Here is a 57,671-nt window from a genome sequence, read left to right as displayed (position 1 = left end):
TCATCAGTAAACAAAATGGTGGAGTTGCTAGCGCCTTAAATGCAGCATACAGGGAAAGTAAAGGTCAAATCATTTGCTTACTTGATGCAGATGATGTCTGGATGGATAGAAAGTTGGAAAAAGTTGTGGAGGCTTTCAAGTCCGATCCTCAATATGGCTTTGTCATTCATAATGTCATGCAAATAGATGGTCAGGGAAACTTGCTGAGACCGACTCCTATGTTTAAGCATTTATCTTCGGGTTGGATTGCACTTGAGGCTTTAGAAAATGGTGGTTCTCCGCAAGATGTACCTCCAGCATCTGCATTAAGTGTGCGACGAGAAATCGCTGAATTGATATTTCCTCTCAATGAAATATTTCGACGTAATGCAGATAGTTTAGTTTCCTATTTAGCACCATTTATCACTGTAATTGAATCTATTCCAGAGGCGTTAAGTAAATTCCGCTTTCATGGAGGAAATACAACCAGTCAGGTAACTTCCACCGTTGATTCTCTAGAACGGAGCCAAAGTGTTTTTGAAGCTGTCCATAGAGAACAAAAACTGTTTTTAAGACGTGTCTATGGTGAGGTATTTGCACAAAAGCTCACAAGTCTGAGCCTGAATTTGCTAGTTTGTCACGATCGCTATTTAATTGCCCGTCTCAAAGGTATACCAAAAGCGAAGAGGCAAGAAATTCATCGCCAGCTTGTAAATCACCCACAATTCTATAGTTTTAGTTCTCCTCATCAAAAATGGTTGTTGAAGTGGGGTGAATATCTACCAGATATCCTTTTTGCCCCTGTGTTCAAACTAGTTTATGGTTCGGGTAAACTAAAGTCTTGGGTGAGGAAACTACTAGCGCGTTGACTCACGATCAGCTATGTACAAAGATGGCGATCGCTACTAGTATTATCTAAAGAAATAAAAATCATAAATTGCGTTTATGATTAGGAGATAAATATCATGTCTTCAAACAATGTATCTAGTGGTAATACAATTGATGAACTTTATGAACGATATAATGAACTGTCTGGTAGACCAACAGTTAAAGATAAGCTCGCAAAAGAAAAAATTTTTAAATCATTTCAACGTACTTTAAAAAACTGGCTCCCCACAGATCGATCAATCAAAATTTTAGATGTAGGTTGTGGTGAGGGAGCCTTACTCACATTTTTAAAAGAAAAAGGATATAACAATCTTACAGGCTTAGATATTTCAGAGCAAAATGTAGCTATTTGCCAAGAATTGGGATTAACATTTGTCCAAAAATTTGATGCAAAACAACTAAATGAATTTGAAAAAGCAGAAGAGTTTGATGTGATTTTCGCCCTCGATATTCTAGAACATTTACCAAAGCAATCAGCATCTCAATTTCTCAAACAAATTCGAGAAAAACTCAAACCCAATGGCTGCGTCGTCATTCAAACTCCCAATATGGGTAGTATATTTGGTTGTTTGTACAGATATAATGACCTTTCTCACGAATTCGGAGTTGCAGAAAACACTCTTCTTAATCTCCTATTAATAGCTGGATTTGAATCTAATAAAGTTGAGATCAAACCCCAGTGGGCTGCATCAACACTCTTAGGACGTCTAAAAGAAGCATACTTGTGCTTATTGCACCAACTCATTTTTATTGCAGAAGGAGCAGGTCGTCCCAAAATACCAACAAAAAATCTCTTGGCTCGAGCATATCGTTCATAGAGGTCTTCTTGATAAATTGCTGTATGACAAAATCATGTTCCAATACACTCAAAATTCCCTAGAATGATGAACTCTAAGCTACGCGTACTTTTTATCAGTCACACCTATGTAGTAGGAGTGAACCAGGGAAAATTGAATGCGATCGCCGAAACAAATAAAGTCGAAGTTGGCTTGCTAACTCCTAGTAACTGGAAAGCTCTGGAGTGGAATCGCTTTTTTGAGGTAGAAAAACCCTACCCCAAAATCAAAATTTATACAGCACCTGTATTATTTACAGGTCGTGGTGGCGCTCACATTTATCCACCTTGGAAAATTTGGCAAGTAGTTAACGATTTTCAACCCGATCTAGTGCAAGTTGAGGAAGAAGTCTTTTCTCTGTGTGCTTTTGAGCTAGCAGTTTGGAGCCGACTCACAGGTAAGCCATTGGTCGTATTTGGTTGGGAGAACATGGAACGTAACCTACCAAAACCGCGCCATTGGGTACGCCAATTTGTCCTCAATACCGCACAGTTAATACTTCCTGGTAATCAAGATGGCGCAAATTTGCTGCGTCAGTGGGGTTACACTGGCTTGATGGAAGTTATGCCTCAGATGGGAGTGGATACTAGTTTATTCAGTCCGCGATTATCCGAGGGAGGCAAAAATCAAGAGTTTCGCATCGGCTTTCTCGGAAGATTGGTTCCAGAAAAAGGTATTGACACTATATTTGCAGCCGCTCGGCTTCTGAGAGAACGGAGTTTAAAGTATCAAATTATTATTTGTGGTTCCGGATCATACGAAGAATCACTGAGGCAAGAAGCACAGAAACAGCAGATTGCCGATTTAGTCATCTGGCGGGGATCAGTACGCCACGAACAAGCACCAGAGGAACTGAGCCAGTTTCATGTCTTAGTTCTGCCTTCACGCACCACTGATACTTGGAAAGAACAATTTGGTCATGTGTTAATTGAAGCAATGGCAATGGGTGTGCCGATTGTTGGCTCTAATAGTGGGGAAATTGCCAACGTCATCGGTCAAAATGATCTGGTGTTTCCAGAAGGAGATGCTCACACACTAGCGGCAATTTTAGAAAAGATGATCCGCGAACCAAATTGGCGACAAGAACTAAGAAACTATGTCATTTCGAGAGTTGAACAACACTATACTCATGAACGAATAGCCGAACGCTTAATCAACCTCTGGAATATATTACTCAATCAAAACAAAGGAGAGTATGCCATTAGTGTTAATAGTTGAGCCAAAGTCCTTTGAGTTTAGCTTTGATCAAATTAAATTGCAGGAATAGGGTAAAAATGCGTGTAGTAATTGTGCGTACAATGCCCAATTTTAGTATGGATGTCTATGCTGATGGTCTGATTTCGGGACTACGAACTGTAAGACCTGATTGGGAAATTGTTGATTTAGCACCCCACCCCGTAGATAGAAAAAGTCGATCTTGGACTTTGCGAGCCAAAAAATTCTATGAGCGTTTCTGGGGTTTTCCAGGCAAGGTACAAAAACAACCAGGAGATATTTTTCATATTATCGACCATAGCGAAGCTCATATTATTAATTGGTTAAAAAATCAGGGTAAACCTGCCTTTGTTACCTGTCACGACTTAATTAACTTCTTCTACCGTAATAATCTTCAGGGTTCAGTACAGTTGCCAATCATCAGCAGTGGTATGTGGCAAAAGTCTGTGCAAACCATGCGATATGCAGATCATATCATTGCTGTCTCTTCTACTACAGCTAAAGACACAGCTCAAATATTGAATATTAATTGCGATCGCATTGCTGTTGTTCCTAATGCTGTTGAAGCTATATATCAACCTCTACCTAAACACCAAGCAGAGTCTTTTCGCCAGCAACATAATATTTCACCTGAGACATTTTGTCTATTAAATGTTGGTTCAGATCATCCACGTAAAAATATTTCTACTATTCTGACAGTCGTCAAAATTTTGAAAGAACAAGGGCTACCAATCCAGTTTTGGAAAGCAGGCTCAGACTTCAAACCCGATCAGAAACAATATATCCAAACTCATGGGCTAGAAAACTATATAAAGTATTTAGGACAACCAGATAAAGCTACTTTGGTAAAAATTTATAATGCTGCTAATTGTTTGATTGCACCCTCATTACATGAAGGATTTGGCATCACAATTATAGAAGCAATGGCCTGCGGCATACCGGTGATTACCTCTCAAGTTTCTGCTATGCCGGAAGTAGTCGATAATGCTGGAATTTTGATAGATCCCACAAATCCTCAAGAAATAGCAGATGCTGTGTGTCGTCTTTACAGCGACCCTGTATACTATCAAGAATTAGTTGAGAAAGGTCTATCAAGAGTCAAATCATTTACCTGGGAAAAAACCGCAGAGCAAATTGCTCAAATATATGAGAAATCACTAAAAATAAAAGCAACTCAAGTTTTATATCCATCACAACAACCAAAAGGCGAAGTTACCAAACCCTCCTTACCAAATTCAACTTGATAACAATAAACTAAAGCCTCTGTCTCTTATATTCAAGATACGTATTTAAACCTAAATATGATTATTGCTATCAATATCACTATATTCCAATACGCTTGCTGATCAACACTACAATCCTTTGTAGAGACCGGATAAATACGGTTTCATTCCTAAAAAATTAGTATTTTATTATACTCAAGAGGTATTTATGAAAATCCTGATATCTGCCTACTCATGTGAACCAGGTAGGGGTTCTGAACCTGGTGTAGGTTGGAGTGTTGCACGAGAAGTCGCCAAATACCATGAAGTCTGGGTATTGACTAGACCTGATGAAAGTGGTGACATCATTGAAGCAGAATTAGCTCGTAATCCAGTCCCTAACTTGCATTTTGCATATTTTAATTTACCCATATTGGGGGGGGTGTGGCGTTGGAACCAATCAGGGGCGATGCAAATTCACTACTATCTTTGGCAAATTCAAGCATATTTTGTTGCCCGTCGCCTGCATCGTCAAATTGGCTTTGATGCCATTCACCATGTCACTTTTGTGAAATATTCCAATCCTAGTTTCCTGTCACTGTTGCCTGTTCCCTTTATTTGGGGCCCGGTGGGTGGTGGAGAATCTGCACCAAAGGCTTTTTGGAAAGATTTTAGTCTACGTGCCAAAGCTTATGAAACTGCACGCAGCTTGGTTCGCTGGGTTGGTGAACTTGATCCATTTGTCCATATGACTGCCAAAAAAAGTACTCTCATTCGAGCCACGACAGAAGATACAGCCGAACGCATTCGCAAAATGGGTGTCAATCAAGTAGAGGTGATTTGCGAATCAGGTTTACCCAAAGAAGAAATTCTCAATCTTGCTCAGTGTTTAATGCCCACTGACTCCACCGTCAGATTTATTAGTATGGGTAGACTCTTGCATTGGAAAGGTTTTCACCTGGGATTACATGCTTTTGCTAAAGCCAATTTGCCGAATAGCGAGTACTGGATTCTAGGTGATGGGCCTGAGCGTCAAAACCTACAAAACCTGGCTGAAAAACTGGGAATTGCCGAAAAGGTAAAATTTTGGGGAAGGCTACCAAGAGAGCAAAGCTTAGAGAAATTGAGTGAGTGTATCGCATTGGTTCACCCTAGCCTCCATGATTCTGGTGGTTGGGTTTGTCTGGAAGCAATGGCAGCAGGTCGCCCAGTCTTGTGTCTAGATTTGGGGGGCCCGGCTGTGCAAGTGACATCCGCCACTGGCTTTAAAGTTCCTGCTCACACACCTGAACAAGCTGCACAGGATTTGGCGTCAGCAATGATCCATTTAGCGCAAGATCCAGAATTGAGAAGTCAAATGAGCCAAGCGGCACAAACCAGAGTCAAAGAGGTGTTTGACCGAGAAGTGATGGGTGCAGCCTTAGCTCAACTCTATGAAGAAATTGTAGGGCGTCGCACTCCTCAAACTGAACCGATATTACTTAACTCTAACTAGTCTATTGTGGGAATAACCTCGTATGCGTATTCTAAGTATCCACAATAGCTACCAAATTCGCGGCGGAGAAGACGAGTGCCACGAGGCTGAGGTCAACCTTTTACGAGAGATGGGGCATCAAGTCGAAGTTTACGAAGAAAATAACGATCGCCTTGCCAATTTGAGTAAGCTAGATGTCGCTGCCAAAACAGTTTGGTCAGATGAAGCCTACCAGACTGTCAGGCTTAGGTTACAACAACAGCCCTGTGATGTTGTTCACGTCCAGAATTTTTTCCCCCTGATTTCGCCTTCAGTGTATTATGCAGCCAAAGCACAGAAAGTCCCTGTAGTTCAGACTTTACACAATTACCGTTTTCTGTGTCCAAATGCGTTGTTTTTCCGGGAAGGTAACATTTGTGAAGACTGCTTGGGGCTACCTGTTCCCTATCCAGGAGTCTTGCATGGTTGTTATCGCAACAGCAAAGTGGCAAGTGTTGGTGTCACTACAATGCTGAGTGTGCATAGACTGATGAACACTTGGGTAAAAACGGTGGATCTATACATCGCTCTGACTGAATTTGCTCGCCAAAAATTTATTGCTGGTGGTCTGCCAGCAGATAAAATTGTGGTTAAACCAAACTTTGTCAGTCCTGAACCTGCGATTGGTAAGGGAAGTGGTGGCTATGCCCTTTTTGTAGGTAGACTTTCTGTAGAAAAGGGTTTAGACACCCTGTTAAAAGCTTGGGAACATCTCGATGTAAAAATACCTCTCAAAATTGTAGGGGATGGCCCTTTAGCTCACGAAGTGATAGCAGCTGTCAAACGACATTCCTATATAGAATGGCTAGGACGCAGACCAATGTCAGAAGTCCATGATTTGATGGGAGAAGCGATGTTTTTAGTCTTTCCCTCGAAATGGTATGAAACCTTTGGGCGTGTAGCAGTTGAGGCATTTGCTAAAGGAACTCCCGTGATTGCTACCAATATCGGTGCTGTCGCAGAATTGGTAGATCCTGGTCGAACTGGGCTTCATTTCCGTCGTGGTGATGCAGATAATTTAGCTACTCAGGTAGAGTGGATTCTAGCAAACCCAGCAAAGCTTGCTGACATGCGCCAAGAAGCACGAGCAGAGTTTGAAGCAAAGTACACAGTTCAGAAAAATTACCAAAAACTAATGGAAATTTATACCAAAATGCAAAACTTTGGTGGCAAAAATTAACTAAATTCAGGGGGATAGATGAACACCGGGATAGGGGTTTACAAAAAACAGGAAGGATACATTAAAAATTCACTTCTCATACTACTAGCTTTTGCTACCGCTTTTTTCCCCCGGATTCTTAATTCTATTGGCTTCCCCTCACCAATCAATTTTGTTCACTTCGTCATCGTTCCAATAGCTTGTGGAATTGTAGTCACTAAAACTAAGGTAAGAAATAAAAACCAAATTTCAATTGCTAAAGCAGTTCTAGTTAGTTTTTTAATTCTCCTCGGAACTATGACCGCCAGCGCCTTTTTAAATAAAGCTGGGCTAATTAATATCTTCTTATCGTTGATGTTGCTGAGTGAGCCATTTCTAGTCTTACTGGCAATAATTTGTATTCCTATTTCTCAAGAAAACTTTAAAAAATTTAGAGTTTGGATACTACGTTTCGGTTGTTTTCATATTTTCTTAGCGATCGCCCAACATTTTCTAATCACCATTGGACGTTTAAGAGTTACTGAAATGCAACCAACAGACAATGTTCAAGGAGTTTTCTATCTCACAGGCTCCGGTCATGTTGTTGCTGCTTCTGTATCTATGTGCTTTGGTTTGTATTATTTAATCAGTGCCAAGACTGCTCCAATATGGTTACGACTTTCTGTGATTGTTGCTGCCTTTTTTCAGTTATTATTCGCTGACGCTAAACAGGTACTTTTAGTTTGGCTACTAGCTTGGTTTATATTAATTCTGATTAAATTACAAGATCTGAGAAAAACAATACAATATTTGATAGCTGCAATTTTAATTTGTTACGGATTGTGGTGGTGCATAGGAAATGTAGAAGCATTTGCCGCTTTTAATACTTGGATCAGACCAGGGCTTTATGGTCCTGATGGTGAAGCGACATTACTTAAGTTAGCACCAATTAGAATTATTCCGACATTTTATAAATCGTCCTTAAATTGGTTGCTTGGTCTTGGTCCAGGTCATACAGTTGGGCGATTAGGGGGATGGATGTTAAAGGACTACTCATCTTTATTAAAACCATTGGGTGCTACTATCCATCCTGCTAGCCAGGCTGTTTGGGATGCTTGGAGTGAAACTGCTTGGTTAGACTCTAGCTTTTTCGCTCCACTTTGGGGATGGGCTGGTATTTGGGGAGATTTTGGATTTCTAGGTTTAGGAGCTTATTTATATCTTGCATCTATCGTCTGGTATCGAATTTGCTTGGATGACTTTTGCAAATTTACAATGCTGACTGTGTTGATTTATGGTTTCATTTTCACTCAGCTAGAAGAACCTGGCTATATGCTCTCAATGGCTATGTTAATTGGTATGCGATGGCATGAGTTACAAATTTTGAAGTACTCGCGCTTTTATAATGCACAATTGGGTACAGAAGCAAATAGACAATTAAAGGCTGAAATTTAAATTATAAAACAATACACTTGGTGTTAAGTCCACAATCCTTTGTAGAGCAATATGGTTGGTGTTAAGCCCACAATTATTTGTACCAGACGCGAAATTTCGCGTCTCTACAGACCAAATTTTTATACTAAAAATCCTTAACACCAAGCGTAAGCTGTTCAGCATTTAAATCGAGCGAGCAATCTCGACACAGTAAGCAGTATAGCTCTCAAAAATCCTAGTTTAAATGCACATCAGCTTATTGAATTATAAAAGATAAAAATTTTCAGATCTCTATCTTGAAATTACTTATTTTTTTGTCGTATTATTATAATTATTCGTCTAGTAAAATACTTTTATCTCTAATTAACCAACGCCAGAATAACTCTAAATACAAAATTTTATTGTGCAAACGCTCTCTTACCTGAATATGATAGCGAGTGTTTTGCATAAATTTATGATTAGTATTAGTTTTATTAAGTATATCCAGACAAATTTCTGAAGCTAATTTTGCGACTTTGTGATCATTCGTAATTTTATTGATAACTCCTATCGGTAAATTTATTCCTATCAACTGACGTGTGAGAAAAAGACCGAGAAAAAGCATTCTTTTACAATCAAAATCATTAGCTTTTTGAATCACTATTTCCCAATTAATTTCGGTGTTCTGTCTAAGTAACTCTGCAATATCAGCTAACCAACTGAGTTTTTCCCAACGATGTCTTGATGCATGATTAGTGAGCAATAGTAACCAATCTTCTGCCGAGAAACTGTAGATTTCCATCCCACCAAGGCTAGATGAATGGAGATTTTCCCAAATATACTTGACTTCAATTGCAGATGTATAGCGTGGTGTAATTCGCCAATGAATTTCCACCATTATTCCCTTGCTATCATTTATAAAGTTATAGGTATGCTTACTTTTATCTTTTAAATAATTAATTTCCTCAACTTCTGTCAATTGAATTTTTGGTCTGTATCCTCTAGTAATTAGGAGATTTTTGAATTTCAAAACATCCTGTTGTTGCACCAATATATCTAAATCACAGAACTGACGCAGTCCAATATTTCCATATAGTAAATTCGCTAAAACAGGACCCTTATAAGGAACAGCGAGAATCTCATTTTCTTGCAATAGACGTAAGAGTTGTACAAGTTCCCCAGTTAGCATTAAACTGCGTTGAGCATTTGTGTAGAAAATATTGCGAAGTTGATTGAGGACATTTTTCGGAACAATATCTGGTGCGATCGCATTCAAATTAGTATATAAAAGCGGCATGAGACCATGCTTATATGCATTACCGATGACATCTTGCCAGTCTAAATCTGCTCGTTGAATCAAACTTTTTATTTCTTCAGTTTTGGCTACATCTATTTTAGTAGAAGCACAACAAAGCAGTAGCTGCATTTCAGGACGAATATTAACACCTAAAATATTGGTATTTAACTTTGGTAGAGTTTGCATTTGCTTTTATTCACTTTAATATAAGTCTATGATTTATTGATTTTCAGTTAGTTAAACAATCCCATTTTCAATTTTCTGACTTGAACTGGACTCCATTTGCGCTTGCCAAGACTGAGCATAAAGTCCGCCTAAAGTCAATAATTCTCTATGATTGCCAGACTCTACAATTCGACCAGCACGCATCACGTGAATCATATCTGCCTGCATCGCCAGAGTGAAACGGTGAGTAATCACAACAGCAGTACGTCCTGCTGCTAAGGAACGGAAACGTTCTAACCAATCGTATTCAGCCCAGGGGTCCATAGCACTTGTGGGTTCATCTAAAATAATGATTTGAGCGCGTCTAAAAAAAGCTCGCGCTAGCGCTAGACGTTGCCATTGACCTCCACTTAAATCGGTTCCTGATGGAAACAACTTACCCAACATCGTGTTGTAACCCAAGGGTAAGCGCATAATCTTATCGTGAATACCCGATGCTTGAGCTGCGGCTTCAATTTCTGTCTGATTTGATACTGCTGTGATATCTCCCAAAGCAATATTTTCACCTGCTGTAGTGTAGTAAGGAATAGGAGATTGGAATAAAACAGTAATTAATCTACGCAATTTTGTGACAGCAAATTCACACAAATTGATACCATCTAATTCAATTCTTCCTGAGTCAGGATCATAAAAACGGCACAAAAGCTTAATGAGTGTACTTTTGCCTGCACCATTATCACCAACGATCGCCACAATTTTGCCAGCAGGAATCGTCAAGTTAAAATTCTCTAAAACTACTTCCTCTGTGCCAGGATAGCGGAATGTAACTTGGTCAAATCTGATTTCTTGCTTGAGTGTTGAGGGTACTGGGACTGGGTTAGATGGATCTACAATTTGCGGCTGAATTTGTAAAAAATCAAATAAATTACTAATAAACAGGCTATTACGATAAATTTGTGCCAAGTTGTCCAACAGAGATTTTACAATTCCCTGTCCCTGATTAAATGCCTGGTAGAAAAGGGCTAAGTCTCCTAAAGTTAGAACTCCTAATAATACTTGCCGTCCCATCCAAGCAAGCGCACAACCAGTCACAAATAAAGCTATGATACCAGCAACAAAGCGACCTAATGTTTGCTCTTTGATGAGTTTTAGCTGTTCGTGTCGAAGTTGCCGACGCAATTTTTGGTACAACGATTGAAAGTAATCACCAAAATCAAACAATCGTACTTCCGCCGCCGTTGCGGAGTTGGTCAATAGCAGATCGTAGTACATTAACCAACGGCGTTGAGTTGTAGTTCTTTGTGACCATTGATACTGAAGTTTGTTTACACGTAGTAGCACATAGAACGCAGGTAAGGCACTAATCACAAGAATGATCGGCAGCCAAAAACCATAAGGAAGCAAGATTGCAGCCATGGTAAACAAGGTAATCGTATTCTGGGCTAGACTACCTGTACTTTCTAATAAAGCAAGCGATCGCCCAGCTGCACCCCCCCGCGCCCGTTCAAGTTGATCGTAATACTCAGATGATTCATAACAACCATAATCAATAGCAACTGATTGTTTGTGAATCAATTCACTGATATGATCTTGAACCAGTTCTGACTGCGCTGTACTAATCAATCCGCTAGCACCTTGCAGAAATTGCGTGAGTAGCAATACAACAGCCATCAAACCTACAGGTATCAGCACTGTCTGAATATTGTCCCAGGAAATACCAGCACCAACACCTGCAACCAGACTATTCACTACATAGCGAGTCAAATAAACCGTGACTCCAGGAAGTAATCCTTGCACCAATAGCAGTAATATCCAGGCTAGAGTCCAATAGCCAGAAGCAGCCCAAACCAATCTCACTGTGATTACGAGATTATTCAGTATCGTCTTCGCACTACGTATTTGGCTATTCAAAGTCTTAAAACCTAAATTAAATAAACAACTATCAATCTGGTTATACGGCTAGGAAATTGGTGCGTTCGGAGTCTTGATCACTCAGTTGGGCAACATCATCTTCTACTAAATTTACTAGCTGGGGTAGATCTATCAGTGAAGGCTTTCTGAGAAAGCGACAGAAAGATACCTCCCTAACCAAAGTTGTGCATTTATCGAAATGAGATTTAGCAAAGTCTTGATTTGTGAGTAAACTCGTTGCACGAGTGTGACGCAATAACTCAGCAAAAGCCTCTTGGGGCGATAAGCTAATAATCTCGTGACCTGTTCCCTTGTCTAGAACATAAATTCGTTGCAATGGCAAGGGTGTACTCTGAAATCCTTTGGTAAATTTATAAGATAGTTTTGAGGCATTGGGAAACAGAGCAGGTAAACTCTCGCGACTGTATCCTAAAGAAGCGGCTGCATCAGGTAGAAGTTTGACTTGTGGAAAAGCAGGGAAGACAATGGGACTACCTGCGTCAGTTTGAATAGCCATGACATCATCTGTCACAATGTCATAGCCTTGAGCATGAAAGGCTTTTGCTAAGGTGGATTTCCCCCATCCGGAAGCACCCATAAACGCCACAACTTTGTTGTTAATTGCAACACTACTAGCATGAAGTACCAATAGCCCTCGTTGTTGCAGCAATACTGCCATTACAGAACCAGGTATGCTTACACGTAGCTTATACTCATCAACACCCGGTTCGGGTTCGATAATCACCTCTTGTCCAGCCCGAAAGAAAAATTTACCAATTCCTGGTAAGTCACCAAAGATATGATTCTGTTGAGTCAGTGTCTCTTCGGAGATAGTACCCAAGCTCCCTAGACGTAGAACGACATCTGGTGAACCTTCAGCAACTGGGAGTTCAGGTAAATAAATCTCCGAGTGGATACAGAGATTATAAGCGGTGTAAATATACATTATTTCTATGAGCAATATTTAAATTTTGAGGAAAAAGGCGTTGTCTAATTTCAGCAAAAATTTTCAACTGAATTAGTGTTTTCATACTAAATCTCTGAAAAACTAGCAGCAGTTGATAGAGTGTTGTCTACTACTGGTCTGTCAACGTAACTTTGAAGGGTAAGTAGCCGCTTTGCGTCTACGTGTCTACCCGAAGGGTGAACTTTAGTCATCTATGAGCGCTTAAGCGCTCACCACGAACCCAGCTTGCGTTGACTTAGAAGACCTTAAGGGGTTTATAGATCCCCGACTTCAGTTGAGAAGTCGGGGATCTGAACACCCGCGATTCATCAAAATTAATGCGATAGACAACTAGTCTTGGATCTGACAATAGACAACGCCTTTATCGCTAAAGGTTAATGTTCTACCAAGAACAACTTAACCTCACAAGTAGTAACCTCAACTTATTTCACAGCAATTATCTAGGGTTTTGCCGGGCTTTTTGTGCAGTCCTGACCAGTAGGACCACAATTGACATCAAGGGAATCGTCATTTGTTTCTACTACTCGACCGTTGAAGACAAGTAAATCCTTAAAGGCACGATTTCCAGCTGCTTGAGTCAGCTTTTCCAAATTCCCGTGAACAATCATTTTTGGGGTGCTATATGTTTGTTTCATTGTCTAAATCTCCTGTGTTTTTTGTTTCTACCCTGTTGGATCTACGACATAGCCAGAACTAATGATTTCAGCTTGTCTGAAAGCTGTTATTAATTTCCTGCTGGACGGTTTTCACAGTTACCAGTATTGGTATCGCAGAAGATATCTTGCGAATCGTCACTCTGAATATTACTTGGGTTCCCGTTGAAGAAAAGAACGTCTTTTGTAAGGTTTCTTCCGGCAACTTGAGTCAACTCTGCCAGATTGCCATGGACAATCATCTTGGGAGTGTTGTATGTTTGTTTCATTGTTAATCTCCTAGTTGTTTGTTTTTAGGTAGCGCTGCCCTGAATTGGGCTTACGGTGCTGCTTGGTGATAAGGTTTAAGCTCCAAGCTCACAACCTGCCAAGAACACTGAATACTTCTTGAATATTTATGGCGTAGGTTGTCTGTGGCGAAACCACAAAGCCAAGACAATTGCTTGCCAAACCGTCATAGTGTTTTCCTCTGATACCTTCTGCTCTGATATCATGCGGCGATAAGCTGCTTGCAGGTAATCAGGCTCAATGTACTCTTCAATAGCTTTTAGGTGATCTGAAATCACTTCATCAAGAAGCTGACGATGAAGAGTTAGCATACCGTGCATGAAGTTAGAAGTCATATTGGCTTTGCCTCCTCGCCACCGCACAGCTTCCGGTAGAATACCTATCAAAGCACGACGCATCACCATTCGTCCCAATCCTTGGCTGAGTTTCTGTTCTGCTGGGAGTGCCAAACAAAACTCTACTAATCGCTTATCCAAAAAAGGATGACGAGCTTCAAGGGAAAATGGTGCTGCATATCGGTCTAGCTGTTCTAGTATGTAGGGAAATATGCCTTGCGAAAGGTCGCGCCAGTGTTGTTCTCTAGTTGTGAGTGGTGGTTGATTAGAATTGTCGAGTGCTAAGATGCGCTCATCCAAACCGATGCGTTGAGCAAAACTAGAGTTGACAAGGGGTGCAAGTGGTGATTTTGATGGAGTACGCCCTCGCCATCTTTGCCAAAGCTGACGTATGGATTTGGGAATTAGGGATTTGAGTCCATAATTGACGAGTAGATATTTGCGAGAGATGTTGAAAGAGTGATGAATTTGATTTACTGCAAAGGCGAAAGTCAACCAGCGAAACTGTCTAGCTTGTTTTTGCAGTTCAGCGATACCATAAGCTTTCAGCAGTGATTGGGGCGAAGCTTCTAAGTTTTGGGCTACTCCTTGGGCTTCTGCAACAAAAGTTGACCACTTTCCTTGATGCGCTAATTCTCTTAGTCTTGGGACACCATGACAAACTGTTGTATCACCATCAAGACCGTCAAAGACTATTCGCACACCCGCCTGTTTAGCTGCTTGATTTAGTCTCCAAGGATAAAAATGACTAGGACCGAGGAGGGCTTCATCTTCATATTGCCAAATCTCTTTAATGTCTGACAACGGACCAAATTGGTCAGCTTTGACATAGTGAGGAATCAAACCTCCTTGCTCTAAAACAGCGTTGATGTAAGTACGTTCATCACATTCAGTTACTTCATCAAAAATGTTGGAAAAAGTGTGTAATTGGGTATCTCCTTGCTGGGCAAGCAATTCACGAACAACACAGGTGATGGAGGAAGAGTCTAGCCCACCACTTAAATGAGAGCCAATCGGGAAAGCACTACGCATACGACACCGCACTGCTTCGGTAAAAATTTTCCGAAATTCCTCAGCATATGCCTCATCTGAATCTAGCTTAATTTCTCGGTGAGGATCTAGTGTCCAGTAACACCAAGAACGTATCCCTGAGTGACTCACTACCATGCTGTGAGCAGGAGGAAGCCGTAAAATATCTTGGTAAGTCGTGATGGCTTTATCTTCCATCATTAATGCTAAGAAGTCAGCTATTCTCACTTCGTTGATTTGGCGCGGAACTTGCTGTAAGCAGAAAAGCGCTTTAATCTCAGAGGCAAATATAAAGGCTTGACCTAGCTGATGGTAATAGTAAAAAGGTTTGACTCCAAAATGATCTCTGCTACAAAAGAGAATTTGCTGACGTTGATCCCAAATGGCAAAGGCAAAATCGCCAAGCAAATGTTCTGAACATTCTTCGCCCCATTTTTCATAAGCAGCCAATATGATCTGGCTATCAGTGATTTTATCGTGGGGAAGATGATCAAATTGTAATATTTTTAAAAGTTCATCGCGATTATCTATGCGAGCATCAGATGTAATAATTATATCACTTGTTTTATTGACTAAAGGTAATTTTTCGATTAAGGATTCAGGTGTAGTCCACAGCATTCGATGTGCAAAACCCACAGCCCCATTTACCCAAATGTCCGTACCGTCTAAACCTCGGTGTGCTAAGACTTCAAGCATGAGTCCTAAATCTTCCCTGTCTACAGGATGATGATTAGGGTGGTAAATGCCCATGATTCCACTCATAGCTTGACTCCTTCTAATGTTGGCAAAGGAATGAAGCGCGAAAGGTCACTAAGATTACCAATCACAATCTTTCCCTGATGTTCTATCCAAGCATGAGCTTCTAGGATTCCTGAGTTGTCTTTGGCGACACCAATACGCAGTTGACAAGGGTGTTTATACCGATTCATCAGGACTTGTGTAGTCAAAGCACGAGCTAAACACTTGACTCCAAGCATGTAACGACTAGCTACGTTTACAGCCCAAACAATCTTGCGGATAGATACTTGGTTTGTAGTTTGCGGGTGGACTGGTTGACTGATTCTTGCTAACAGTTTTAAGAGGGTACGAAACGGCAGTAACCACAATCCCAGGCGCATAGCCGCTAGTAAAATTAAAGTCATGATTAATAAATGGCGATCGCCTGCATCAAACCTCAAAAATTTAAACAGTAGCGTCATTTTGAATATTTATTAGTTCCGCACCTAGAAGTTCTTCAAGCAATGCAAGCAAATCGCGATCGCACTGTTCAACTTCGACTTCGTACTCTGCCAAGATCGCCGCTTTAATATCCTTCACCGTTTTGGGTGTTTGAATCAAATTCCAAATTCTTGCTCCCACCTCATTCAAACCGTGATACATACCAGATTTCAGATTGAGAATTACTGCTTCACCCCCTAAATCAGAGGAAATTTGCTCAACAGATGCCACAATGATTGAATTTTCTGAAATTTTTTGCTCTACTGCTTTGAAGTTCATCTTCTCTACATTTTCCTTTGGCTGTATTTGTGAATCCAATTGTGCCTGTTAAAACGGCACTACTTTATTCAGGCTCAAAATGACCGCAAATTTGTGTAAAAAAAGCAAAATTTGATCAAAATTTTACACAGTTAACCATAGTCTTACGATCTGCTTCTATGTACCGATGGGAAACACGCATAGTATATGTGTTTTACATCGGTATCCATCGCAAAAAAAGATACAGTTATGGGTAACTGATTTTTCGGTTTTTAAGTATTTTTTTCTTTCAACTATGAACGGAGTTTTACTTTTACTCTCAACCCTGGTATAAATTTGCAAAATCTTACCGTAAAACTGAGTTCTTAAATTATGCAGTGGTAGATATTTAGTAAATTAACAACCCTGAATGTGGAAGATGCTTACGTAATTTTCTCATACCATAATATACATCATAGCCGTCATGTACTTATAATTCATCAAAAAAACACAATTAGGTTAATATTGAGTAAAGTTTTACCAAATAAAAATCAACTAAATTACTGCAAGTGTTTGCTAATCCTAAGTTTTTTGAAAATAGAAACAGAGGCATAGCAAAATAAAATTTACAAGCGACTACTTATAAAATTAAAAATTTTCAACTATCCCTTGACTTAGTAAAGCTATCCACATGTCTGATGGTTCTGAGTAGTAATCAATTTCCTCAACTTGATATCGATAAAAGCGACGATCATTTTCTAAAATAATCCAGTCGCCACGCTTGACGCCTTTACACTGCGCTGTCATATAACCTTTATTTAAATCATCTATCGGTTCAAATACATAGTCACGCCCACAAATAAATCCCCGAAAGTCATGCGTTTTATGCTTTTGGAACGTCGGTGTAGTGAAGATAAATTGCATGACGAAGTCATAAATAACACTGATGCTCATCCCTGACCGACTAAAAGGCATAACTATTGATTTATAAATAAAATTTATATGCAATTTTAATGCTGTTGACAGATTAAACATTCAACTAACAACTAGTCTCAAGCTACAGACAATCAAGAACCTTTGATTTTAGCTTGATGTTTCTAGTTCTCCACTTGTAAATGACACTGGAACTAGCCAAAATTGCTGGATGCACACATTTAGATTGCAGCCAGATTTAAAGAATGTCAACTGTAATCGCACTGGCATAAATCAAGGCATTGTTCTAATGTTGGTGGTTGTTAATCATGCTTAATGCCCACTCCTCAAAATTTTTGGGTGAGACTACTTGACACAACCATAGCTAAAACTGCTATATTGTTAAACAGCGAAAACGCGATGGGGCGTAGCCAAGTGGTAAGGCAGCGGGTTTTGGTCCCGCCATCCCTAGGTTCGAATCCTAGCGCCCCAGTTAATTTAATAAATATGTTTATAGCGGTTAGTTGATTGTTGGCTATGTGGCTATGGTTTAGTTGTAGTTATAACTAAATTCAGATGAGCGATCGCTATATAGTAGAGTATAAAAAATCTATCAAAACAATCCTGGAGGATGAGAACCCTTTGTTTCTCTTTAAAAAAATTCTCTAACTGCTTCTTGCAAGGGTAGATATGGAATTGTGTTGAGAAGTATTTTGGGAACCGTCAACACGTAAAATATTCATAGTTGGAAGATACCAAAGTCGCCGTACAGCCATGAGAATGATGGAGGTGGTTAGGACTGTTTGAACCGCTCAGAGCTTAATAGGGCAGAACGTGTACGGAAAAGTAATCAAACTGCCTGCGGGAGGCGGGCGGCTGCGCGGGTTCTTCTTTGAGAAGATAAACGGTGCAAACCGAGAGATGCTGTGTAAGACCAATTTGTACTCGTACAAGGAGGCTGCGGCAAGTGAGACGCGAAACGATGATGGTTGTTTCTTTGAAGCTACGGCTTCAGCGAAGCAAGCCGGAGTACTTCACAAGTAACATACATCTCGATTGAAGATCTAGATAAAACTACCAATCTACCTTACGAAATGTTACTGTGTAGGCATAGCAATACTTCTGGGTTCAGGGGAAAAGGAACGGATATTTATCTTACCCGCTCCGGAAAACCTATACAGAGCTAGCCAAAGCTAGTCATATCTATTGACAGACATTTTTAAGACTTGAGACAGGGTGACAACAAATTCAAAATTAGGAATTCAGTATTTAGAATTACCTCACGATTAAAGTAGGGGACACCTGAAACAGAAAATAAATTTTGTTGATAATCTATCAAACTGTGGGCTTTTATTTTTGACATTTATTAATTCTGAATTCTGAATTCCCAATTATTTCTGTGAGGAATGTAGTTCAATATACTAAGATTATGCTGAAATCAGACAAATCTCATCACCCGTTGTTAACAGCCAACTCTGCTCAATTAAATGATGCTGATGAAGGTGGATTAAATTTAGGTCAAGTAGGAGCAGCTCTTCGTCGGCGAGCATTGTTAATAGCTGGTGCAACTAGCTTAGTCGCAACCGCAGGGGTATTAAAAGCAGAAACAGATCCACCAATATACCAAGGCAGCTTTGAAATTTTAACTAAGCCTGTGACTGGTGAGAGTAAGGCTATAGCTAATGTTCCTCAAACTATAGGGGATACCGACGCGATCGCAGCTCCAGAAACGACTGAGCAAACCAAGACAACAATTGCAGTTTTACAAAGCCGTGGAGTCCTAGAGCCAGTCATCAAAAAGCTTCAGACTAAGTACCCAGAAATAGAATACGACTATGTAATTGACAACTTAGTGATTGAGCCTAAAGAGCAAAATATTTTAGAGGTTCAATACATCGATCCAGATCAGCAGCTAGTTACTGATTTGTTAAACACCATTAAAAATGCTTATCTGGAGTACAGTTTAGCAGAACGCCGTAACGACGTTGAGCAGGCAATTAAATTTGTAGAAAAACAAAGAAAGCCATTAGAACAACGAGTCCAAGACTGGCAAGAAAGACTGCGAACCATCAGACAAAAGAATAATTTAGTCGAGCCAGAACAAAAAGCACAGGAAGTCTCTACTCATGTTGCCACACTGACACAGCAGCAACTAGAAAATCGTGTGATGCTAGAACAAATGCGAGCTCAATATCAGGACTTGCAAAAAGAGTTATTGCAACAAACAGGTGCATCAGCAAGTAATTCTCTGCTCAGTGACAACGCCCGCTATCAAAAAATTCTCGATCAACTTCAGCAAACGGATGCGGAAATTGCCAAAAGAGGATCTATATTTACTGGGCAAGAAGAAGGTATGGTGCGTCTTTCCGAACAGAGAGACACAATGATCTCAATGTTAGAAGGAGAAAGAGCAAGGGTAAACAGAGATTTTCAAAGCCGCATTCGGGAGTTGGAAGCACGTGATTTTGCCATTACTGAAAAAATAGATAATCTCAATGGCTATTTGCGAGCTTTAGCAGCAGTTAGTCGTGATTACGATAATATCCAGCGAGAATTAAAAATTGCCACCGAGGGCTTAAGTCAATTTACCGCCAAGCAACAAGCATTGCAAATCGAATACGCTCAAAGATTGCAACCTTGGAAATTACTAGATCCTCAATTGACAAAAGTGGATGATCCTGACGCCATCTCAGATAGTGCTAAGAGAAATCTATTATTGGGAGGAATGTTAGGTTTGCTGATGGGCGTAGGAGCTGCTTTAGTAGTTGATAAACTCAGCAATGTTTTCTACACATCTAAGGAACTCAAAGAAACCATCGGACTTCCATTGTTAGGAGTTGTTCCTCTAAGGAAAGAAATAGCTCTTTCCACAAATGCAGGTAATACTTCTGGTGGTTTGCAGCAAGCAACTCGCGCTTCATTCTTTGAAGTATTTCGCTCTCTCTACACCAATATTCTGCTTTTAGGTTCTGATACACCAATTCGTTCACTAGTAATAAGTTCCGCAGGACAAGGCGACGGGAAATCAACAGTTGCTGTCCATTTAGCCTTAGCAGCAGCAGCAATGGGACACCGAGTCTTGCTTGTGGATGCAAATTTACGTTCTCCCAACCTACACCAACGGGTAGGGTTAATGAATATTCAGGGATTAACTGACGTTATTTCTTCAGACTTAGACTGGAGCAACGTGATTGAGCGATCGCCAATTGAAGACAATCTCTACGTCCTCTCTGCTGGTCCTATTCCCCCAGATTCGATCAGGTTACTCGCGTCTCAAAAAATGCAGGACTTAATGCAAGACCTACATAGTAGTTTTGATTTAGTGATTTACGACACACCACCTCTCGTTGGATTTGCTGACGCAACTTTATTGGCAGCTAACACGAACGGTATGGTATTAGTCGCTGGTTTAGGTAAGTTGAAGCGTACCGTCTTCCAACAAGCATTAGAAGAGCTACAAATATCTGGCACACCCATCTTAGGGTTGGTAGCCAACAAGTCAAGAGACGCCGCACTTGCTTCCTATACCTACTATCAGCAATATTACAGACAGAGCATGAGCGTAGAACGTGTAGGTGACGACGATGACACAGACGACACAAATCACTCTGCGCCGACTTCTTCTTCTGTAAGAAAAGTTAAAGGATAGTTGTTTGATAGTTGGTATTAACTACCAACCATCAACCATCAATAATCAGTTACTAACTATTACTGGTCTATCGCATTAATTCTGAGGGGTTATAGATCAATACGGTTTAGTTAAGGATTTTTCGTCATAATTTAGGCATGTAGAGACGTTGCAGTGCAACGTCTCTACAGGGTTTAAATGCAAATCGATTGTTTTATCCGAACCGTATTGGATTATATAGGGCTTCTCGGTTGTGTGCAATACGCTGCGCCCAGACGTTACATGTAACGTCTCTACATTGTTTGTGGCGGTGTATTTGATTCAAATGAGAACTGCTATAGATTCCCGACTCATCAAAATTAATGGGACAGACCACTTACTTATCCGGTGATTTTAAAGCACGATCTAGTATTTGCCGCGCCTCTTCAGCTTTCGCCTTTGCTTCCTGATAACGTAGATTCGCCTGAGCAAAAGTTTTGAGAATTTTAAAGCCTTCCTTGAGGCGAGCAATTTCCTCTTCTGTTACAGAATTATCTGAGAAGAGGATATCAATTTGTTTACGAATTTCCAATGCTTCGGCGCGTGAATCTTGGACTTTCAGCTTCAGCGTAGCTAGGTTACTGAGAATCTGAACAGCTTGGGTAATTTCGTCTTCGCTGTTCTTAGTATCCATTGATACTTCTTTTACCTCTATCAATTGTTTGGCACTAAATCCGTCTTCGAGTTCTGTAGGTAAATCACCTTCATCCATGAGTTGCATCAGCTGATCCATAGCTTTCTCACGGGCTTTGGCTGAATCTTTACCAGGTACAGTGAGAATAATATCTGGGCTTTGAGCGAGAGTGTACTGAACCATATTTATGCAAGAAACTTGCTACTGCTTTGAAAGCCGATTAATTTTAGCATAAAGGAAGCAATTGGGGGATACGGGAGACAAGGGGGAAAATAAATACCAACGCCCCATACCCAATCGCCGATCCCTGATCCCCAATCCCCGATTACCCATTCCCCAAGTAATTCTGCACTATCTGCAAAATTCGTTCTGCTGCGTGGCCATCTCCAAAGGGATTGATTGCATTTGCCATTGCTGCATAAGCGGCTGGGTTACTCAGTAATTCTACGGCGTTAGCAACTATAGTCTCTGATCTAGTTCCGACAAGTTTAGCTGTCCCAGCAGTAACAGCTTCTGGTCTTTCTGTTGTTTCTCGTAAAACCAAAACTGGTTTACCTAAACTGGGTGCTTCTTCTTGCAAACCACCAGAGTCAGTCAGCAGAAGGTGCGATCGCATAATCGCCCCTACCAGTTCACCATAGTCTAAAGGTTCTGTTAAAAAAATCCGAGGGTGATTGCCCAAACTTGCCTGTAATGGTTCTCGTACCGTAGGATTGCGGTGTAGTGGCAATAGTAAGACTGTGTCTGGAAACTTATCTAATATCTGTAAAAATCCTTGCGTGATTCCTTGCAGTGGTTCTCCCCAATTCTCCCGGCGATGCACAGTCGCTAGTAAAACACGATATTTATTCCATTCCAAACCAGGTATATTACAAGCAGGTTCCTTTGCTGCTACATTCAACAATGCGTCAATCACCGTGTTCCCGGTCATGTGAATTTGACCCAAAACACCAGAATTTTTTAAGTTTTCCACAGCTAAAGGTGTTGGCGCAAAATGCAATTGAGTCAGTTGTGAAATCAGCCTTCTATTAGCTTCTTCGGGAAAAGGATTAAATAAGTTATCTGTTCTTAACCCAGCTTCTACATGACCAACAGGAATTTTTTGATAAAAGGCTGCCAATGTTGCTGCAAATGCTGTGGTAGTATCTCCTTGCACCAAAATGAAATCTGGTTTATTTTCTTGAAATAATTCTTCTAATCCTCGCAAGGTGCGGCAAGTTATATCAGTTAAAGACTGTTGTCGTTGCATAATTTCTAAATCACGATCTGCTGTGAGGTCGAAAAGCCGCATAACTTGTTCAACCATTTCGCGATGCTGTCCAGTCAAAATAACTTGCGTTTCAAACCCTGGAAAGTCTTGGAAAATTTGAATTACCGGAGCTAGTTTAATCGCTTCTGGACGAGTACCTAAAATTATGTAAACGAGTTTGTTATTAGTCATTGGTCATTGGTCATTAGTCATTGGTCAATAATCAATGGTCAATGGTCAATGGTCAATAGTCAATAATTGTGAAGTTCAACTTATGTTCAATAATTACAAATGACAAATGACAAAAAAGCATGAAAAAACCCGGTAAAACCGGGCAGGATGCACTGTTTGTCGAATTTAGCGATTAGGTTACAGTTCGATGTCACAAGTGAGTGGACAAGCTGCATAGACTGTCTTCTGCATTTGTTCTGTTTCTCCATGCAACCAGCTCAACCACTTCACTTCTTTGGGATGAATACCCTTAGCTGTCAGCACACTTGCACCGATAACAACAGACAAAATATTAAACAGAATTAAACCACCTGCCACAACTAAAACGGCACTAACAGGCATCACAGATTGCAGAACAATAGATAACAGACATCCGACCGTAGCCATGAAAACAACCAAAGGAAAACCGACAACCAGCAAGCATACTGCCAATGTGAAAGACCATATCAAAAAGCTTTTAACCATTAATAAGGAATCTGTCTTGCTGAAATTAGCTGTTTGTGAGAGAGCCATAAGTGTATCTCCTAAATACGCAAATCTGTTTGGAATTCAGAAGTCTTTCGTTGATATTGAAAAACAAAGGGATCAACTATTAGTGAAGTTCAGTATATAAAAACTAGTTGAGAAGATGAGCATTTAGTTAATAAAATTAACAGTTATATTTTTTTTATTATGGACAACCTTAAATATAGATATATTTGCTAAAAACTTATTTCTGCCATCTATCCTTGGACAGAGAATATCTAAAAACTAACTAATTAGATATATATCAAAGAATTCTCTTCTAGTTTTCTTAATATTCCTTATCAAAATCAAACATAAATCTCATAATCTTGAGATGTGTCTAGTGCAGCAAAATGAAGGTGGAGAACACCATGTAAGCTCATTCTCTGACTGAAGCTATTCTTCACCACACCAAATTACTTAGACATTTGATGAAATGTCTGTGACATTTTAACCCTGTAGAGAGGCGTAGTAATATCCCGCAGGGTAATTTCGCGTCTCTACATGCCAAAATTATGACGAAAAATCCTATCCCTTGCAGTATTGACCTAAATTGAAAATTAGTAGACTTTTTATTGGTTTTAGTTCCTACTTTGCTTCTATGTAATATTACTAGGCACATTTAATATAGATGTTATGTTAAATATATATTTGTCAGCAAAATAAAGATTGTTAACTTAAGCCAAAGAAAAATCTTGGTAAAAAAGAATACTTTAACAAAAGTTAAGGAGATTGAACATAATTCAGCATTCAGCGATCGCACACAGCAAATCACTCCCAGATTAAAAACTTGGGACTAATCAATTGTAAAGATACATGTCAGAATCACAAAATCCATTAAATTCGGTTCCAACTCCAGCCCGTGGTGTTCCTCCACTTCCGCCCCCACCACCAACAATCAGTACACAGGGTCAGTGTACACAAACTTTGGAAATACCAGTTGACAAAAGTCGTACTGCTCAGTCTGCAATACCACCATCGCCAACACCTAGTCCTGCTTCTGCACATCGTCCTGGGACACCACCACCAGTACCTAATCCCAGTTCAGCCCGTGTTAAGAGCAACACTCTACACCCAAGTTTAAATCAGTTAATACGAGAAGCTTATGATAATGGCATATCTGATATTCACTTAGGTGTAGGCGAACCACCCCGCTTGCGTAACCGTGGAGAAATCCAAACCACAGATTATCCAGAAACGGATAAAGAGACTTTTATAAATTGGATGCGGGAAGTATTGACAGAAGCAGAAATTCAACGGTTTGAAGAACACCTAGAATTCGACGGTGCAACTCAATATGAATTTGCCCGTGTGCGGATCAATATCTTTGATTCTCTCAAAGGCTATGCTATGGTCATGCGGTTAATTCCACTCAAAATCTTAACCATTGACCAGTTACGCTTACCCCCTGTTTTTAGGGATATTTCCCACTACCACAAAGGCTTGATCTTGGTGACAGGCCCGACAGGTTCTGGTAAATCTACCACGATGGCAGCGATGATTGACTACATTAACAAAGAGATGCCCAAACATATCATCACCATCGAAGACCCTATTGAATTTGTTCACAGAAGTCAAAAGTCCTTGATCAAACAACGGGAAGTGGGAATGCACACCCTAAAATTTGACAACGCCTTAAAAGCTGCTTTGCGGGAAGACCCAGACTTGATTCTAGTGGGGGAAATGCGAGACAAAGAAACCGTGAATACAGCCTTAAAAGCGGCTCAAACTGGTCACTTAGTTATGGGGACCCTGCATACTAACAGCGCAGTGAAAACGATTGAACGTATCCTCAATCTTTACTCAGGCGATGAGCAAGATGCTATGCGAGTGGCTATTTCGGAATCTTTAGTAGCAGTGATTGCTCAAGGTTTGTGTCGTACAACAGATGGTAAGCGTGCTGCCTTTCACGATATTCTAATAAACACAGAAGCCGTTAAAGACTGGATCAAAGATGGTAAATACGATGAAATTACTGAATTAATGAAACAGGCCGGTTTTGACGGCATGATTACTATGAACCAGTCTCTGTTCAACCTCTATACTGAAGGTCGCATCACCGAAGAAACAGCCTTGGAGATGTCGCCCACTCCCAACGAAATGGCTCAGATGCTTCGAGGTCGAGTTTAAGAATGAGGGATAGGGGATAGGGGGCTGGGGATTGGGAAATAATAAAAACAAAACTATAGTTGTCCTACACTAGCTTCTAATTCCTAGTTGACATTTAACCTCCAGCCCCTAACCGATTGATTCCCTTGACTTCAGATAGACTAATCCTACCCCAGTTATTCAAAGGCATTGCGCTGTTCACGCCTGGAGGAGATTTAATTTATTGTATTGATCCCGGTAAGCAAGGCCGATGGCATTTACACTTATGTGCAACTTTACAAGAGATCTTAGATTTACCAGAACCGCCTCATTTTTTAGTACCTTGCTACACAGCAACTATTGATCACTGGTTAGATCCACGTACACAAAAAATACGTACTTTTGCCGAAGCTTATCCAGCTGTGATGCGACATCAAGCAATACTGAATGCCATTTTTGGTACAGGGGATATCTTATGGCAAAGCGCACCTTGGCAAGAAGGATTATGCGATCGCATAGTATTAACTAGTTACCGCTCTTCGTTCCCGCAACTTTGGGAGGATCATGACCTAATCGTACGTCTAGATCCTTTTGAAGCAGTACCATACTACCAAGAAGCAACTACACTACAAATACAACCAAACGCCCAAGGTTATGTCCTACGTCTATTTGTTGCTGGACATAGCCCCGGTATCGAACGTATTCTTGAGAGTCTCCACGATCTATTAGAACAATACCTTAGTCAACCTTATACTTTAAAAGTCATTGATGTTATCAGCCATCCAGAACAAGCAGAAACAAATCAAGTCACAGCAACCCCCACCCTTGTAAAAGTTTGGCCTCTTCCTATTCGACGTATTGTGGGCGACTTGGATAATGTAGATAAAATTTTGCAGATGTTGGGTGCAAAAGAACAGAGTTAACTGCATAACCAGTATGACCGCTTAAACTGTCACGAATGGGTAGTGCGATCGCCACAATCACCTTTATTTCATAATCAAACCTTCCATTGCATCCTGCAAATCTTTGGTAAAATCTGCAACTGCTAGTCTTGCACCTTGACGGCTTCCCTTATACACTGGATACCGTTCGGAAATCGATAGCGGTTCACCCACAGTGATTTTCGCTGTTTGTTTACCCAAAAGCGGAGGCTGGAAAGGATTACCGCCTCTAATTCTAGTAACAACATCCCAGATTAATAATGTTGTTTCAGCAAAGCGTTCGGCGGTAGGTTTTTCCTGTACATAATTACCTGTAACAGCAACCAAACTTTCGACTAAACGCATGTGCCACATTCGCAAATTAGCTTCTTCAGCAATGCGATCGCCTAAATCTCTTTCTAAAGATGACAGTGATTTTACATCTTTATAATCTTCTCTGAAAATATAATTCCAACCTGCCTGTTCTACTCGGCGACAACGGTCGTTAAAATTTCCTTTAGGCTGTAAATCAAAATAATTTTCTGCTACTTGTAAAACTATATTTAAAAGTGTATTTAAACGCGTGGCTATTAGTTCGTTTATATCTTGGGATTGCGTTTGAATTTCTGGCAATTTTTGATGATAAAAGCGTGTATAAAAATCCTCCATTAAACTTAGTAAACGTTCTGCTAAACGTAATAAACGAGGATAGAAGGAGTGGGGAGGTGGAGAGGTGCTTGGAGTGTAAGAAGAGATTTCTTGATATAGAGGTAAACCACAGTAGCTTTCTAATTGAGTTAACAAATTGGCGATCGCATCCCAAGGAGCTGCAACATAACTGTATTGAATTCCGATTGGTACAATGAGAACTTGTTCATCTCGTCCAGCTTTTTGCAAGTCTTCCGCACACCAAAAACCCATTTGAGCGATTCCGGGTTCGAGGGGATTAACAATCTCTGAAAGCCCATTGGTAGCGCCTTCTGGTGCAGCAGCCATTGGGAAGCGTCCATTGGTGAACAAATCTCGTGCTAATCGCAAACCCGTCCAGTCTGCTTTACCCCGTTGAATGGGTGTTGCACCTAAACGAGAAGCGATCCAGCCAACTTGATTTCCAGCCCATAATGTAATACCGCGATCGTAGATAAAATGAGCATGGGTTGGATGCTGTAACGATATTCTCTGCTGTCGTGCTAACCTTGGCACGAGTTGGGAAAGCAAGTAGCCCAAGCACAGTGGATCTGTAGCTTGAGGATGGCGAAATGCTATCAAAAAACGAATCTTTCCCTCTTGAAACTGGCGATAGAGATTTACCAAAACCTCTACTTTATTTGCTTCAACTTGGCTAATTGCTGTTTTCCAGCGTAAGTAACTGGCTAAACCTAGCTGAATCACTCGTAAAACTGAGGGATTAAATGCTGGCGGAATAAATTCTAGAGGTGGCTGTGCTTGATTAATGACATCAGGCAAGGTAATGTTCTCCGATGATAGCGAAATGTATGAAGTATGAAGGGTGAAATATAAAAATTTAATTTTTTTATCTTCAAACTTCTGTAGTTAGATATTAGCAACACTGAAAAAGGGACAAACGATGCGACTGTCAAAAATGTTATTCGTTACACTGCGGGACGATCCAGCAGATGCTGAAATCCCCAGTCATAAATTACTACTCCGCGCAGGTTACATTCGTCGCATCGGTAGTGGTGTTTACGCCTATCTTCCACTGATGTGGCGAGTATTACAAAAAGTCTCCCAGATTGTGCGGGAAGAAATGAACGCCACTGGCGCCCAAGAATGTCTTTTACCGCAATTACAACCTTCAGAACTATGGCGTGAATCTGGCAGATGGGATACTTATACTAAAGCTGAGGGTATCATGTTCGCCTTCAGCGATCGCCGCCAACAAGAATTAGCATTAGGGCCGACTCACGAGGAAGTGATCACGACCATTGCCCGTGATATGATTCGCTCTTACCGTCAACTGCCATTACATCTGTATCAAATTCAAACTAAGTTTCGTGATGAAATTCGTCCCCGTTTTGGTTTGATGCGTGGACGAGAATTTATTATGAAAGACGGCTATTCTTTCCATGTGGATGAAGAAAGCTTGAAAGAAACTTATCAGGATATGTACCAAGCCTACAGCAATATGTTGCGGCGTTCTGGTTTGGCTTTTCGTCCTGTGGAAGCAGATTCTGGGGCGATTGGTGGTTCTGGTTCCACAGAATTTATGGTACTGGCTGAAGCTGGGGAAGATGAAGTCCTGTACACTGAAGATGGTAAGTACGCCGCCAATGTCGAAAAAGCTGTATCTTTACCTGCTGAGGCGGAATCTTCCAGCTTTAACAGTTATGAAAAAAGGGAAACTCCGAAAACCGACACTATCGAGAAAGTTTGTAATTTTCTCAAATGTTCTCCCACCCAAGTTGTGAAAAATGTTCTTTACGAAGCAGTTTATGATACTGGCACAACAGTATTGGTATTAGTAAGTATCCGGGGTGATCAAGAAGTTAACGAAGTTAAGTTACAAAATGAGTTAACAAAATTAGCTTCCCAATATAGTGGAAACGCAGTGATCAAGTTAGCAGTACCCGACGCAGACGCCCAGAAAAAATGGGCAACGAAAACTTTGCCTTTGGGTTATATTGCACCTGATATTGCTGATGATTACATTCAACCCCTCCCCAACCGGAGCCAACTTACCCCCATCAACGGGGAGAATGAGGGGGGTTCAGTCCATCCAAAGTTTTTGCGTTTGGTAGATCAAACCGCCGTTGATTTAAAGAACTTTGTCACAGGTGCAAATGAATCTGGTTATCACGTAGTCGGAGCAAATTGGCAAACGCAATTTAAAATACCTGAAGTTTTAGTAGATATACGTAAAGCTAGAGCAGGCGATCGCGCTATACACAACCCCGAAAAAACTTTAAAAAGCGCTCGTGGGATTGAAGTCGGGCATATTTTCCAATTGGGTTCAAAATACTCCAAAGCAATGGGAGCGACTTATACCAACGAACAGGGTGAAGAAAAACCTCTGGTGATGGGTTGTTATGGTGTGGGAGTATCACGACTGGCACAAGCAGCAGTAGAACAATCTTACGATAAAGACGGAATTATTTGGCCTGTAGCGATCGCACCTTATCATGCTATCATCACAATTCCCAATATTAACGACGCCCAACAAGTAGAAATCGCCGAAAAACTTTATACAGAACTCAATCAAGCTGGAATCGAAACTTTACTCGATGACCGCAATGAACGAGCAGGAGTAAAATTCAAAGATGCAGATTTGATTGGTATACCTTATAGAATTGTCACAGGACGAGCGATCGCTAATGGCAAAGTCGAAGTAGTTGAAAGAAAAAGCCGCAATTCTCACGAAATCCCCATCACTGAAATTGTATCTACTCTTAAAGGGTGGATAGGAGATAGGGGATAGGAGATTGGGGATCGGGGATCTAGGATCGGGGATCGGGGATTGGTGTTTATTCTATTTCTTGTCTCCCGTGTCTCCCGTGTCCTCCTTGTCCTCGGTGTCTCCCTTGTCCTCCTTGTCCCCTTTCCCCGCTCCCCGCTCCCTGCTCCCTTCAAAATAATATGGAACTTCTGACAATTCTTATATCTAGCCTATTGGGTATAGTTGCTCCTGTAGGAGTGGTAATTGATCAGACTGCTGAAAATGCCATCAGATCGCAGTTTTCTACAGTGGAAGAACTACAAGTAAGAGTAGATAATGCTCCTAGTTATCAATTACTGCAAGGTAAAGTGGAAAGAGTGTTAATTGCAGGGCGTTCTTTGCAATTAAAACAACAAGATTTTCGCATCGCAGTTTTAGAACTGGAGACTGATCAAATAGAATTTGAGCCAAGTAGTATCAGGCAAAAATTACCCAAATTAAAACAACCTTTGCAGGCTGGAGTACGTTTGGTTGTCACAGAGCAAGATATCAATAAAGTTTTACAATCACCAGAGTTTCTTAAGAGGGTACAAAAGTTTAATAAACGGAATTCTTCTGCTTTGCAACTTGCTCAAGCTTCTAATTTTGTCAATCCCAAGGTAGAATTTCTAGCCAATAACAGATTTATTTTTCAGGTAGAATTACAAAGCGATGAGGAGCTAATACCCCTTTTATTTAAAATTAATTCTGGATTAAGTATCGTTGGTGGCAGACAATTTCAGCTAGTTGATCCACAAGTATCACTAGATGGAGAAGAGTTTCCAGCAGAATTTCTCAATTTGATTATTAGTAACATAAATCAACAATTAGATTTACGTAATTTGGAAGGTGACGGATTACAAATGCGAATTCTAAAATGGAAAATGAAGCCAGGGAAATTGGAAGTGGCAGCATTTTTTAGAGTAGAACCATCCTCTAAGTTGTTGGAAACTCGCCGTTAGTAAGTCTCGTCTTTAACTAAACTCCTCTTCACTTAGCATAGTATCAAGAGTTCAAGGAAGGTTTTGTATATGAGTCAGCAACAAGAATCTAAACGGGTTTCTTCTGGTTTAGTAGCAGCTATTTCAGCAGCAGTTGTGGTGGTAGGAGGCGGAGTCGGGTTGTTAACCTGGAATTCCACTCAAAACCCCAACCCTACACCATCGGAACGCCTTGTACCCGGAAATCCGCCACAGGTAGGAAATGAACAAACAACCCAAATTTATTGGTTACAAGACACTGGCAAAAATTTTCAACTGGTTTCTCAATCGATCCAGGTTTCGGCAAATCGTAACCAACCCAACCAATTTTTAACAGCAGCTTTCCAACGCTTATTAGAAGGGCCTACAGAAGGAAGTAAGGGTTCGAGTACAATTCCTCAAGGAACAAAAGTCTTGGGTGTAGACGTTCAAGGTGATACTGTTCGTGTCAATTTGTCTGGAGAATTTACTAGTGGCGGTGGAAGCACTTCTATGCAAGGGCGGCTCGGTCAAATTGTTTACACAGCCACTAGTTTAAATCCGAATGCTAAAGTATATATTGATGTAGACAGCAAACAACTTGATGTATTAGGTGGCGAAGGTTTGGAGTTGGAACAACCACTCACACGCCAAAACTTTAATGAAAATTTTCAACCTTAATCATTGGTCATTGGTCATTGGTTATTTGATTAGGACTTGGTAGTTTGTGGTTGATTATAACAATCAAATGACTAATGACTAATGACTAATGACAAACTACTTTGTATTCAACACACGAAAACTCCGAGCTTGTTGTTCTAACCTGCTGGCGAGGCGATCGCAAACTCGGTTACATAATTCAAAAATCATCTCGTCTTCCACCCGGTAGTAGGCACAAGTTCCTTCACTGCGACGGCTCAAAATTCCCGCTTGCCACATTACCTTCAGGTGCTTTGACACATTTGCTTGTGACGTTTGGGTTGCCTCTACCAACTCTTGTACGCATTTTTCATCATCCCGCAATAAATGCAACAATCGCAGGCGCATTGGTTCACTCAACAGGCTAAAGTATTCAGCTACTTGTTGCACAACTTCTGGCGGTATAGGCAACGTTTGTTTCATCACGATTGTTTCGGAAGAACTGAACTGAGAAATTTTACAGATTTAGACATTAGTAATATAGATTAATACTTAATCTGGATTAATTCGCATCAAAGGTTGACCATATTCTACAGGTTCGCCATTTTGAACGAGAATTTCGATCACTTGTCCGGATACTTCGGCTTCGATTTCATTCATCAGTTTCATGGCTTCAATAATACACACAGTTTGACCGCTACGGATGCGATCGCCCACTTCTACAAATGTTGCTTCTCCAGGTGCAGGAGAACGATAAAATGTTCCCACCATTGGGGAAGTAACTGCTGTAAATTTTTTTTGCTCTAGCGGTGAGGGAGTTGCTGGTGATTGTACATCTGTATTAGCTGGAGTATCAACAGTACGGCTTGCTGTCGCGTCTGATGTAGCAGAAGATGCTATTGGTGGAGTTGGCATGACAAGCGGTAATTCTGAGCCAGTACTAACGCCTGAAGACACTACGTTTGTCGATGATACACCAGAAGTGGTGTTTATATTTTTACGTACTGTGATTTCAAAATTGTCGCTTTTAAGTGTTACTTCTGTAATATCTGTTTTGGCAATAGTTTCCAATAATTGACGAATTTCATTAAAGTCCAATGGCACAGCTTTAATTACCTCATAATGCGTTAAAAAAGGCAGTAGACGCGGAGCAGCTTGGTATATGCAGTTAATGACGAATGTACTGGTAGATAGACTTTTTGGTAAAGATTAAATATTAAGTGAGGCAGGGATGGAAATCCCCGCTAGGGATAGAAATACAGATTTCCATCTTTGCTGAGTTATGATTTACTCCCTGCCCAGGTATGTGTCATTCCGGGTGTCAATGCGGATACGTTCTCCTTGGCTAATAAACAGAGGAACCATCACAACTGCACCAGTTTCTACTGTTGCAGGTTTACTGCCACCAGTAGCTGTGTCACCTTTAACACCAGGATCAGTTTGCACCACTTCTAGCACCACAGAGTTAGGTAGTTCTACTTCTAGTACTTGTTCACCCCAACGGACGACGTTAGCTTCCATACCTTCTTTGAGGTACTTGACGCGATCGCCAATTTGGGCTGCGCTTAATCTACCTTCCTCATAGGTTTCCATATCCATAAAGACGTAATCATCGGCGTCTTTATAGGTATGCTGCATCGTACTTTTTTCCAAAGTCGCTTGTGGTACAGTTTCCCCTGCTCGGAACGTCCTTTCTACAACGCTCCCACTTTGGACATTTTTCAACTTTGTCCGTACAAATGCGGAACCTTTTCCAGGCTTAACGTGGAGGAATTCCACTACCCGCCATACAGATCCATCTAAAACAATAGAGACACCAGGTCGAAAGTCGTTACTGGAGATCATGAAGCTTTCAAAGTTTGGAAGACAATCGGCATTTATTGTACCCCTCAAAAGGAGAAATTAGTCATTAAGTCATAAAAGAAGGTAGCTATGCTGGAGGCCAAAGTCAGAAGGGTAGGAATTTTGGCGTTGCTGATTTCATGTATGATGCAGGATTTGAGGTGATTCCAAAACCTTTGTACCAGACGCGATATATCGCGTCTGGTACATCTAGATTCATACTGCGATTCAGCAAGGCGGGAATTTTCACCTATCAATAAAGAAGAGGGAAAGAAAAGAAAAAAGGCGATCGCCTTTTTTCTTTTCCATGCTTAAAAACTCTTTCTTGTATCCTTTTTCTAGTTCCCTCCGGGACGCGCGTGCGAACAGGGCTAGAGTTATTCCTTACACCCCTACACCCTTACACGTGTCAAGCTTTCAATTACAACTACTTACTTTACTGCCAGTTGCCTACAACCACAAATGGAGCCCAGAAGTGGGGATTGCTGTATTGCTTTTCGCTGAGAAGAGTTAGTTGTGCTTCCTTGAGTGCTTGCGCTTTGCTGATTTTACTCTGCTTGGCTTTTTTTAACTGGCTATACAACTCACCCATGAGTTTAGCTGTGCTTTTATCTTCCACTGACCATAAGCTTGCCATTGTACTACGCGCACCAGATCGTACTGCTACTCCCGCAAGTCCTAAAGCAGCACGTTGATCACCGATCGCTGTTTCACAAGCACTGAGAACTAATAATTCTATGGGACTACGGGAAATTAGGGCGTTGTTTCGTAGTAGATTACCTAATTGTTTAACATTCAAGCGTTTATCCCAAAACAAGATAAAAGTATCGTCAGCGATCGAACTAAATTGAGCATGAGTTGCTAGATGAACAATAGAAACATCTGAATTGAGAATTTGATTTTGAATCTCTTTGATCGTAAATTTTTCGTTCAGGAGTGGTTTAGTTGCAATTCCTAATTCTGTGATTTGTTCTAGTTCCGATTCTACTTCAGCTAATTCTTTAAAACCTTGATGTGCTTCGCTTATTCCTGCTGTGATGGCTTTGATATTAATGTCTGCTAGTGGTTTTGGATTAATTAACTGCAAACCAGGAGCTAAAGCAATGGCATATTTTTGTAATAAATATTTTTCGCCATCGTGTAGTACAGACATGGGAATATTTCTTAGTTTTTCATCCAAAACAAATACTAATGTTTCAACATTGCTGTTTTCTAAGTCTTGTTGGATAGGTCTAACTAGCCAATCATATACTTTTTGGTACAAAGGCAAAGATTCTTCAAGCTTAGTATCAGGGTTTTTGAGAAAAGCCTGTATTTGTTCTACGGTCTCCTCTAATTCTTGTTTGGGAATTTCAGTACTGTAAAGACGTAGAATTCGATCACTTTGAGCTTTTTTGCTTTGAGCTTTATTGCTTGGAGATGGATTTGGTAGGCTGAGAATTACTTCTAAGCTTTCCATCTCTGACTGTTGTTTATTTGACAAAACAATTGGATAAATTACTGCGGCTTTAGTGTCTATTTGGTCGATTTGTGTGCGATTTGCTTCTACACAAGCTTCACGGAAAAAGTTATTAAGTTCAGCCAATTGTAGAGATTCTAATACATCTCTGGCTTGAGTTAATCGTTTCTGTCTTTCGTCCTCTTTTCCCGCTTTTTTCAATGATTGAGCATATTCCAATTCTAGTTCGACGAGTTGGCGATAAACAGGTTCTACACTAGATCGAAAAGAAAACTGTACTTCTGGGTTAACTGCTACTAAATCACTGCGTAATGATTGTAGGGCGTCATAAGCTTTAGTTGAAGCTGCGATCGCATCTTGTAAATTTCCTTGCTCTTTGTGTATCCTACCTAATTGCCAGAAATATTGATAGGATATATGCGGTGATTCGAGGCTGGAAACTATACTCAAAGCTTGTCTGGTAAAATTTTCTGCTTGAGATAAATCTTCTTGACTACCTCTTTGTTCATATAACGCACCGCGATTTCCAATCGCATATGCTTGAGCTGGTTTATCTCCCAATTTTTTGGCTTGGGTGGCTGCTTGTTCTAAAATCTGATCGATTTGGTTAAAACTTGGCAGTTGTGAATCTTGCTTTTGCTGAAATTTTTCGAGTTGAATTAGTTCTGCTAAACTTTGAGAATAGTTTATTTGCTCGTAAATTCCTGTGCGACTAGGAGAAAACTGAACGTCTTGAAGATTTTGAGATAACCAAAAAGCTTTAGCTTCTTTATATTTTTCTGGATCAGATTTTGCCTGTTTTAATAAGAGGCTGAGTTGATTTAGTTGTGCTTTTTGTCGTGTAGTTGATGATGTAGTCAGCTTTGCTGATTGGATATAAGCATTTACAGCCTCTTGATAATAATTTTCTCTTCTGCGGCGAACTCTTTCATTTTCAGCTAAGGTTTTAATTGTGTTACCAATACTGAGATAAGTGGCTGCTTGTTCTTGAGGAGAGTTTAATTTATCGGCTAAATTTAAACTACTTGCTAAGACGATTTGAGATTGTTCTGGCTGACCAATAAAACGTAGTAGTTCCCCTAGGCTTCTCAAAGCTATCATTGTGGTTTCAGAAGAAGATTTACTTGTAACTTTTTGGATTTTTTCTGTTAACTCTTCTGATGATAATTGATTAAACTCTTGACAATTGCTCACTCCCATCTCTGGATTTAAGACTTCTAACAAAGTTTTGCAAGCACGGGGAAAAAGACCCAAATCTTGCATAACTTGGGTTTGGTTAATTTTGTTTTGTGCTAATTTTGCAGGTTCTTTGATTTGACTATAAATTTTTGCTGCTTCTTGCCAACTTTCAAGGCTTTGTGTCGATTGTCCAATATCTCTTTGTAAATAACCTTGAATATCTAAAGCTTGCGCAAAAATTTTCTGTTTGTCTTGACTTTGGGGCTGAATTTGCAGTACTAATAAACTGTCTTGGCTAGCTTTGATGGCTTTTTCCCACTGTCCGAGTTGTTGATAAGTCAATGAAAGATTGCTCAAAGCCATTGCTTGATTTAAATTATCTTTTTGAGTAGAAAATGCAGATACTGCTTTTTCCCAAACAGCTGCTGCTTCTTGGAACTGGCCAGAACGGTATAACTGAGTAGCTTGGTTAACTAGCTGTTGTGTATTTGACTGAGTTTGTACAATTTGAGTTGCTTGCGAAACCTTAGCAATCACAAGCGGTGCAGTAGATGCAAAGATAAACAGTAAAATTGCTAGAAACAGCGATCGCTTATGATAAATTCTTTTAAATTGACTAGTTAAATTACGATTAAACATCTTTCCGTTTGGTTTCATCTTATATTCCCAATACTATTATTTGTTGTTTGGTGATGGTTAATATAATAAGTAGAAATCAGTTAACAGTTAACAGTAAGTAATAGAATTTGATAACTGATAACTGATAACTGATAACTGATTTAAAACGGTGCAGGACAAGACGCAGGTACTTTACTACTGCGCTGAGAACCAGAGGTTGTGGGATCATAGGCTGTAAGAACAACCTCGCCTTTTTCGTTGAATATCCACCCTTGAGCAGGAATAATTTGTTTAGTTGCAGTTTGAATCTTAGGTGGATTATTAGTTACATTTTGAGGATTATTGCTACTGGTAATAGGCTGTAGCAAATCAACACGCACATTGTCACTGCTGAAGCTGTCGTTAGGACTAGATGGAATACCACCGCGCCCAGATAGTACAAAAGAACTATTAGAACCTTTTTGACAGGGATTTTGAGCGATTTGGTTGCTGGGGTCTGTAGTGTTTTCTGGTAATTCACTTAATCCCTGAGTCGGGTCAATATCTAATGTGTTGAGGTTAACATTGCCAGAAATACCCGATTCCGAACTGGCGGTAATATCGCTGAGAGGTGTAGAGAAATCACGCGGTTGAATACCAAAGATCGCGTCAGTTTGGATATTAATGTTACCCCCGCTACCACTAAATGCGTCTGCTTTGATATCACTATTTTCTTGGGGTAAAGCTACGAGCAAGCCAGTGTTAATGTTGATATTACCGCCATTACCAGCACCCTGATTTCTCCCAGCAGTGGCAGATATGAGACTATTACGGCGTAATAACAACACATCGTTAATATCTAGTGTGATATTACCACCTGTAGCACTACCGCTTTCAGCTGTGATTGTTCCCCTGTCTAGGGTGAGATTACCAGCTTGTATATTTATATTACCTGCTTCTCCTGTACCCGAACTGGTTGCTGAAATAATCCCACCATCTTTGATTGTGACTTGTTTGGGGTCAATGAAAATGCTACCACCTTTGCCTGTGGAACCTTCAGTTGTGTTAGCAAAAATACCGCTTTGCGCGCCTTGATTACTTATTATGTCATCTATTGTGTCGTCTGGTGAAGCAAATTTTTTAGCTTGTTCAATTCGTTGATTAAAGTTGGGGTCACTACCACTAATAGTTAGATTATCAGATACTTTGAGGGTAATATCTCCAGCAGCACCACTACCACGAGAAGTTGTCAGTACTTGTCCACCATCAGTAGCTGTAAAGTTTTTGGCGTTAATAGTGATGCTACCCCCACTACCATCATTCCATGTTGATGCATCTACGACTGCGCCGTTCGCGATCCTGAAGTCACCTGTGGTAATAGTAATATCACCTGCTGCTTGAGGCTGAGTTGCGATTGTTCCTCTTTCAGCGCTGGCAAATATACCACTAGAGAATCCTGTAGAACCAGTGCCAGAAATATCGATAAAATCTTTAGCATTGATTACAAGGTTTCCTGCTTTTCCTTTTCCAGCTTGTAAACCGTTTGCTGCGCGAAAAACAATAGCACCAATCTCACTACCATCAGTGAGGGTGAGGGATTTGGTATCAATATTGATATCACCTCCAAGTCCTTCACCTCCTTGTTCTACATTGCTTCTGATTTGGCTGGAATTAGTAAGTTTAATCGGACCATCAACCTTTAGTGAGATATCACCTGCATTTCCCTTGCCAAAAGTACTACTAATGATTAGACCACGATTTGCCAAAGAAAGTGATCCTGCATTAATCGAGATATCACCACCTTTGCGATCGCCACTTGATTGAGGTACTACACCTGCAACAATACTGGAAATTTGAGTAGAAATATTATTGCTTCCAATTCCATCAACTGAGAGTGTATCGCCAGCCTTAATTTTGATCGCACCTGCATTTCCTTGTCCAAAAGTACTGGTGCTAATTCGAGCGCCATTTTTGAGAAACAGGTTGTTTGCACTCAGGTCGATACTACCACCATTACCATTACCATTTGTATCTACTTCACTAGCAATAGCACTAGGCTGTTGGTTACTTCCAACTCCATCAAGAATGGCATCTTTAATAATGTTAATGGTGATGTTCCCAGCATCTCCCTTGCTAAAAGTACTAGCAATGATTTGACCACCATTTGTCAAAGAAAGTGATCCTGCATTAATCGAGATATCACCACCTTTGCGATCGCCACTTGATTGAGGTACTACACCACCAACAAGACTGGAAATCGAACTAGAAACATTATTGGTTCCAAGTCCATCAACTGAGAGTGTATCGCCAGCCGTAATTTTGATCGCGCCTGCATTTCCTTGTCCAAAGGTACTAACGCTAATTCGAGCACCATTTCTCAAAAAGAGGTTGTTTGCACTGATGTCTATACTACCTGCATTACCTTCACTTGGGTTTACTGCTTCGCTTGCAACACCACTAGGATTTCCGTTGCTTGCTATTCCATCAAAAATGGCATCTTTGATAACATTAATGTTTATAAAACCAGCATCTCCCTTGCCAAAAGTACTGGAATTAAATTGACTTCCGTCAGTTAACAACAGTGAACCCGTCTTAACTTGGATATTACCTGCTTTACCGTCTCCCTCTGTTTGGGAACGCAGTCGAGAAGTACCTCGAACATTTAGAGACTCAGAAATGTTCAAGTTAATATTCCCTGCATTAGGGGGGCCATTTTCTCCTGTAAAGCCAAAAGTACCAGTAAATAGTTGCGAGCCATTGTCTAGGGAAAGCGATCGCGCAGTAATTTCAATATCGCCTCCTTGTCCGGTACCAATTAAATCAACTCCAGATATATTTGAATTGCCAAAAACAGAAGTACTGACTAAGCTCTGATCAAAGGAAACATTTGCATTCGGACTATCAATAATAATTTTTCCTGCATTCCCAGATGCAAAGGTAGCAGCTTGGATGGTAGAGTTGCCACTAACGGAAACAGACTCAGAAGCTTTGATGCGGATATTTCCTGCATTTCCCTTTGCAGTTGTGGAGGTAGCTAATGCAGCAAAGTTGGATAAAGATAGCGATCGCGTATCGATCACAACATCATTAGCACTACCTGTAGATGAGGAACCAACAGTACTACTGATTCCGCTACTTTGTCCCTCTAATCCCTGCAAGGATACTTTATCTGTTGCTGTAATATTTACTTTTCCTGCATTACCTTCTCCAAAACTCAAAGAACCAATAATAAAATTACCAGTTCCTTCCAAACTATTGGCATTGATAATCACATTTCCGGCGTTACCTTTTCCTGAAGAAAATACTACATTTCTGATTCGACTAGTGTTAGTATTTCCCTCAATTTTCACTGCTCCTGATGCATTAACGACAATATCGCCAGCTTGAGATGAAAGCGTTCCCGAACCTGATGCAATTCCAGCAATCAGATCTCCACCCTCAAACAGATCGAAATTGCGAGCATTGACATTAATACTACCTCCCCCTTCACCAGCTACATTGACTGTAGCCAAGTTTGCTAGTGAGACATCAGCTTTTGTCACATTACTGGGAAAACTCAAGCTACCATCAGGATTCAACCCAACTGTTCCTGCTTGTGATAATCCTCCTAATTCAACTCTTGCTCCTGGTGCATACACAATTCCTTGATCTAAGCTGACGTTACCACCTACTAATGCCAGTGTCTTTCCTGGTTGCACTCCAAAACCAATAGTGTTTACATTATGAGTGATACCGTCAGGATTATCCCGAAATCTCAAACCAATGGGAATATTAATGGTTAATTGCGGAACTGCTTGCGGGTTACTGGCACTGAATTCAAAATTGTCAAATAATACACTATCGGCTGTAGTGCTAAAAAATGAACCACCACGCAAATCTAGACTTGCATTCGGCCCAAAAGAAATTCCTCTTGGGTTAATCAAAAATAAATTAGCGTTACCTACAACACCAAGAACGCCCTGAATACTTGAGGGATTACCACCTGTGACTCTGGTAAGAATATTAGCAATACCAGCAGGATTGGAAAAATAAACACCCCTACCTGCATTCACGTTGAAATCTTGAAAACTGTGAAATAAATTTGAGTTGCGAGTTGATCCACCAGTGATCAGATCAACCCCATCAACAACATTAGGATTAACAACAGAACTTTCCGCACCCAAGCTGCTATCTGGGGTAAGTTGCGCTATAGCTTTATGTATAGGTGCAAGATAGCCTAAAGTCAGCAGGGATAAGATCAAGAAGAAGAGCGATCGCATATTAGGTTTCCTGGGATTTTATAGTAGTCTGTTGATCTTCTCTGTTGTTTATTAAACAGTTATTGAACTAGGAAATCTACTACTCTTAAAAAGCCTTAAAAACCAGCAGCACAAACCGCAGTAGTACGAGAATTGCGTTGATAACTGTGTGCTGTGGGATCATAAGCTGTGAGAACCACTTCACCTTTGTTGTTAAATATCCATCCTTGAGCTGGGATAATTTTTTTAGTTTGGATAGTTTGCTGGTTAACAGTTGATCTGCGGGAATTACTACTGTTGTCAGTTGGCTTGACTAAATCAACGCGCACATTGTCGCTGCTAAAACTTTCATTTGGCCCAGGAGCAAAACCACCCCTTCCTGTTAATACCTTGGACAGTTAAGAAATCAATTCACAAACTGTTAACTGTTAGCGGTTAACTGATTTAATAGGACGCAGGACAAGCTACAGTTGTCTGGGAATTGCGTTGAGGAATATTCGCTGTGGGATCATAGGCTGTAAGAAGCACCTCACCTTTATCGTTAAATACCCATCCTTGAGCTGGAATAATTTTCTTGACTGTGGATTGGGTTGGCGATTGTTTAATAGTTAGACTTTGGAGATTACTGTTCCTAGTAACAGGTTTTACCAAATCAACACGGGTATTATCGCTGCTAAAACTTTCATCTGGTCCAGGAGCAAAACCACCCCTCCCTGTAATAGTAAATTCACTACCTATACCTTTTTGACAGGGATTTTCGGCAATGCGATCGCTCGGATCTGCAATATTATCAGGTAATTCAACTAATCCCTGACTAGGGTCAACATCTGCGGTGTCAATTTGAACAGTACCACTAAAATCAGATCCTAATTCAGAAGAGGCAGTAATATCACTTTCTGGTGTGCGCTGAACTCTAAACTCAGTACCAAAAATGCTGTCGGCTTTAATAATCACTCTGCCTCCAAAGCTTTCTTCCGCATTCGCACTGATATCACTATTTTCTAAGGCAACTAAGTTACCAGTTTTAATGTTGATATTGCCACCTGTAGCTGTACCTGTAGCGTTTGTAGTGATGTTGCTGTTGCGACGTAAGAATAAATCGCGGGAGCGAAGGCTGATATTACCTTGACCACCTTTAGTCTCGGCTGTAATTAATGCACCATTGTCGAGCTGGATGTCTTTGGTTGTCGTAACTTCTATGTTACCTGCTTGGCGATTTTCGACATCACTTCTAGTACTTAATTGAGCGCCATCAAGCAGAAATGAATTAGCGTTGACTTTAATGTTACCAGCATCTCCCTGTCCAAAAGTATTGGAACTAAGTGCAGAGTCATTAACTAAAGAAAATGATCCTGTAGTAATATCGATATTTCCTGCATTTCCCCGTCCGTAAGTAGAAGAATTTATAAATGCCTGATCTTTAAGCGATAGCAATCTTGTAGAGATACTAATATCTCCTCCCTCTCCCACCGCCTTTGATCCGACTGTGGTACTAATTCGACTGGGAAATTTACGCCCACTCGCAATAGGACGTTCACCTTCAAGGATTACAGAATCACGAGCCTCAATGATAATATTGCCTGCATTTCCTTGGTTCTCTGAATCAGCTAGTAGTGCTGAACCATCCTTAAGCACAAGGGAGCCTGTTGTAATTTTGATATCACCGCCATTACCTACACCACGTCCCTCAGAAACCCTGCTGTTAATAAAAGATTTCGATAAATAAACTTTGTCTTGAGCGTTTACAGATATATTTCCTGCATTACCTCTTCCTCTTGTGTTGCTGTCTAGTTCAGCACCATTAGTGATAAATAGAGAACCAGTAGTGATATCAATTCCACCACTATTGCCTCTACCTCTATCTAGTACAGTCGTCAAGATATTACTAGGAAATCTACCTTCACTACGTCCATCAAAAGAAACGATATCACGAGCTACAATCTTTACTGCTCCGGAATTTCCTCGCCCTTCTACACCAGATTGTATTTGAGCGCCATTGGTGACAAAAAGTGAACCTGTGTTAATATTTATCCCCCCACTATTACCAACAGCACCAAAAAACACATTAGTGGAAATCAGACTATCTTTACCATCTAGAAAAACAGTATCATTCGCATTGATATTGACACTACCTCCGTTCCCCCTGCCAAAAGTGCCGGAATCTAATCGAGCCTTATTATTTATAGATAGCGATCCTGTTGTAATATTGATATTGCCTGCGTTTGCTGTTGCTCCTGAGTAGACTTGACTAAACAATCCACTGGCAAAAAACAGACCATCTGAGGAAATGTGATACCCGCTCAACTCTACTGACTCTGAAGCGTTCACCTCCAAGTTACCTCCTGATTTAGACCTCAGAGTACTTGCTTCAATCTGGGAACCATTGCTAAGAGTAAAGCGCTTACCCCTAATTTGTATATCACCACCACCTTCCCCACTAGCATCAACTGCTGTTTGTTGCGATAGTTGAATATTGCCAAAGTTTTTTACAGCATCATAACCCAAGGAAAATCCTTTGTTAATAGGAGTGAGACTGACTTGACCTTCTCCAGCAACACTGCCTAATTCTAGGCGTCCGCCAGCAGTCTTAAGTGTTGCTCCCTCCAAACTGAGATCACCGCCTACTAAAGCTAAGGTTTTATCTGATTCCACCCGCAACGCATCTGTAGTATCTATCAGAGAGTTATTTTTCCTGAGTCCCTGACCATTACCTTGTACCTGAATCTTTCCAGGATTATCCCGAAATCTCAAGCCAATCGGAATATTGATACTTAACTGTGGCGATGTTTGCAAATCTGTAGCACTAAATTCCAAACCGCCCTCAAATAACAAACTGTTAGCTGTCGTAGCGAAAAAAGAACCACCCACATCTAGACTGGCATTTTGTCCAAAGAAAATCCCCTTTGGATTGAGTAAAAATAAATTAGCGTTACCTAAAACACCAAGCTTCCCTTGAATATTCGAGGGATTACCACCTGTGACTCTGGTAAGAATATTGGCAATTCCAGCAGGGTTGGAAAAATAAGCTCCCCTCCCTGCATCTATATTGAAGTCTTGAAAAGAATGAAATAAATTTGCTCCACGGATCGCACCTCCATCAATGCGATCGCTCCCAATACCATCAATCACATCTGGATTCACAACAGAACTTTCCGCACCCAAGCTGCCATCTGGGGTAATCTGTGCTACAGCTTTACCCACAAACATCAGAATCATGAAGTTTGGTAAAAACAAAGCTATGGCAAATAACAATTGTGATCTCTTGATATCCCCAGCCTGATTAAAAGCAGGATTAATCTTTTCTTGCTCGGTAGATAAGAGAAGCAAAGGTTTGTGTCTGTAGTTTTTGCAACTTTGAAGAGTTATGTAATTCCCGAATAAACCATGTTTTGTACGTAGCATAATAGAAGCCTCCTTATTTCAGGAGAGTGATAAATCTCAACAAACATTTATCAGTTATCAGTTTGCTAAAATCTTGCATCTAGCCTTAGCGGTTAAAAATCGCGGCTATACAAACCAATTCCACATACGGGAACTAACAGAAAATCAAGGATTTAAAACCCTTGTCTTGCGATTTTTGTCTGTCTAGCTGCGGCTGACCATTACCTTGTACAAGATGTTAAGTTTGATAACTGATAACTGATAACTGGTCACTGATAACTGGTCACTGAACAAGCCGCAGTTGGTTGAAAAGTGCGTCCCTGACTAGAATTCGTGGGATCATAGGCTGTCAAAACGACTTCACCTTTTTTGTTAAATACCCATCCTTGAGCAGGAACAATATTTTTGGTGGTCTGACGAATCACTGGTGACTGATTGATTGTAAGATTTGGGGAATTACTACTACTACTAGCGACAGGTTCTACTAAATCTACACGAGTCTCGTTGCTGCTAAAGCTATCATTTGGGCTGGATGGTAAACCACCCCGTCCAGTGACAGTAAATGAACTACCAGAACCTTTTTGACAAGGATTTTGGGCTATTTGATTTGTAAGATCTATAATATTCTCTGGTAATTCGGCTAATCCTTGACTGGGGTTAACATCCGTAGTGTTGATTTCTACTGTTCCATTAGACTCTAGTCCACGGTCAGAAGAAGCAGTGATATCACTATCCTTACTACGGAAGAGATAATTAGCTTTAATAAATATATTTCCCCCAGAACCTTGTTCGGCATTGGCGGTGATATCGCTATTTTCTAAGGCTACTAGATTACCAGTGTTGATAATGATATTCCCACCCCCAACTGTACCCTTAGCATTAGTTGTAATATTGCTATTGCGACGCAAGATTAAGTCACCAGAGTTGAGGGTGATATTACCTTGACCACCTCTAGTATCAGCGGTAATTGACGCATTGTTATCTAGCCGAATGTCTTTAGCTGCCGTAACTTCTATATTACCTGCTCGTCCTGCGCCTTGACTACCGACATTGATTTTTGCACCATTGTTAACGAGTAAGCGTCCGGTTCTAATTTTTAAGCTTCCCCCTTGGGCTGGGGAATTTTGTAAGGTATAAGCGTAAATTCCGCTAGCAGCAGTATCAAGAGTTCCTAATCTACTTTCTGCGTTTTGTCTAGCATTAATTTCCTTCTGACCGAACGCTATCTCATTTTTTATGTATTGATTAAATGTTTCCTCAAATTTGGGGTTGCTGCCTGAAATAGTGATGCGGTCAGACGCGTTGAGGTTAATTGTACCTGCATTACCTCTGTTTGAGGCAGTGTTAAGAATTTTACCACCACCAGTAAACTCAATTACACGAGCGTTGACGGTGATATCTCCTCCCGGAAAAGCTGTTTGAGTTGTAGCTTTTAAGTTTCCTCCATTACTGACACGCAAAGTATCAGTGTTAATAATAATGTTACCAGCAGGTCCATTGCCAATAGTATTTGTGACTAATGTGCTGTATGCTGACTGTGGGCGACTTAATCTCATTAACACCTGGTTAGCAAATAATGGAGTGATACCGGATATTTCAACTGTATCTGTGGCATTAACTTCAATCAGACCACCAAAGTTACCTGAAGATGGACCACTTCCGCCCGTTGTCGCTGTTACTGTTGAACCATCAGTAATAAATACCGACTCTCCCCCAATAGATATCTTTCCAGCATCTTCAAATTTAGCTGCGTTGCGGATATCAGCAAAAATAGCACTAGATTGAACTTTTACTGGACCGTTAGATCTCAATATAACTGTGCTAGGATTGCCTCGACCGTAACCTGTGGCAGCAAGTTGACTGTTATTGGTTAAGCTTACAGAAGTATCGCCCTGCAATGATATTTTTCCAGCAGCAGCATTACTGTTGTCAGTACTGACAGTGGTTACAAGATTAGCGTTCGATAATGAAATGGAGCCTTTTGCTTTTAATGAAATATTTCCGTCGCCTAATGCTCCTCTACCTACACTATAAGTGGATATTACCTTATTCTCACGGTCTACAGTTCCAGGTGAACCTTCCCCAATCAAAGTGATATTACCATCGGCTGTGAGTGATATTTTGCCACTACGTCCTGAACCAGAAATATCACTGATATTACTACTGGCATCAAGTGCAGGCTTATCTTCTGGGGGAGCTTTGTCTATAGGCCAGTAAACAGGATTACTGATGAAAATATCTCCTGCGGTGATGTTAATGTCACCAGCATTACTTTGCCTACCGATAGTACGTGTGCGAATCCGTCCGCCACCAGTCAGTTCCAAGTAATTGGCTTTGACAATAACGTCACCTGCGTCACCAATAGCATTCCGATCAGCGACATTTTCTACCAAGCTTTGTCCATTAATCTTAATCGCCTCAGTTACGTCAAGGGTGACGTTTCCAGGTACAGAAGTACTAGCTGTTAAGTTTGGTTTAATACCAGCAGATACAATACTTCCAGTTTCTATGTTTAAGTTTCGGGCAATGATACTCACACTACCCTTTCCTTGATCTGCTACATTAACCCTGGAAGTATTTCTCAGCAGTACATCTGCTCTGGTGATACCATTGGGAAAACTGAGATTACCATCAGGGTCTAATCCTATGGTTACTGCTTGCGTCAATCCTCCTAACTCAACTTTTCCTTCTGGTGCGATGAGGCTTCCTCCATCTAAGTTGACATTACCACCTAATAGTGACAAGGTGTTTCCCGTTTGTACTTGAAGAGGAGCATTGTTGCTAATACTGCCTGGATTATCTCGAAATCTCAAGCCGATGGGAATATTAATAATTAGTTGCGGTACTGCTTGTGGATTGCTGGCACTGAATTCAAAATTATCGAATACCAGACTATCAGCTGTACTGCCAAAAAATGAACCACCACGCAGATCTAAACTTGCATTCGGTCCAAAAAAAATCCCTTTTGGATTCAGTAAAAATAAATTAGCGTTACCTAAAACACCAAGCTTCCCTCGAATATTCGAGGGATTACCACCTGTGACTCTGGTGAGGATATTGGCAATTCCAGCAGGGTTGGAAAAATAAGCTCCCCTACCTGCATCTATATTGAAGTCTTGAAAAGAATGAAACAAATTTGACCCACGGATTGCACCTCCATCAATACGATCGCTCCCAATACCATCAATCACATCTGGATTCACAACCGAATTTTCTGTTCCACCCAGCTTGCCATCTGGGATAATTTGTGCAGTAGCTCTATTCTGCAATACCAGAATGCTGAAAATACTTGGGGATAAGGTGAATAGAACTAGTAAGCAAAATAATTTCATCGTCAACTCTCACAAAGATCGTCACAACAAGCAAGCAAAATTCTTTCTTCTGAATCTCTCAATCTCCCGAAGTCAAGTAAATCGTACTGAATAAACAGAACACGAGTTACCAAACGAAAAGACTATCGAAACCCTTACCAAATGACCAATGAACAATGACCAACGACCAACCTAAAAGGGACTGTAATTGATTGAGAAATACAAACCTTGTTCTTGCAGTGTCCGATCTCTGTCCCCTTCGACATCGATTAGAGGAACAGCATAGTCAAGACGAGCGCTAAAGGTTTCACCCATTTGCCATTGCAAACCTAAGCCTGTACCAATTAAGGTATTGGTATTGGGATCGGGAGTGGAATCAGAGTCATTATTCCAGCCGACGCCAAAGTTGATAAAGGGTATGACTTGCAAAACTCCTTCTACTTGTCTTCTGCGCCAAACAGGAAATCTGACTTCGGCTGAAGCAAATAAGCCATTATCTGTTAAAAACTGATCTTGTCGATAACCCTTGACAGTTTGCAAACCTCCCAAGCGAATCTGTTCGATGGGTACAAGGGATGTGCTTGCGAATTGCATTTCTGAACGCAATACAAGCAAGGTATCTGGCGCTAATAAGCGCACATACTGTCCTTGTCCTCGCCAAGCAAAATAGCGACTATCTGGAGCATCGCTGTTGACGGTAGCATCAAGCCAGCCTACACCAAGACTAAATTGCGATCGCAAAGCAAAGACTTGTTGAGAGTTGCGTTGGGTGTATTCTTGAAAAAACCTAACTGTCGAGAGGCGAGTTCTTCCTTTGTCATCTGCACCCGCAGATAAAGGAAAGTTTTCTCCCAATAATTGATTTTCACTTTGCTGTCTGGAGAAAGTTAAGCCGAGTGCGAATTCTTGAGTCGGAGTTTGGAAAATTGGCTGACGCACATTCAAATCTATGTAATAATAGTCACCCGTAATATCGATTCGATCAAAGGGTGGTTCTACTACTGTTACAGCCGTTCTACCAGTGTTAAAGCCTACAGTACCGTTGCGAGCATTTATAGGGAATGCATAACTTAAGTCAAAAGCGTTACTACCATCGCTGTTGATGAATTCAAAAGAAAAGCGATCGCCAAAGCCCAAAAGATTACCTTCACTCAGGTTAACACCGCGACGAAAGGTTCCCACACTGGGATCACCAGCGTTATCAGCAAATATATCTACTTTAAAAGAATCTGCTTCTACAACATTTACTTCCAATAGACTTTGATCTGGACGTGAACCTGTAGATAATTCCGCAGAAATATTGGCAATGAGGGGATCAAGTTGTAATAATTGCAGTGCTTCTAAAAGCCGTTCTCGATTTAAGGGCTTGGAGGTTGCTAAAGCGATCCGACTACGCACATAGTTCGGTTGTAGTCGCTTCGTACCTGTCACCTTGATATCTTCTATTCCACCTTCAATGATTTGAACTTTAACAACAGCACCTTCCTTTGCAAAACTTTGCTCTGCTGGAATCACCGCACCGGAATTAACATACCCCGCATTGATGTATAGATTAGTAATGATATTTTCAACTTGTAAAAGTTCGGCAAAAGTTATCGGTCGGTTAAGAAAAGGTTTTGTTGCTTCGCTTAACTGTTGATTACTAAATGCTGTGTTTCCTTCAAAATTAAATTTCTCAATTGTAATAGTTCCAGGAATTCCGGGAAGCGTTGGAGATTCTGGTGGTGGAGATGGAGTTGTATCTAGAGGAGGTGTAGGCGATGGTTGTGGCGTTGGGATTGGCTTTGGTGGTGGTGTAGGAGGCAGAGGACCAAGAACTTGCGATAAAATCAGGATTTTATCCAAGTCTTTGTCTTGATTGGTGCCAACTAGTTGATGTAATTTAAAACCATTGGGAGGATCTGATTTAAGTTGAACATGATCATTGAGAGAATTATATTCGTTCCCAATTTCTGTTTCGTTATTCTGGCTGATTTTGCTTTCTACAGCAGTTGTGGTATTTTCTAGCTGTTGGGTGTTGATCTGTGATTGGTGACTTCTGACAGAAAAACTGTCGGTGTTCAGAGCCTTGGATGGTAAGTTTCCAGCAGAAGCTTTCAGAGCAGAGAACGCTATTAAAACTTCCAAGAATAAGGAAACAGTTAAATTCAGTTTAAAAGTGTGGTTGTGCATTAAAACTTGATTAACTTTTATTAATTAAACTTAAATACCATAGAATATGGTTTGTAGTATAGAGAATCATAATAAAATTTAACGAGGTAGTTTAGGAAACTAAAATGAAATATAGGTAGTTATAAAATATTGCTTTAAATGAAGGAATATATATTAAGATGACGGAAGGCAACAACAATCTATTATGTGGCCGCTACCAAATCATCCAAGAGCTAGGCAGGGGAGGTTTTGGCGTCACCTATTTGGCTACAGATACATACTCTAATATATTATGTGCAATAAAGAAACTCGATCCTCTCAATGCTGATCTTGAAACAGCTAAAAGATTTTTTCACAGAGAAGTTAATATCTTAAATACTTTACAGACTAACCAGCAAGTTCCTAAGTTCTTTGACTATCTGGAAGAAGACAACAGTTATTATATAGTTGAAGAATATATAGAAGGTACATCTTTAGCAGAACTAGTTCATCAAAAATGGCCCGAATACACAGTAGTTAATTTCTTACAACAAATTTTATCTGTACTAGCATATTTACATGCAAAAAATATTATTCATCGTGATGTCAAACCCTCCAATTTAATTATTAGAAAAGGAGACAACAGATTTGTCTTGATTGACTTTGGATCTGTGAAAAAACTAGACAGTCAATATCCATCATCTCAATCATCAATAACACAAACAATGATTGGAACTCCTGGATATGCTCCTTCAGAACAAATGGCAGGAAGACCACGTTTTAATAGCGATATCTATGCTTTGGGCTTAACAGCAATCCAACTATTAACTGGAATGCATCCTAGAGAATTAAGATGGAATGAAAAAGATAATATCATCTTACCTAGCGATATTAATATTGACCCTTCTCTGAATGCAATTTTAGTCAAAATGGTCTATAACAACCCAGACCATCGTTATCAATCAGTAAATACAGTTATTGAGGATTTAAATAAAACGAAAATTAGTTCACCACCCACTCAACCGCCAACTTATTACACATCTGATCATCGAATAATACTTACTAATCTACGATTTATAAAAATTTGGCAGATTCCAATCGTATTAATATTATTAGTAGGAATCATAGCTTTTATAGAATTCTTTCATCCATTTATACGACCTATATATTATTTATATGAAGCTAATAAACTACTTGATGAACGTCAAGGAGAAGCTGCTCTAGATAAATTTACCTCTCTCAAACAACTTCAACCCAATTCTCCTGAAGTTTGGAAAGGACGAGGTGATGCTTTGTTTCTTTTGGGACGTGATTTTGCCGCCCTACAATCTTATAATAGAGCGATTTTTCTAGAACCAAAAGACCAAAAACTTTTAGTTAAAATATTAATTAATAAAGGCAAAGTATTATATAAACAGCAAAATTATCAAGAAGCCTTAGATATTTATGAAAAAGTACTAAAAATTGATAATAATAATCCAGAAGGATTAAGTGGAAAAAGTTTATCTTTATTAGCAACAGGTAAAAGACAAGAAGCTTTGCAGTATTTGAATCAACTGAAGCAAATTAGACCTGATGATCCCAGAATTTGGCAAGAAATAGGCTTTGCGATCGAACAATCGCAAGGAAAACAAGCTGCAAAAGAATATTTTCAAGAAGCTCTTCTATCTTATGATGATCTTCTCAGATTTAAAAGCAAAAATCCAATATATTGGACTGATAGAGGTTCAATATTACTTAAATTAAATCGTCCACAAGATGCACTGGATTCTTATGAAAAAGCACTAAACATAGACAATAATTTTTATGAAGCGTTAATTGGTAAAGGTAACGCCTTAAATGTATTAGGAAAAGCTAGTGAAGCTCTTTTTGCTTTTAAACAAGCTAGTCAAGTCCGTCCCCAAGATTATTTAGTTTGGTTTAACCAAGGAATTTTACTCACACAAACCCTAAGAAATCACGAAGAAGCTATTAAAGCTTTTGAGCAGGCAATTGTACTCAAAGGTGATTTTCATCCTGCATGGATAGGTAAAGCACTCGCATTGTTAGAATTGAAACGCTATCAAGAAGCACTACTTGCCATTGATAAAGCTAGAGATTTGCAACCAAAAGATCCAGATATTTGGGATATTCGAGGAGAAATTTTAAAGGGATTAGGTAAGCAACAAGAAGCAAATAGTTCTTTTTATCAAGCTGAAAAACTTAGGGGTGAGATGCCTTGAATTGGGGGATAAAAGGGGACAAGGGAGATAAAAGAGAAATTGTTCTTGCTTTCCTTGCTTATGGGATTCGTCTTGGCAATGAAGAACTATCTCATAATAATTCTAGATGTGAAACAGAGCGATCGCTTGGGCGATCTTTGAAGGGTTTTTAGTAAATGTTCAATAGTTTTCCTTTCTCCAATGCTGATCAACTAGACCAATGGCATCAAGGTATCAAAAATGCAAACCGCAACAATATTTTTTGCCATTGTCGTACTTGTGGTTATGAGTGGATGGATTCAATATTGGACGCTGTATGCACTAAATGTGATAGCAAAGATGTAGAACGTATATCATCTTGGCAATTTCCTGATGATTGAATAAATTTTAGGATATTGGTAAACAATTATTTGTTCGCTGCAAGTTTGGCAACTACTCCAGTGTACAATGCCATAAATTTAGATTCTTCTACAGGTGCATCACTGTTATTCCAAGTGGCAACTACACAGTAATTTTTGCCATTCTTTGCCTGTAACCAAGTTGTTAGATTGAGAACACCAGGTTCAGATCCACCTTTAAACGCCACCTGCTGCCAATCTTTGCGATCAACAACAATGCCAGGATTAATACTCATCAGTGGCAAATCGGCAACTTGCTCTATTAGTCCGCAGAGTTCTTCAGCAGTAAAATACCATTCTACATCAAGAGCAACTGGTTTAGCTGGGTCAAATTCATTAGCATTAGGAAGCGGTTTTTTTGCCACTTCTGTGAGTATGATACGACGTTGAGCTTCGTCGCTTTTGCGATAACGCTTCAGCAACTCCCGGTTTTTAGAAGCTTTTAAAATAAATAATTCACGGGTAGTCAGGAAGGGACGATTACGAGGTGAGACAGACTCAATGTGTTGTCGCCCAATCAGATTAATTAATAAATCTGTTGCTGTATTGTCACTGATAGATATCATCAAAGCCGCGAGTGTTTGCACTGTCAAATATGTTCCATTCGGCCAGGTTTGTAATATTCCAGAAGGTAAACTTTTCACACTAGATTGTACTTGTACTATATCTTTCCATGTCCTTTTGTCTGCTTCTATTTGTGATTTTAGTGCTTTGAGTACGGCTAATTTGAAGGCTGAACCTACTGCCAGAGGTATTTTGGTATTTAATGCAGCTTGTGTCGTTTTGCCTTCTTGAACTAAAAAACTGACTTTACCAGGTAAAGCCTTAAATTTAGCACTTGCTTCTTCTAAACTAATGACTTTGGCTTGCGGTGGCTGAAAAAGCAGTCCAGAAATTTGCCCTTTGCTATTCAAAACTATTTTTGTAGGCACTGAACCTTGACTAAACAAAACTAAATAATCTTGAGTATTATTTTGTATCTTTTGTTGTATATTTTGATAGGTTCCTAATTGACTCTTCAACTCAGCAATTAATTGTCGCATTTGTTCGATAGGAACTTGAGCTAAAAAGTCCGATGCAAACCACTCAGTTTGTATTTGTTCGCTAATAAATAATCTTTCTAAAGCTGCTTTGGAAGACATAGATTTAGCTGGAGTTTGAATTTGAGCTAAGGGTAGTGTTTTCCATTTAACTTCTGCTAACGTCAACTTCAGAAATGCCAAGTTTGTTGTTAACAAAGTAGTCAATAATAAACTAACTGACATTTTTCTCCTTCTATGCGAGCTTTGTTTGAGTAAACATAGCTGTAGCTAATTCAAACACAAGGAAATGTTCAAGTTATCTTCCCAGAGATACACTCAATTAATATGAGAGATGCCAGACGATTTTTTATACAAAAAATAATTAGCTTTTTTAGTAACAAAAATATTCAATTTATTAAGATAAACAGTACAATTACTTAAAATTTTAGGAAATTCATAGTCAAAAATAGAAAACTCGTGACCCTACAAATGAACGGTATGATGCGTAATAAAGTCTGATCTCACTACAAGAATAATGGCGCAAACAGTATCAATCAATAACAACCAGAGGTTGCAACTCAAACCCCTAGCCACACCAGAACGCTTACTTTTGGGTCCTGGTCCATCAAATGCTCATCCCGCAGTTCTGCAAGCGATGAATACTCCCCCGCTAGGCCATCTTGATCCAGCTTTTCTTGCCGTCATGGATGAGATTCAATCATTGCTGCGCTATGTATGGCAAACGGAAAATCCCCTTACCATCGCCGTTAGTGGTACGGGAACAGCAGCAATGGAAGCAACTATTGCTAATGCTGTAGAACCAGGTGATGTCGTGTTAGTGGGTGTGAGCGGTTATTTTGGTAATCGACTTGTAGATATGGCTGGACGTTATGGTGCAGATGTGCGAACGATTACCAAGCCTTGGGGACAAGTCTTTTCCTTAGATGAATTACAAACTGCTGTACAAACTCATCGTCCAACTATTTTAGCTTTGGTTCATGCTGAAACATCCACAGGCGCACGTCAACCTCTGGAGGGAGTTGGTGAACTGTGTCGTGAGTTTGGCTGTTTACTGCTAATAGATACAGTTACAAGTTTAGGTGGTGTTCCTATATTTTTGGACGAATGGGGAGTAGATCTTGCTTATAGCTGTAGCCAAAAAGGCTTGGGTTGTCCACCCGGTGCTTCTCCTTTTACAATGAGTCACCGCGCAGTTAAGAAATTGCAACAGCGTCAAACGAAAGTGGCTAACTGGTATTTGGATATGACGCTGTTGAATAAATATTGGGGTAGTGAACGAATTTATCATCACACAGCACCCATTAACATGTATTACGCACTCCGGGAAGCACTACGTCTAATTGCCGAAGAGGGAGTGGAAAACAGCTGGCAACGTCATCAAGAAAACGTAGAATATCTTTGGCAGTCATTAGAAGAGATCGGATTGTCACTACATGTACAGCGAGAGTACCGTTTACCAACTCTCACAACAGTCTGCATTCCTAAAGGCGTGGATGGAAAAGCGATCGCCCGACAGTTACTTTTAGAACATAACATTGAAATTGGTGGTGGTCTTGGTGAATTAGCTGGTCAAGTCTGGCGTGTTGGACTCATGGGTTTCAACAGTCGTAAAGAAAATGTAGACCGATTCATAGAAGCTCTGCAACTGGTTTTGCCTAAATAGAATTGGCAGGTATATAAATTTCTGGATAAAGGGGGAAAGGTTTTAAATTTGTGAGATCCCCCTTTGTTTCTGTTGTCTATTTTGTCTCCTTACCTCTTCCCCTTCCCTCTAAGCTAGACTGAGTATGTAGTAGTAAACCCAGATAGCAAGATACTGATCTGAAAACCACTGCACAACCGGAATCAAGATTGTTGAGCAAATAAATTTGAGTGTTGATTAATAATGTTGCATCGCTTCTCAAAACAGGAACTGATTTGTATAACTCAACCAAATCATGCTTGGCTTTCAGGTCAACTAGCACAAGTCTGGGGTAATGAATATTTTGGTGATTTTGCACCTAGAAAAGAAGTTTGTCTTGGCGCAGAACAACATGATATTGGTTGGATACTTTGGGAACAAGCTCCTACACTTAATCCTCAAACTGGTTATCCTCACCATTTCACGGAACTTTCTACTCAAGAACACATAAATATTTGGTCACATGCGAAACAGTTGGCACTTGTATTGGGTAGATATGTAGCCTTGCTTGTCTCGCTACATGGAACAGGTTTGTACGAAAGGTTTACAACTTGGCAAAACTCGCCAACCTCTACCCAAATAGTGGAGGAATTTCTCAAGCAGGAGTATCTTTTTCAAGAACAACTCATAGCTAGCTTGAAAAAAGATGCATACTATGCAACTCACGTTACACCGGAAGTAATCACACGTAATAGAAAGCTAGTGGCAATATGGGATACACTTTCAATCATCTTTTGTCAGGGAATGACTTCACAACAACAGTTGATTCACCATGTACCGATACTCAATGGTGAAACTACTCTAGACCTGACCTTGTTAAGCAATCAAGACCATCATCAACAAATAGTCATATCTCCCTGGCCTTTCCAGCAGAATGAAGTCACACTAGTTTATGAAGGACAGCTTCTACGCCACATCTTCAGCAGTGAGATAGCAATGCGAGAAGCTTTAATGGGTGATTATGGAGTGACTCTCACTACTACCTTAAAACCAGATTAGAGAGTAGTAGTTATAGGTTCTTTGCTTATCTAACCTCTTTTGCGTTGCCTAACTGGCTTTTTTGTGGTCTTTGATTTACCACGTGCTAACTTCAACTCAGCCTTTGACTGAGGCTTTGATGAATGAAGTTTTGGCGGTCGGCATCGTTCGCAAAACAAAGGTCTAGAAGGATAACAAGTCCGTTCAACGACTAGGTTGCATCCTTTACATACGAAACGATAGATTCTTTGCCTAATAAGGCGAGTGTGAGCTTTAACAAAAACTTCCTTGCTGTCCACCTGTCTGTATCCTTTCAAAAACAACAAAACTACTATGGCTGATTTATCTGAGATTCTTAGGTTACTGGAAGCAGAACGCGATCGCTACATCTTAGAAACTGCTGATTTGGAGCGTCGTCTGTCTTTTATTCGCAACCAGATAAATGTCCTAGAAGCTCTTATTTCAGGGTACGCTCTGGAAGAGAAAATGAATCATATCCACAAGCGTTTACCTGAATCATCTACACAGGCATATCTAGAGGATAGCCTTCATTCCCTTGAGGAGGAAGGAGAAGCCACGAAGCTTGATCAAGAACAAGAACAAGAACAAGAACAAGAACAAGAACAAGAACAAGAACAAGAACAAGAACAGAAATTAGACCATAAGATAAATTCATTTGTAACCACATCACCATCTACCTCAAAATCAGATTCCAAAGATTCCAAATTTACAGCTCCTTCACCGGAACAACCAGACATATCTGACATCCCCAAACTGAGTATTCCCAGAAAACCTGGTACTTTACCTTTACTACCTGAATTTCAAGAATACTCCATACAAAATGCAGTCTTAATTTTGATGCGTCACCGACCTGATCTACATTTTCATATTGATGCCATAGTACGAGATTTGTATGGTGATCAATTAACGTCGGATCAGTTTAAAACTGCAAAAACGAATGTTGGAAAGATGCTTTCCACGGGAGTACAGGCGGGAATGTGGTATCGAGTATTACAAGGTCATGGAGTTTACACTTTGAAATATGAAAAGGGAGTAACTAGCAGGCCTCTACAAAAAAAATGATTAACTATTCAAACATGCAGCCAATAAACATATATGTGCAATCTACAGGCGATCGCTCAACTCCAAACCAAATTTGAGCTTTAGCAGCAGCATAAGAGCGCTCTACCCGATCAAGGGTGAGTGCAGGGCAAACGCATCTTAATTAATTAGTCTTGACAAAAAGTTTAAATTGGTGTATAGACGGAAAAACAAGAATTTATTGTTTGATTGGTTTTTTAGGGATTAAGGCGATCGCTGAAATCATTGTCAATAAGTGGGCATTAATGCGATAAACTTGAAGTTTATTGACATTGTAAGGCTCTTGTTGACAAAATGCGTTTGCCCTAGGGTGAACGTCGGAAAGAATGTGTGCGAGTTGTGTCCCCTTCAGAGTCAGAAGTCTGCCTGACTGATATCGATTTGCTAATAGTAAAGCGTCGCCTGATCTATTAACCGTTATTGCCCAAAAGGAATGAATGCCAAAATGCCAAAAAAGTAGAACAAAAAACAAAGAAGCTGATATAGTAGTCAAGTGCGAAAGCCGAAAGGCAAAGAGCAAGCAAGAGAGTCAAAAAAGCAGAAAAAAAGATTTCTGAAGTAGTTGACAAAGAGAAAATAGCTTGCTATTCTAGATCAAGTGTCAAGCAAAAG

At 40.2% G+C, this 57,671-nt stretch carries 42 protein-coding genes and 1 tRNA gene (1 of these 43 running past the window's edge); 20 read left to right on the top strand and 23 right to left on the bottom strand.

Annotated features, from left to right (window positions below; genetic code table 11):
- From AC5JMK_RS02300 to AC5JMK_RS02270, 7 genes are all read left to right on the top strand, one after another.
- Window positions 1-848: the 3' portion of a glycosyltransferase family 2 protein gene (locus tag AC5JMK_RS02300; protein ID WP_495909289.1), read on the top strand. The gene continues 238 nt to the left of window position 1, outside the view; only the last 848 of its 1,086 coding nucleotides appear in the window; the start codon falls outside the window, past its left edge; the stop codon is at window positions 846-848.
- A gap of 96 nt (window positions 849-944) precedes the next feature.
- Complete coding sequence (locus AC5JMK_RS02295) at window positions 945-1,685, top strand: class I SAM-dependent methyltransferase (protein ID WP_096673248.1); 741 nt, start codon at window positions 945-947, stop codon at window positions 1,683-1,685.
- Between the two features lie 63 nt (window positions 1,686-1,748).
- Complete coding sequence (locus AC5JMK_RS02290; RefSeq protein WP_495909288.1) at window positions 1,749-2,921, top strand: glycosyltransferase; 1,173 nt, start codon at window positions 1,749-1,751, stop codon at window positions 2,919-2,921.
- 56 nt (window positions 2,922-2,977) lie between these two features.
- The gene (locus AC5JMK_RS02285; protein ID WP_495909287.1) at window positions 2,978-4,162 is read left to right on the top strand and encodes a glycosyltransferase family 4 protein; all 1,185 of its coding nucleotides are present in this window, start codon (window positions 2,978-2,980) and stop codon (window positions 4,160-4,162) included.
- A 187-nt stretch (window positions 4,163-4,349) separates the two neighbouring features.
- Complete coding sequence (locus tag AC5JMK_RS02280; protein ID WP_096673254.1) at window positions 4,350-5,615, top strand: glycosyltransferase family 4 protein; 1,266 nt, start codon at window positions 4,350-4,352, stop codon at window positions 5,613-5,615.
- A gap of 22 nt (window positions 5,616-5,637) precedes the next feature.
- Window positions 5,638-6,813, top strand: a complete 1,176-nt coding sequence (locus AC5JMK_RS02275) for a glycosyltransferase family 4 protein (protein WP_495909286.1) — start codon at window positions 5,638-5,640, stop codon at window positions 6,811-6,813.
- A gap of 18 nt (window positions 6,814-6,831) precedes the next feature.
- Window positions 6,832-8,226 (top strand): hypothetical protein, encoded by a 1,395-nt coding sequence (locus tag AC5JMK_RS02270; protein WP_495909285.1) that lies wholly within the window; start codon window positions 6,832-6,834, stop codon window positions 8,224-8,226.
- 310 nt (window positions 8,227-8,536) lie between these two features.
- Here AC5JMK_RS02270 and AC5JMK_RS02265 read toward each other — a convergent pair whose 3' ends face one another.
- From AC5JMK_RS02265 to AC5JMK_RS02225, 9 genes are all read right to left on the bottom strand, one after another.
- A complete protein-coding gene (locus AC5JMK_RS02265; protein WP_096673260.1) occupies window positions 8,537-9,667 on the bottom strand; it encodes a nucleotidyltransferase domain-containing protein in 1,131 nt (376 codons plus the stop codon).
- 51 nt (window positions 9,668-9,718) lie between these two features.
- Entirely contained in the window at window positions 9,719-11,557 is a 1,839-nt protein-coding gene (locus tag AC5JMK_RS02260; protein ID WP_096673262.1) for an ABC transporter ATP-binding protein, read from the bottom strand.
- 40 nt (window positions 11,558-11,597) lie between these two features.
- A complete protein-coding gene (locus tag AC5JMK_RS02255) occupies window positions 11,598-12,503 on the bottom strand; it encodes a hypothetical protein (RefSeq protein ID WP_495909284.1) in 906 nt (301 codons plus the stop codon).
- Window positions 12,504-12,964: 461 nt separating this feature from the next.
- Window positions 12,965-13,159 (bottom strand): lasso peptide, encoded by a 195-nt coding sequence (locus tag AC5JMK_RS02250; RefSeq protein WP_096673268.1) that lies wholly within the window; start codon window positions 13,157-13,159, stop codon window positions 12,965-12,967.
- Window positions 13,160-13,248: 89 nt separating this feature from the next.
- Window positions 13,249-13,446, bottom strand: a complete 198-nt coding sequence (locus AC5JMK_RS02245; RefSeq protein WP_096673270.1) for a lasso peptide — start codon at window positions 13,444-13,446, stop codon at window positions 13,249-13,251.
- Window positions 13,447-13,572: 126 nt separating this feature from the next.
- Window positions 13,573-15,591 carry a lasso peptide isopeptide bond-forming cyclase gene (locus AC5JMK_RS02240; protein WP_096673272.1) on the bottom strand — a complete coding sequence of 673 codons (2,019 nt, stop codon included), beginning with the start codon at window positions 15,589-15,591 and terminating at the stop codon, window positions 13,573-13,575.
- Window positions 15,588-16,028, bottom strand: a complete 441-nt coding sequence (locus tag AC5JMK_RS02235) for a lasso peptide biosynthesis B2 protein (protein ID WP_096673274.1) — start codon at window positions 16,026-16,028, stop codon at window positions 15,588-15,590. Before AC5JMK_RS02235 ends, AC5JMK_RS02240 begins: the two co-directional genes overlap by 4 nt.
- Window positions 16,012-16,326 carry a PqqD family peptide modification chaperone gene (locus AC5JMK_RS02230; protein ID WP_096673276.1) on the bottom strand — a complete coding sequence of 105 codons (315 nt, stop codon included), beginning with the start codon at window positions 16,324-16,326 and terminating at the stop codon, window positions 16,012-16,014. Before AC5JMK_RS02230 ends, AC5JMK_RS02235 begins: the two co-directional genes overlap by 17 nt.
- Window positions 16,327-16,932: 606 nt before the next feature.
- Complete coding sequence (locus tag AC5JMK_RS02225; RefSeq protein WP_096678680.1) at window positions 16,933-17,259, bottom strand: hypothetical protein; 327 nt, start codon at window positions 17,257-17,259, stop codon at window positions 16,933-16,935.
- Window positions 17,260-17,617: 358 nt separating this feature from the next.
- Here AC5JMK_RS02225 and AC5JMK_RS02220 point away from each other — a divergent pair.
- Together AC5JMK_RS02220 and AC5JMK_RS02215 are read left to right on the top strand one after the other, a co-directional pair.
- A tRNA-Gln gene (locus AC5JMK_RS02220) sits at window positions 17,618-17,689 on the top strand.
- A gap of 936 nt (window positions 17,690-18,625) precedes the next feature.
- Entirely contained in the window at window positions 18,626-20,845 is a 2,220-nt protein-coding gene (locus tag AC5JMK_RS02215; RefSeq protein WP_096673280.1) for a GumC family protein, read from the top strand.
- A gap of 355 nt (window positions 20,846-21,200) precedes the next feature.
- On the opposite strand, the gene AC5JMK_RS02210 is transcribed toward AC5JMK_RS02215, so the two are convergent.
- The 3 genes from AC5JMK_RS02210 to AC5JMK_RS02200 form a co-directional block, all read right to left on the bottom strand.
- A complete protein-coding gene (locus tag AC5JMK_RS02210) occupies window positions 21,201-21,680 on the bottom strand; it encodes a hypothetical protein (protein ID WP_096673282.1) in 480 nt (159 codons plus the stop codon).
- Between the two features lie 142 nt (window positions 21,681-21,822).
- Complete coding sequence (gene wecB, locus AC5JMK_RS02205) at window positions 21,823-22,938, bottom strand: non-hydrolyzing UDP-N-acetylglucosamine 2-epimerase (RefSeq protein WP_096673284.1); 1,116 nt, start codon at window positions 22,936-22,938, stop codon at window positions 21,823-21,825.
- A gap of 177 nt (window positions 22,939-23,115) precedes the next feature.
- Window positions 23,116-23,490, bottom strand: coding sequence for a hypothetical protein (locus AC5JMK_RS02200; RefSeq protein WP_096673286.1), 375 nt, complete (start codon window positions 23,488-23,490; stop codon window positions 23,116-23,118).
- Between the two features lie 807 nt (window positions 23,491-24,297).
- On the opposite strand from AC5JMK_RS02200, the gene AC5JMK_RS02195 reads away from it, so the two are divergent.
- Complete coding sequence (locus AC5JMK_RS02195; RefSeq protein ID WP_096673288.1) at window positions 24,298-25,611, top strand: type IV pilus twitching motility protein PilT; 1,314 nt, start codon at window positions 24,298-24,300, stop codon at window positions 25,609-25,611.
- Window positions 25,612-25,727: 116 nt separating this feature from the next.
- Window positions 25,728-26,492: a circadian clock KaiB family protein gene (locus AC5JMK_RS02190; protein WP_495909283.1), complete on the top strand. Its 765-nt coding sequence runs from the start codon at window positions 25,728-25,730 to the stop codon at window positions 26,490-26,492.
- 63 nt (window positions 26,493-26,555) lie between these two features.
- On the opposite strand, the gene AC5JMK_RS02185 is transcribed toward AC5JMK_RS02190, so the two are convergent.
- Window positions 26,556-27,956 (bottom strand): 1-acyl-sn-glycerol-3-phosphate acyltransferase, encoded by a 1,401-nt coding sequence (locus AC5JMK_RS02185; RefSeq protein WP_495909282.1) that lies wholly within the window; start codon window positions 27,954-27,956, stop codon window positions 26,556-26,558.
- A gap of 121 nt (window positions 27,957-28,077) precedes the next feature.
- Between AC5JMK_RS02185 and proS the strand changes: the two genes are divergently transcribed.
- The 3 genes from proS (at window position 28,078) to AC5JMK_RS02170 (ending at window position 31,562) form a co-directional block, all read left to right on the top strand.
- Window positions 28,078-29,925 (top strand): proline--tRNA ligase, encoded by a 1,848-nt coding sequence (gene proS / locus AC5JMK_RS02180; protein WP_495909281.1) that lies wholly within the window; start codon window positions 28,078-28,080, stop codon window positions 29,923-29,925.
- Window positions 29,926-30,083: 158 nt separating this feature from the next.
- Complete coding sequence (locus AC5JMK_RS02175) at window positions 30,084-30,884, top strand: LmeA family phospholipid-binding protein (RefSeq protein ID WP_096673294.1); 801 nt, start codon at window positions 30,084-30,086, stop codon at window positions 30,882-30,884.
- Between the two features lie 69 nt (window positions 30,885-30,953).
- Window positions 30,954-31,562: a GerMN domain-containing protein gene (locus AC5JMK_RS02170; RefSeq protein ID WP_096673296.1), complete on the top strand. Its 609-nt coding sequence runs from the start codon at window positions 30,954-30,956 to the stop codon at window positions 31,560-31,562.
- A gap of 96 nt (window positions 31,563-31,658) precedes the next feature.
- Here the strand turns inward: AC5JMK_RS02170 and AC5JMK_RS02165 are convergent, their stop codons facing one another.
- The 9 genes from AC5JMK_RS02165 to AC5JMK_RS02125 all read right to left on the bottom strand — a co-directional run bounded on the left by AC5JMK_RS02165 (window position 31,659) and on the right by AC5JMK_RS02125 (window position 49,699).
- A complete protein-coding gene (locus AC5JMK_RS02165; RefSeq protein WP_096673298.1) occupies window positions 31,659-32,003 on the bottom strand; it encodes an ArsR/SmtB family transcription factor in 345 nt (114 codons plus the stop codon).
- A 69-nt stretch (window positions 32,004-32,072) separates the two neighbouring features.
- Complete coding sequence (gene accB, locus AC5JMK_RS02160; protein ID WP_096673300.1) at window positions 32,073-32,624, bottom strand: acetyl-CoA carboxylase biotin carboxyl carrier protein; 552 nt, start codon at window positions 32,622-32,624, stop codon at window positions 32,073-32,075.
- 183 nt (window positions 32,625-32,807) lie between these two features.
- On the bottom strand, window positions 32,808-33,365 hold the full coding sequence (gene efp / locus AC5JMK_RS02155) for an elongation factor P (protein WP_096673302.1): 558 nt from the start codon (window positions 33,363-33,365) through the stop codon (window positions 32,808-32,810).
- Window positions 33,366-33,798: 433 nt separating this feature from the next.
- Complete coding sequence (locus AC5JMK_RS02150) at window positions 33,799-36,657, bottom strand: CHAT domain-containing protein (RefSeq protein WP_495909280.1); 2,859 nt, start codon at window positions 36,655-36,657, stop codon at window positions 33,799-33,801.
- Window positions 36,658-36,779: 122 nt separating this feature from the next.
- Window positions 36,780-40,856 carry a two-partner secretion domain-containing protein gene (locus AC5JMK_RS02145; RefSeq protein WP_495909279.1) on the bottom strand — a complete coding sequence of 1,359 codons (4,077 nt, stop codon included), beginning with the start codon at window positions 40,854-40,856 and terminating at the stop codon, window positions 36,780-36,782.
- Between the two features lie 95 nt (window positions 40,857-40,951).
- A complete protein-coding gene (locus AC5JMK_RS02140) occupies window positions 40,952-41,164 on the bottom strand; it encodes a hypothetical protein (RefSeq protein ID WP_495909278.1) in 213 nt (70 codons plus the stop codon).
- Window positions 41,165-41,279: 115 nt separating this feature from the next.
- Window positions 41,280-44,237, bottom strand: a complete 2,958-nt coding sequence (locus AC5JMK_RS02135) for a two-partner secretion domain-containing protein (RefSeq protein ID WP_495909277.1) — start codon at window positions 44,235-44,237, stop codon at window positions 41,280-41,282.
- A gap of 248 nt (window positions 44,238-44,485) precedes the next feature.
- Window positions 44,486-47,548, bottom strand: a complete 3,063-nt coding sequence (locus AC5JMK_RS02130) for a two-partner secretion domain-containing protein (RefSeq protein ID WP_495909276.1) — start codon at window positions 47,546-47,548, stop codon at window positions 44,486-44,488.
- Window positions 47,549-47,719: 171 nt separating this feature from the next.
- Entirely contained in the window at window positions 47,720-49,699 is a 1,980-nt protein-coding gene (locus AC5JMK_RS02125; RefSeq protein WP_096673314.1) for a ShlB/FhaC/HecB family hemolysin secretion/activation protein, read from the bottom strand.
- 158 nt (window positions 49,700-49,857) lie between these two features.
- On the opposite strand from AC5JMK_RS02125, the gene AC5JMK_RS02120 reads away from it, so the two are divergent.
- From AC5JMK_RS02120 to AC5JMK_RS02110, 3 genes are read left to right on the top strand one after another with little or no spacing between them, the layout of a single operon-like run.
- Window positions 49,858-51,879: a protein kinase domain-containing protein gene (locus AC5JMK_RS02120; RefSeq protein ID WP_495909275.1), complete on the top strand. Its 2,022-nt coding sequence runs from the start codon at window positions 49,858-49,860 to the stop codon at window positions 51,877-51,879.
- Window positions 51,876-52,031, top strand: coding sequence for a hypothetical protein (locus tag AC5JMK_RS02115; RefSeq protein ID WP_495909274.1), 156 nt, complete (start codon window positions 51,876-51,878; stop codon window positions 52,029-52,031). The genes AC5JMK_RS02120 and AC5JMK_RS02115 overlap by 4 nt, the downstream gene beginning before the upstream one ends.
- Window positions 52,032-52,034: 3 nt before the next feature.
- A complete protein-coding gene (locus AC5JMK_RS02110; protein ID WP_096673318.1) occupies window positions 52,035-52,238 on the top strand; it encodes a hypothetical protein in 204 nt (67 codons plus the stop codon).
- Between the two features lie 26 nt (window positions 52,239-52,264).
- Here AC5JMK_RS02110 and AC5JMK_RS02105 read toward each other — a convergent pair whose 3' ends face one another.
- Entirely contained in the window at window positions 52,265-53,521 is a 1,257-nt protein-coding gene (locus tag AC5JMK_RS02105; protein ID WP_495909273.1) for a serine hydrolase, read from the bottom strand.
- Window positions 53,522-53,813: 292 nt separating this feature from the next.
- Between AC5JMK_RS02105 and AC5JMK_RS02100 the strand changes: the two genes are divergently transcribed.
- From AC5JMK_RS02100 to AC5JMK_RS02090, 3 genes are all read left to right on the top strand, one after another.
- A complete protein-coding gene (locus AC5JMK_RS02100) occupies window positions 53,814-54,962 on the top strand; it encodes an alanine--glyoxylate aminotransferase family protein (RefSeq protein ID WP_096673322.1) in 1,149 nt (382 codons plus the stop codon).
- 222 nt (window positions 54,963-55,184) lie between these two features.
- A complete protein-coding gene (locus AC5JMK_RS02095) occupies window positions 55,185-55,979 on the top strand; it encodes a DUF3891 family protein (RefSeq protein ID WP_096673324.1) in 795 nt (264 codons plus the stop codon).
- A 312-nt stretch (window positions 55,980-56,291) separates the two neighbouring features.
- Window positions 56,292-57,041 carry a hypothetical protein gene (locus tag AC5JMK_RS02090; protein ID WP_495909272.1) on the top strand — a complete coding sequence of 250 codons (750 nt, stop codon included), beginning with the start codon at window positions 56,292-56,294 and terminating at the stop codon, window positions 57,039-57,041.
- Window positions 57,042-57,671 lie beyond the last annotated feature (630 nt).

This window comes from Pelatocladus sp. (assembly GCF_059505505.1).
This window is presented reverse-complemented; position numbering and strand designations above follow the sequence as displayed.

Coding starts and splice junctions, on each gene's coding strand:
- AC5JMK_RS02175 (WP_096673294.1), top strand. CDS start 30,084: ATGGAACTTCTGACAATTCTTATATCTAGCCTATTGGGTATAGTTGCT.
- proS (WP_495909281.1), top strand. CDS start 28,078: ATGCGACTGTCAAAAATGTTATTCGTTACACTGCGGGACGATCCAGCA.
- AC5JMK_RS02105 (WP_495909273.1), bottom strand. CDS start 53,521: ATGTCAGTTAGTTTATTATTGACTACTTTGTTAACAACAAACTTGGCA.
- AC5JMK_RS02130 (WP_495909276.1), bottom strand. CDS start 47,548: ATGAAATTATTTTGCTTACTAGTTCTATTCACCTTATCCCCAAGTATT.
- AC5JMK_RS02275 (WP_495909286.1), top strand. CDS start 5,638: ATGCGTATTCTAAGTATCCACAATAGCTACCAAATTCGCGGCGGAGAA.
- AC5JMK_RS02100 (WP_096673322.1), top strand. CDS start 53,814: ATGGCGCAAACAGTATCAATCAATAACAACCAGAGGTTGCAACTCAAA.
- AC5JMK_RS02250 (WP_096673268.1), bottom strand. CDS start 13,159: ATGAAACAAACATATAGCACCCCAAAAATGATTGTTCACGGGAATTTG.
- AC5JMK_RS02230 (WP_096673276.1), bottom strand. CDS start 16,326: ATGAACTTCAAAGCAGTAGAGCAAAAAATTTCAGAAAATTCAATCATT.
- AC5JMK_RS02255 (WP_495909284.1), bottom strand. CDS start 12,503: ATGTATATTTACACCGCTTATAATCTCTGTATCCACTCGGAGATTTAT.
- AC5JMK_RS02290 (WP_495909288.1), top strand. CDS start 1,749: ATGATGAACTCTAAGCTACGCGTACTTTTTATCAGTCACACCTATGTA.
- AC5JMK_RS02195 (WP_096673288.1), top strand. CDS start 24,298: ATGTCAGAATCACAAAATCCATTAAATTCGGTTCCAACTCCAGCCCGT.
- AC5JMK_RS02225 (WP_096678680.1), bottom strand. CDS start 17,259: ATGCCTTTTAGTCGGTCAGGGATGAGCATCAGTGTTATTTATGACTTC.
- AC5JMK_RS02095 (WP_096673324.1), top strand. CDS start 55,185: ATGTTGCATCGCTTCTCAAAACAGGAACTGATTTGTATAACTCAACCA.
- AC5JMK_RS02170 (WP_096673296.1), top strand. CDS start 30,954: ATGAGTCAGCAACAAGAATCTAAACGGGTTTCTTCTGGTTTAGTAGCA.
- efp (WP_096673302.1), bottom strand. CDS start 33,365: ATGATCTCCAGTAACGACTTTCGACCTGGTGTCTCTATTGTTTTAGAT.
- AC5JMK_RS02165 (WP_096673298.1), bottom strand. CDS start 32,003: ATGAAACAAACGTTGCCTATACCGCCAGAAGTTGTGCAACAAGTAGCT.
- AC5JMK_RS02145 (WP_495909279.1), bottom strand. CDS start 40,856: ATGCGATCGCTCTTCTTCTTGATCTTATCCCTGCTGACTTTAGGCTAT.
- AC5JMK_RS02150 (WP_495909280.1), bottom strand. CDS start 36,657: ATGAAACCAAACGGAAAGATGTTTAATCGTAATTTAACTAGTCAATTT.
- AC5JMK_RS02235 (WP_096673274.1), bottom strand. CDS start 16,028: ATGACGCTACTGTTTAAATTTTTGAGGTTTGATGCAGGCGATCGCCAT.
- AC5JMK_RS02265 (WP_096673260.1), bottom strand. CDS start 9,667: ATGCAAACTCTACCAAAGTTAAATACCAATATTTTAGGTGTTAATATT.
- AC5JMK_RS02240 (WP_096673272.1), bottom strand. CDS start 15,591: ATGAGTGGAATCATGGGCATTTACCACCCTAATCATCATCCTGTAGAC.
- AC5JMK_RS02295 (WP_096673248.1), top strand. CDS start 945: ATGTCTTCAAACAATGTATCTAGTGGTAATACAATTGATGAACTTTAT.
- AC5JMK_RS02210 (WP_096673282.1), bottom strand. CDS start 21,680: ATGGTTCAGTACACTCTCGCTCAAAGCCCAGATATTATTCTCACTGTA.
- AC5JMK_RS02200 (WP_096673286.1), bottom strand. CDS start 23,490: ATGGCTCTCTCACAAACAGCTAATTTCAGCAAGACAGATTCCTTATTA.
- AC5JMK_RS02120 (WP_495909275.1), top strand. CDS start 49,858: ATGACGGAAGGCAACAACAATCTATTATGTGGCCGCTACCAAATCATC.
- AC5JMK_RS02110 (WP_096673318.1), top strand. CDS start 52,035: ATGTTCAATAGTTTTCCTTTCTCCAATGCTGATCAACTAGACCAATGG.
- AC5JMK_RS02285 (WP_495909287.1), top strand. CDS start 2,978: ATGCGTGTAGTAATTGTGCGTACAATGCCCAATTTTAGTATGGATGTC.
- AC5JMK_RS02280 (WP_096673254.1), top strand. CDS start 4,350: ATGAAAATCCTGATATCTGCCTACTCATGTGAACCAGGTAGGGGTTCT.
- AC5JMK_RS02270 (WP_495909285.1), top strand. CDS start 6,832: ATGAACACCGGGATAGGGGTTTACAAAAAACAGGAAGGATACATTAAA.
- AC5JMK_RS02135 (WP_495909277.1), bottom strand. CDS start 44,237: ATGCTACGTACAAAACATGGTTTATTCGGGAATTACATAACTCTTCAA.
- AC5JMK_RS02090 (WP_495909272.1), top strand. CDS start 56,292: ATGGCTGATTTATCTGAGATTCTTAGGTTACTGGAAGCAGAACGCGAT.
- AC5JMK_RS02245 (WP_096673270.1), bottom strand. CDS start 13,446: ATGAAACAAACATACAACACTCCCAAGATGATTGTCCATGGCAATCTG.
- AC5JMK_RS02125 (WP_096673314.1), bottom strand. CDS start 49,699: ATGCACAACCACACTTTTAAACTGAATTTAACTGTTTCCTTATTCTTG.
- AC5JMK_RS02215 (WP_096673280.1), top strand. CDS start 18,626: ATGCTGAAATCAGACAAATCTCATCACCCGTTGTTAACAGCCAACTCT.
- wecB (WP_096673284.1), bottom strand. CDS start 22,938: ATGACTAATAACAAACTCGTTTACATAATTTTAGGTACTCGTCCAGAA.